General features: G+C 45.5%; 41 protein-coding genes and 3 pseudogenes. 21 read left to right on the top strand and 23 right to left on the bottom strand.

Annotated features, from left to right (window positions below; translation table 11 throughout):
• The coding region (locus MD535_RS20280; RefSeq protein WP_265676847.1) for a protein adenylyltransferase SelO family protein at window positions 1-1592 on the bottom strand (1592 nt) is incomplete at its 3' end.
• Between the two features lie 168 nt (window positions 1593-1760).
• On the opposite strand from MD535_RS20280, the gene MD535_RS20275 reads away from it, so the two are divergent.
• On the top strand, window positions 1761-2945 hold the full coding sequence (locus MD535_RS20275; protein WP_265676846.1) for a multidrug effflux MFS transporter: 1185 nt from the start codon (window positions 1761-1763) through the stop codon (window positions 2943-2945).
• A gap of 233 nt (window positions 2946-3178) precedes the next feature.
• Here MD535_RS20275 and gcvP read toward each other — a convergent pair whose 3' ends face one another.
• The 3 genes from gcvP to MD535_RS20260 all read right to left on the bottom strand — a co-directional run bounded on the left by gcvP (window position 3179) and on the right by MD535_RS20260 (window position 7852).
• On the bottom strand, window positions 3179-6043 hold the full coding sequence (gene gcvP, locus MD535_RS20270) for an aminomethyl-transferring glycine dehydrogenase (RefSeq protein WP_265676845.1): 2865 nt from the start codon (window positions 6041-6043) through the stop codon (window positions 3179-3181).
• Between the two features lie 85 nt (window positions 6044-6128).
• Window positions 6129-6509 (bottom strand): glycine cleavage system protein GcvH, encoded by a 381-nt coding sequence (gene gcvH, locus MD535_RS20265; protein WP_265676844.1) that lies wholly within the window; start codon window positions 6507-6509, stop codon window positions 6129-6131.
• Window positions 6510-6544: 35 nt separating this feature from the next.
• The gene (locus MD535_RS20260) at window positions 6545-7852 is read right to left on the bottom strand and encodes a serine hydroxymethyltransferase (protein ID WP_265676843.1); all 1308 of its coding nucleotides are present in this window, start codon (window positions 7850-7852) and stop codon (window positions 6545-6547) included.
• 430 nt (window positions 7853-8282) lie between these two features.
• Between MD535_RS20260 and MD535_RS20255 the strand changes: the two genes are divergently transcribed.
• The 4 genes from MD535_RS20255 (at window position 8283) to MD535_RS20240 (ending at window position 12405) form a co-directional block, all read left to right on the top strand.
• Complete coding sequence (locus MD535_RS20255) at window positions 8283-8906, top strand: helix-turn-helix domain-containing protein (RefSeq protein WP_265676842.1); 624 nt, start codon at window positions 8283-8285, stop codon at window positions 8904-8906.
• A 373-nt stretch (window positions 8907-9279) separates the two neighbouring features.
• Window positions 9280-10413, top strand: coding sequence for a glycine cleavage system aminomethyltransferase GcvT (gene gcvT, locus MD535_RS20250; protein WP_265676841.1), 1134 nt, complete (start codon window positions 9280-9282; stop codon window positions 10411-10413).
• Window positions 10414-10671: 258 nt separating this feature from the next.
• Window positions 10672-11718, top strand: coding sequence for a S1 family peptidase (locus MD535_RS20245; RefSeq protein ID WP_265676840.1), 1047 nt, complete (start codon window positions 10672-10674; stop codon window positions 11716-11718).
• Between the two features lie 78 nt (window positions 11719-11796).
• Entirely contained in the window at window positions 11797-12405 is a 609-nt protein-coding gene (locus MD535_RS20240) for a hypothetical protein (RefSeq protein WP_265676839.1), read from the top strand.
• Between the two features lie 89 nt (window positions 12406-12494).
• Here the strand turns inward: MD535_RS20240 and fruA are convergent.
• The 4 genes and pseudogenes from fruA to fruB all read right to left on the bottom strand — a co-directional run.
• Window positions 12495-13976 (bottom strand): annotated as a pseudogene (gene fruA / locus MD535_RS20235) (PTS fructose transporter subunit IIBC); the annotation flags it as partial.
• Window positions 13952-14246 (bottom strand): annotated as a pseudogene (locus MD535_RS26340) (PTS fructose transporter subunit IIB); the annotation flags it as partial. The pseudogenes MD535_RS26340 and fruA, both read right to left, overlap by 25 nt.
• Window positions 14247-14303: 57 nt before the next feature.
• Window positions 14304-15269, bottom strand: a complete 966-nt coding sequence (pfkB, locus tag MD535_RS20230; protein ID WP_265676837.1) for a 1-phosphofructokinase — start codon at window positions 15267-15269, stop codon at window positions 14304-14306.
• A 9-nt stretch (window positions 15270-15278) separates the two neighbouring features.
• Window positions 15279-16412, bottom strand: coding sequence for a fused PTS fructose transporter subunit IIA/HPr protein (gene fruB / locus MD535_RS20225; RefSeq protein ID WP_265676836.1), 1134 nt, complete (start codon window positions 16410-16412; stop codon window positions 15279-15281).
• Between the two features lie 246 nt (window positions 16413-16658).
• On the opposite strand from fruB, the gene cra reads away from it, so the two are divergent.
• Entirely contained in the window at window positions 16659-17696 is a 1038-nt protein-coding gene (gene cra / locus MD535_RS20220) for a catabolite repressor/activator (protein WP_265676848.1), read from the top strand.
• Window positions 17697-17823: 127 nt separating this feature from the next.
• Here cra and MD535_RS20215 read toward each other — a convergent pair whose 3' ends face one another.
• On the bottom strand, window positions 17824-18000 hold the full coding sequence (locus MD535_RS20215) for a hypothetical protein (RefSeq protein ID WP_265676835.1): 177 nt from the start codon (window positions 17998-18000) through the stop codon (window positions 17824-17826).
• Between the two features lie 294 nt (window positions 18001-18294).
• Between MD535_RS20215 and MD535_RS20210 the strand changes: the two genes are divergently transcribed.
• Window positions 18295-19317: a LacI family DNA-binding transcriptional regulator gene (locus MD535_RS20210; protein WP_265676834.1), complete on the top strand. Its 1023-nt coding sequence runs from the start codon at window positions 18295-18297 to the stop codon at window positions 19315-19317.
• Window positions 19318-19722: 405 nt separating this feature from the next.
• Window positions 19723-22308, top strand: a complete 2586-nt coding sequence (locus MD535_RS20205) for a glycoside hydrolase family 3 protein (RefSeq protein ID WP_265676833.1) — start codon at window positions 19723-19725, stop codon at window positions 22306-22308.
• 207 nt (window positions 22309-22515) lie between these two features.
• On the opposite strand, the gene speB is transcribed toward MD535_RS20205, so the two are convergent.
• The 9 genes from speB to MD535_RS20160 all read right to left on the bottom strand — a co-directional run bounded on the left by speB (window position 22516) and on the right by MD535_RS20160 (window position 34937).
• Window positions 22516-23445, bottom strand: a complete 930-nt coding sequence (gene speB / locus MD535_RS20200) for an agmatinase (protein ID WP_265676832.1) — start codon at window positions 23443-23445, stop codon at window positions 22516-22518.
• Window positions 23446-25356 carry a biosynthetic arginine decarboxylase gene (speA, locus tag MD535_RS20195; protein ID WP_265676831.1) on the bottom strand — a complete coding sequence of 637 codons (1911 nt, stop codon included), beginning with the start codon at window positions 25354-25356 and terminating at the stop codon, window positions 23446-23448.
• A 444-nt stretch (window positions 25357-25800) separates the two neighbouring features.
• A complete protein-coding gene (gene cspE / locus MD535_RS20190) occupies window positions 25801-26013 on the bottom strand; it encodes a transcription antiterminator/RNA stability regulator CspE (protein ID WP_265676830.1) in 213 nt (70 codons plus the stop codon).
• A gap of 309 nt (window positions 26014-26322) precedes the next feature.
• Window positions 26323-27600, bottom strand: a complete 1278-nt coding sequence (locus MD535_RS20185; protein ID WP_265676829.1) for a cytosine deaminase — start codon at window positions 27598-27600, stop codon at window positions 26323-26325.
• A gap of 16 nt (window positions 27601-27616) precedes the next feature.
• Window positions 27617-28864: a cytosine permease gene (codB, locus tag MD535_RS20180; protein WP_265676828.1), complete on the bottom strand. Its 1248-nt coding sequence runs from the start codon at window positions 28862-28864 to the stop codon at window positions 27617-27619.
• A gap of 451 nt (window positions 28865-29315) precedes the next feature.
• Entirely contained in the window at window positions 29316-30767 is a 1452-nt protein-coding gene (gene gbpA / locus MD535_RS20175; protein ID WP_265676827.1) for an N-acetylglucosamine-binding protein GbpA, read from the bottom strand.
• 338 nt (window positions 30768-31105) lie between these two features.
• Entirely contained in the window at window positions 31106-32305 is a 1200-nt protein-coding gene (gene trpB / locus MD535_RS20170; protein ID WP_455433338.1) for a tryptophan synthase subunit beta, read from the bottom strand.
• Window positions 32306-32534: 229 nt separating this feature from the next.
• Complete coding sequence (locus MD535_RS20165; protein ID WP_265676825.1) at window positions 32535-33416, bottom strand: LysR family transcriptional regulator; 882 nt, start codon at window positions 33414-33416, stop codon at window positions 32535-32537.
• 78 nt (window positions 33417-33494) lie between these two features.
• Window positions 33495-34937 carry a sugar porter family MFS transporter gene (locus MD535_RS20160; protein ID WP_265676824.1) on the bottom strand — a complete coding sequence of 481 codons (1443 nt, stop codon included), beginning with the start codon at window positions 34935-34937 and terminating at the stop codon, window positions 33495-33497.
• 563 nt (window positions 34938-35500) lie between these two features.
• Between MD535_RS20160 and iolE the strand changes: the two genes are divergently transcribed.
• The 7 genes from iolE (at window position 35501) to MD535_RS20125 (ending at window position 43447) form a co-directional block, all read left to right on the top strand.
• Window positions 35501-36394 (top strand): myo-inosose-2 dehydratase, encoded by an 894-nt coding sequence (gene iolE / locus MD535_RS20155; protein WP_265676823.1) that lies wholly within the window; start codon window positions 35501-35503, stop codon window positions 36392-36394.
• A 115-nt stretch (window positions 36395-36509) separates the two neighbouring features.
• Window positions 36510-38381: a 3D-(3,5/4)-trihydroxycyclohexane-1,2-dione acylhydrolase (decyclizing) gene (iolD, locus tag MD535_RS20150; RefSeq protein WP_265676822.1), complete on the top strand. Its 1872-nt coding sequence runs from the start codon at window positions 36510-36512 to the stop codon at window positions 38379-38381.
• A 78-nt stretch (window positions 38382-38459) separates the two neighbouring features.
• Entirely contained in the window at window positions 38460-39635 is a 1176-nt protein-coding gene (locus MD535_RS20145) for a Gfo/Idh/MocA family protein (RefSeq protein WP_265676821.1), read from the top strand.
• 12 nt (window positions 39636-39647) lie between these two features.
• The gene (gene iolC, locus MD535_RS20140; protein ID WP_265676820.1) at window positions 39648-40634 is read left to right on the top strand and encodes a 5-dehydro-2-deoxygluconokinase; all 987 of its coding nucleotides are present in this window, start codon (window positions 39648-39650) and stop codon (window positions 40632-40634) included.
• Window positions 40635-40814: 180 nt separating this feature from the next.
• Window positions 40815-41687: a 5-deoxy-glucuronate isomerase gene (locus MD535_RS20135; RefSeq protein ID WP_265676819.1), complete on the top strand. Its 873-nt coding sequence runs from the start codon at window positions 40815-40817 to the stop codon at window positions 41685-41687.
• Between the two features lie 10 nt (window positions 41688-41697).
• Entirely contained in the window at window positions 41698-42525 is an 828-nt protein-coding gene (locus tag MD535_RS20130; RefSeq protein ID WP_265676818.1) for a class II fructose-bisphosphate aldolase, read from the top strand.
• A gap of 76 nt (window positions 42526-42601) precedes the next feature.
• A complete protein-coding gene (locus tag MD535_RS20125) occupies window positions 42602-43447 on the top strand; it encodes a MurR/RpiR family transcriptional regulator (RefSeq protein WP_265676817.1) in 846 nt (281 codons plus the stop codon).
• A gap of 103 nt (window positions 43448-43550) precedes the next feature.
• Here the strand turns inward: MD535_RS20125 and MD535_RS20120 are convergent, their stop codons facing one another.
• Window positions 43551-44378 carry a sugar phosphate isomerase/epimerase family protein gene (locus MD535_RS20120; RefSeq protein WP_265676816.1) on the bottom strand — a complete coding sequence of 276 codons (828 nt, stop codon included), beginning with the start codon at window positions 44376-44378 and terminating at the stop codon, window positions 43551-43553.
• Window positions 44379-44771: 393 nt separating this feature from the next.
• Between MD535_RS20120 and iolG the strand changes: the two genes are divergently transcribed.
• Window positions 44772-45758 (top strand): inositol 2-dehydrogenase, encoded by a 987-nt coding sequence (gene iolG, locus MD535_RS20115; RefSeq protein WP_265676815.1) that lies wholly within the window; start codon window positions 44772-44774, stop codon window positions 45756-45758.
• Window positions 45759-45761: 3 nt separating this feature from the next.
• On the opposite strand, the gene MD535_RS20110 is transcribed toward iolG, so the two are convergent.
• The 4 genes from MD535_RS20110 to MD535_RS20095 all read right to left on the bottom strand — a co-directional run bounded on the left by MD535_RS20110 (window position 45762) and on the right by MD535_RS20095 (window position 50655).
• Entirely contained in the window at window positions 45762-46616 is an 855-nt protein-coding gene (locus tag MD535_RS20110) for a MurR/RpiR family transcriptional regulator (RefSeq protein ID WP_265676814.1), read from the bottom strand.
• Window positions 46617-46993: 377 nt separating this feature from the next.
• Window positions 46994-48010: an ABC transporter permease gene (locus tag MD535_RS20105; protein ID WP_265676813.1), complete on the bottom strand. Its 1017-nt coding sequence runs from the start codon at window positions 48008-48010 to the stop codon at window positions 46994-46996.
• A gap of 52 nt (window positions 48011-48062) precedes the next feature.
• The gene (locus MD535_RS20100) at window positions 48063-49556 is read right to left on the bottom strand and encodes a sugar ABC transporter ATP-binding protein (RefSeq protein WP_265676812.1); all 1494 of its coding nucleotides are present in this window, start codon (window positions 49554-49556) and stop codon (window positions 48063-48065) included.
• A gap of 85 nt (window positions 49557-49641) precedes the next feature.
• Window positions 49642-50655 (bottom strand): sugar ABC transporter substrate-binding protein, encoded by a 1014-nt coding sequence (locus MD535_RS20095; RefSeq protein ID WP_265676811.1) that lies wholly within the window; start codon window positions 50653-50655, stop codon window positions 49642-49644.
• Between the two features lie 683 nt (window positions 50656-51338).
• Here MD535_RS20095 and MD535_RS20090 point away from each other — a divergent pair.
• The 5 genes and pseudogenes from MD535_RS20090 to MD535_RS20070 form a co-directional block, all read left to right on the top strand.
• Window positions 51339-53315 (top strand): bifunctional 5-dehydro-2-deoxygluconokinase/5-dehydro-2-deoxyphosphogluconate aldolase, encoded by a 1977-nt coding sequence (locus MD535_RS20090; protein WP_265676810.1) that lies wholly within the window; start codon window positions 51339-51341, stop codon window positions 53313-53315.
• Between the two features lie 11 nt (window positions 53316-53326).
• Window positions 53327-54847, top strand: coding sequence for a CoA-acylating methylmalonate-semialdehyde dehydrogenase (locus MD535_RS20085; RefSeq protein WP_265676809.1), 1521 nt, complete (start codon window positions 53327-53329; stop codon window positions 54845-54847).
• A 283-nt stretch (window positions 54848-55130) separates the two neighbouring features.
• Window positions 55131-56558, top strand: coding sequence for a sodium-dependent transporter (locus tag MD535_RS20080; RefSeq protein ID WP_265676808.1), 1428 nt, complete (start codon window positions 55131-55133; stop codon window positions 56556-56558).
• A gap of 377 nt (window positions 56559-56935) precedes the next feature.
• Window positions 56936-57313 (top strand): GFA family protein, encoded by a 378-nt coding sequence (locus MD535_RS26430; protein ID WP_455433337.1) that lies wholly within the window; start codon window positions 56936-56938, stop codon window positions 57311-57313.
• 156 nt (window positions 57314-57469) lie between these two features.
• Window positions 57470-57621 (top strand): annotated as a pseudogene (locus tag MD535_RS20070) (SAM-dependent methyltransferase); the annotation flags it as partial.

The following is a 57621-nucleotide window of genomic DNA, read 5'->3' as shown; positions in this document are numbered from 1 at the left end:
AACATCGCTTGAAGCTCATGAATCAACCCAAACTCTTGCTGTTCCGCTTGTTTGTAAGCGGGCACTACTAGCCACTCACGCCACGTATATTTCGGGTTAACTTGCTTCATTCGCTTTGATAAATCGTCGAGACTTAGCGAGGAGTCAATCTGGCTTCGCCAATGACTCAACCAATCCTTCCATTGTGTCATCAGTTCTTCTTCTGGCGTTGTATAGAAGCTCTGTTCCAACGTCGAAACATCATTTGGGATTCGCGACAGTTGGCGAAAGAAGATGGTGAAATCCACGTGGGTCTGCACCATTAACTGAAACAGCGCTCGTAGAAGGTCACTGTCGGGTTTCTCAAGGCCGAGTTTCGTCGCCCACATACCGCTTAACTTCTCATGCATTATGGTTGAAAAATCATCTTGTATTCGCCCGAGTTTCTCAATGGTATCAGCGTCTGAGTCAATAAGCGGCATCAAAGCGGAACAAAAGCTTTCGAAATTTTTCTCGGCAGCGAGCGGTTGGTTGAAAAAAGAAAAATGACGCCCGCCTCCTGTCCAAGGTTGAAAATAAAGTTCAAAACGCTCACAAAATCCAAAGGGGCCAAAATCGAGCGTGAATCCACCCACTGCGCAGTTGTCACTGTTAAAGTTACCTTGGCAGAAGCCAACACGCATCCATTGTGTGATTAACGAGGTGAGCCTATCTCTAAATGCCATCGCGAGTGCGAGTATTTTGTGCGAAGTTGATGCGTTTTGGTCTATCTGTTCTGAATATTCGCGCTCTATTGCATGATTAACTATCATCTCGAGTTCACGAATGGCATCAGGGTGAGTTTGACTGCGAGCTCGACGGGCAAATAACTCAAGCTGGCCAACTCGTATAAATGATGACGCGACACGAGTGGTGATTGCTACAGGGTTTGAAACCATGATATCTGGATTGTCCGAGTGTGAGCCATCCGTGTACCAAGGTCGGTTGACTCTTTCTGATTGCGATACAAATAAACTTAGGGAACGCGTTGATGGTACACCTAACGCGTGCATAAATTCTTGCGCAAGAAATTCTCTAACACTCGAGCGTAGCACCGCTCGACCATCGGCCCCGCGGCAATATGGTGTTGTGCCACCGCCTTTTAATTGCATTTCCCAACGTTGGTTGTTAAGAATGCCTTCAAAGACAGAAATAGCCCGCCCATCGCCATAACCGTCACCCGTTTTAAATGGGCATTGTTCGATGTACTCGGTTCCATAAATGGAGAGAGCATACCCTGTTGCCCAGCCGAACGTCTTCATTGGACTCGGAACATGACTTAACTCGCCTGAGAACAAGTGACGGAATGCATCAGTTTGCGCAAATGCATCATCTAGCCCCAGTTCCTGAAAAAGCGAGCGGCTGTGGCTGACATAAATAGAGTGCGCGATTGGCGTCGGTTTAACTGGAACATAGTGGCCAGTAAACACGGGCCTGATCTGGTAGTCTTCGCCTGTGCTAGTGGCATCAGGGTCGCGGTTAAGCGTATCCATCAATGAATAGTCAGCGGCTTTCGCTAAAGCCTCAATAGTGGATATTCGCTCATTTACCTTATTGCGTTCCGCTTGACTCATCCTTTTTAACCTCTCTATGTTCAAGTTTTAAACCTGTAAACTGATATCTTAAGGGAAAGTACTCAGTAAGTAGGACTTCTATTATAAAAACGAGCTAACCGTCAGTGGATTAGCCTAATCGATCATACAATATGTTTTACCGTTTCTGCCATTTACTACGGAATATCAATGACTCAAGGAATTCGCTACAAAGTTATTCTTCTCGCTTGCCTTATCATCAGTGTTGGTCAACTTAGCATGGGCTTGGTGTTTCCATCTCTACCGTGGATCGCGAAAGATTTTAATATCACACTTGATGAAGCTCAGTTACTGGTGGGCATCTACCTTTTAGGTTTTGGGCCTTCTCAGTTTTTGTATGGGCCGATATCGGATGCAATAGGTAGAAAGAAAGTACTATTAAGTGGGCTTGTGATTGCTCTTATTGGCTTAGTGCTCATCATCTTTATGCAACACTCGTTTGAAGGTATGGTGTTTGGACGATTTTTGCAAGGGCTGGGAACGGGTTGTTGCGCCGTACTTGCTAGGGCATCGACACGCGATCAGTTTAGCGGTGCACAACTACCATTGGCAATGTCATATATTGCAATGGCGGCATCAATTACCCCTGTCATCGCGCCCGTTTTAGGCGGTTTTATTAACTATCACTTTGGCTGGAGCATGGTGTTTGTTTCGCTGTTTAGCTACGTTGCGCTGGCATGGGTTGTCATCGCCGTTAAGTTTAAAGAAACCGTCGCAGAAAAATCCTCGATTCCTTCCCCTAGAATGATGATCACGCAATACCGTGAATTGCTTAGGTCTAGTTATTTTATGAGCTTTGCGAGTGTCGGGTGGCTGAATTTTAGTCTGATGATTACAACGGTCTCGGTAATGCCATTTATCATGCAAGATCAAATTGGAATGCATTCTGATGAGTACGCATTATGGGCGCTTATTCCCGCGCTGGGTATGATTTTGGGCACGACACTTTGCAATCGAGTTCGCCCCATTATTGGTAGTAGAAAAATGCTACTGTGGACTCCGGTGCTTCATGTTTTTGCCGCGTTTTGGCTATTTCTATGTCCACTTGAACCAGTCTACTTGATGTTAGGTCAGCTACTCATGATTCTGGGTAACGGTATTGCTATGCCTTGTGCTCAGGCCATGGTGATGTTGCCCTACAAGAAGCAAGCGGGTGCAGCAGCAGCGTTGTCTGGTGGTGGCCAAATGATCGTATCGTCAATTGTCAGTATGTCTTTGGTGCAACTGGGGTTAAGTAAACCGTGGCATTTATCGATAGTGATAGCGGTATTTGCCGTAATTACGTTGTGCAATATTATCCGTGGGTTTAACGTCGCTCAGCCGACTGAATGCTGAGTATGGGTAAGCTATTGAATAATTAGGGATGTTGTGATTCTTTGTCTCGAGTGGATAACGTAAAGGGGGGCAGTGATATACGACATCATCGTAGCAAAGAATATAGCACTTACAGAAAAGGCGAACCAAACGGTTCGCCTTTAGTTACTCAAAGTCAGTTTCCGATTTAATTATCGGTTTCCAACTCAGTTATCACAGTTTCCAACTTGGTTATCTGTGATCAACCGTAAACCCTAATCAATATAGTTATCGATGCTTGGGCAGCTACATACTAGGTTTCTATCGCCGTAGACGTTGTCAACTCGGTTAACGGTTGGCCAGTACTTAGACGCTTTCGCCTGTCTTGATGGGAAACAAGCGAGTTCACGTGAGTACGGACGTTCCCAAGTGTCAGAAGACAGATCCACTTGAGTATGCGGTGCATTAACGAGCGGGTTATTGTCTAGCGGCCAGACACCGTCTTTCACTTGTGTCATCTCTTTGCGAATGGCAATCATCGCTTCGCAGAAACGGTCTAGTTCTTCTAAATCTTCCGATTCAGTTGGCTCTACCATTAACGTGCCTGCTACTGGGAATGACATAGTTGGTGCGTGGAAACCATAGTCCATTAGACGCTTGGCAATGTCTTCTTCGCTAATGCCTGTTTCTTCTTTTAATGGACGAATGTCAATGATGCACTCGTGCGCAACACGGCCATTTGCTCCACGGTAAAGAACAGGATAGTGAGGAAGCAAGTTTTCCATCACATAGTTCGCGTTTAGAATCGCGACTTTAGTGGCTTCGGTTAGGCCTGGTTCACCCATCATCGCGATGTAAGCCCACGAGATTGGCAAAATAGACGCGCTGCCCAAGTCTGCTGCCGACACGGCGTAGTCTTCGCCTTGTACACCGTTCTCGATGTGACCTGGTAGGAAGGGTGCTAGGTGCGATTTAACACCAATAGGACCCATACCTGGACCACCGCCGCCATGAGGGATACAGAAGGTTTTGTGCAGGTTAAGGTGCGAAACATCAGAGCCAATAAAGCCCGGAGTCGTTAGGCCAACCTGTGCATTCATGTTAGCGCCATCTAGGTAAACTTGACCGCCGGCTTCATGAACCATTTCACACACTTCTTTTACTTGCTCTTCATACACACCGTGTGTTGAAGGGTAAGTGATCATAATACTGGAAAGGTTTTCGCGATGTTTTTCGATTTTCGCAGCAAGATCGACCATGTCGATGTTGCCTGCATCATCACATTTCACCACAACTACTTTCATGGAAACCATAGAAGCCGTTGCTGGGTTGGTACCGTGCGCAGAGCTTGGGATCAGACAAACGTTACGGTGACCTTCGCCGCGGCTTTGGTGGTAGCGTTGAATTGCAATAAGACCCGCGTATTCACCAGATGCACCTGAGTTTGGTTGCAATGAGAAGTCATCGTAGCCAGTAATTTCACAGAGCTTTTCTTTAAGATCTTGTGCCAAAGCCGTGTAGCCAGCCGCTTGCTCTAAAGGTGCGAACGGGTGGATGGAACCAAATTCCGGCCAAGTGACAGGGATCATTTCCGCCGCCGCGTTTAGCTTCATAGTACAGCTGCCCAGCGGGATCATACCGTGCGTCAGTGAGAAATCTTTATTTTCCAACTGCTTAAGGTAACGCATCATCTGAGTTTCACTGTGATGCGTGTTAAATACTGGGTGCGTTAAGTAGCGAGTGCTACGGCGGCAGTTTTCTGGAATGGCGGCAAATTCGTTGCCCGCAATTTCACTAGAAAGATCGTTAACGGATTCGTTTACGCCAAATACGTTAAACAAAGCGTTAATATCGTCAACCGTGGTGGTTTCATCACAACTGATACCCAGCTTGCCATCTAACTTACGTAAGTTAAGGTCAGCATTTTGTGCCGCAGTAAATAGCGCATCGGTTTGCTCACCAGTGTTGATGGTGATGGTATCGAAAAAGCTATTATTTGCTAATTCAAAGCCTGACTTAGTTAGGCCAGCCGCCAAAATTGCCGTCATGTGGTGAGTACGACGAGCGATGGTTTTTAGACCTTCCTCACCGTGATAAACCGCATAGAAAGACGCCATGTTGGCGAGCAGAGCTTGCGCAGTACAGATGTTTGACGTGGCTTTTTCGCGACGGATATGCTGTTCACGCGTTTGCATTGCCATACGAAGTGCTTGGTTGCCGTTGCTGTCAATAGAGACACCAATGACACGACCTGGCATGGTACGCTTATGTTTTTCTTTGGTTGCCATGAATGCAGCATGAGGGCCGCCGTAACCCATAGGCACACCAAAACGCTGTGCAGAGCCAATGACAACATCCGCGCCCATTTCGCCAGCAGGCTTGAGTAGCGCTGACGCGAGTAGGTCCGTCGCCACCGTCACTAAAGTCTTATTGGCTTGCGCTGCAGCAATAATATCGGTTAGGTCGTGTACTTGGCCTGTTGTACCTGGGTATTGAACCAAAGCGCCAAATACGTCTTGCTCCGCTAGAGAATCTAGTGAACCAATGACGACATCAAAACCAATGAACTCTGCTCGCGTTTTGACGACTTCAATGGTTTGTGGGTGCACATCATCGGCGACAAAGAAGGTTTTGCTTTTGCTTTTTCCAGCACGCTTACAAAGCGTCATCGCTTCCGCTGCGGCTGTTGCTTCATCCAGTAGAGAAGCGTTCGCAATTTCCATACCCGTCAGGTCCATGACCATTTGTTGGTAGTTCAGCAGCGCTTCTAGGCGGCCTTGAGAAATCTCAGGCTGATAAGGCGTGTACGCCGTGTACCAACCGGGGTTTTCTAATACATTTCGCAGAATAACGTTAGGAGTAAAGGTGTTGTAGTAACCTTGACCGATAAATGAACGTTTGATTTGGTTCAGATTCGCGAACTTTTTCATTTCAACCAGCATGTCGGACTCGCTCATAGGTGCGGCCAGAGTCATGGATTGTTCTAGGCGGATCTGTGCTGGAACGGTTTCTGTGATGAGGGCATCAAGATTTTGGACGTTGATGGCATCCAGCATTTTTTGTTGGTCTGATTTATTCGGACCGTTATGGCGAGCAACAAACTCGTTTTGTGTGCTTAGCGTGTTAAGTAATTCAGTCATGGTTCCTTTACCTTCTCAAAGATCCTCTGCGAGACCCTTAAAAAACAAGCTGCCCAAAATTGGGCAGCTTTGATTCGTGCTTGGCTTACTCGTCTTCGATAGACGCAAGATAGTCTTCAGCGCTCTTAAGATTGTCCAGTTCAGATGCATCAGACATCTTCACTTTAACAATCCAACCGCCTTCATAAGATTCTTCGTTAATAAGCTCAGGGCTGTCTTCAAGCTCTTCGTTGATTTCTACAATTTCACCAGTGATTGGCGCGTAGATATCAGATGCTGCTTTCACAGACTCGACAAGAGAAAAGCTCTCACCGGCTTCAATTTCGTCTTCGACTTCTGGTAAGTCAACAAATACCACATCGCCCAGCATTTCTTGGGCGTGCTCTGAAATTCCGATAGTCACGGTGCCGTCACCGTTATCACGAACCCACTCATGGCTGTCAGAAAACTTCAAAGTGTTATCCATTGCTATATCTCCAAATATTTAAGGATGTTTATTCTTTATTGGTACAGTGGGAAGCGAGCGCACAAGGCTTTCACTTCTTTTTTAATGCGTTGCTCAACGTCTGGGTTGCCCTCGGGGGATTCAACCAAGCCATCCAGAACGTCACCAATCCACTCTCCGATGAGTTTAAATTCTTCAGTGCCGAAACCACGTGTGGTTCCAGCTGGTGTTCCTAAACGAATACCAGAAGTAATCATAGGCTTTTCGGTATCGAATGGGATGCCATTTTTATTACAGGTAATGCCAGCACGCTCAAGCGCTTCTTCTGCTTTGTTGCCTTTAAGGCCTTTTGGTCTTAGGTCAACCAGCATCAGGTGAGTGTCGGTGCCGCCCGTTACGATGTCGCAACCGCGAGTTTGCAATACTTCAGCAAGAACTTTTGCGTTCGCGATCACTGAATCAATATAAGTACTAAATTGTGGCCCTAATGCTTCACCAAACGCGACCGCTTTTGCCGCGATAACGTGCATGAGAGGGCCACCTTGTAAACCCGGAAATACCGCAGAGTTTATTTTTTTGATGATGTCTTCGTGGTTAGTAAGAATCATGCCACCGCGTGGGCCACGTAATGTTTTATGAGTCGTTGTTGTAACAACATGGGCGTGTGGCAGCGGGCTAGGGTGTGCACCTGTCGCGATGAGACCTGCGATATGTGCCATATCGACCATTAAGATGGCGTCGACTTCATCGGCAATCGCGCGGAATTTAGCAAAATCAATGGTGCGTGGGATAGCAGAACCGCCCGCGATGATCATTTTTGGTTTGTGCTCGATGGCCAGTTCGCGAACGGCGTCATAATCGATTTCAAGCGTGGTTTTGTCTACACCATATTGAACGGCATTGAACCACTTACCAGACAAAGCTGGGCGAGCTCCGTGGGTTAGGTGACCACCAGCATCTAGTGACATGCCCATAATGGTATCGCCAGGTTGCAGCAGCGCCAGTTTCACCGCGCCATTAGCTTGTGCGCCAGAGTGAGGTTGAACGTTTGCGTATTCACACTTAAAAAGAGATTTAGCGCGTTCGATAGCAATAGCTTCAACGGTGTCGACATGTTCACAGCCACCATAGTATCGGCGATTTGGATACCCTTCGGCGTATTTGTTTGTTAGACAAGTCCCTTGGGCTTGCATGACCGCTTTGGAAACAATGTTCTCAGAAGCAATAAGCTCAATTTGTTCATTTTGGCGAGTAAATTCGGCTTGAATGCCAGTGAAAACGGCGTCGTCAGTCGCTGAAAGATTGGTTGAGAAAAAGTTTTCTAAGCTGTGGCTTTGGTAGCTTTTTAGGAACTGAGCAGTCATGGCAGTTTACCTTCCGTTGTTTGTTCAATATGACGTTTATTCAATATGACGATCATTCAAACTATCTGTTATGTAGAGCCCGTAATGCGGTGCTCTTTTACGATTGAATAACGCTTGTCTTTGTACTGAGTGAACAAAATAACTTGTTCAAAAAGGCAGCGTGAATAGGTCCCAATGACTAGGACTAAATCATTCAGTTAAGGTGGAATTGAGCCACTTCACTGATTGCGTCAATGCATCTCTTCATCTAACAAGTCGGTAACATACCTCGCGTGGCGTGAACAATCAATCAAAAATTTCCTATAGGAAACACAGTTTCCAGTTTTGTTAACCAGAGCACGCTTTATTTTTGTACATGACCTTTAATGAATAAGTCGCTTCATGCAACAATGTGGACAGGACAAAGGAAGCGACTATTTAGAGGGATAATATGTCTGAAGACATCTATGATGAGTACCCATCTTTGACGCTAGCGAAAGACGCAGCGGATGAACATATTGAACCCCTTAAACTGGGTGAACGATTAAAAGATATTCGAGCAAAAATGGGGTTGACGTTGGAAGAGGCCAGTCAACGAACAGGCTTGGCACGCTCTACATTGAGCAAGATAGAAAATGAACAGATCTCTCCAACGTTTCAGGCTATGCAGAAGTTAGCGACAGGCCTTCAAATAGATATGCCGCAACTCTTTGAACCACCAAAGAAAAAAGTAGCCACTGGGCGCCGAGACCTGACTAAGCAAGGCGAGGGGAAACCTCACCCAACGCCAACTTATGAACATGAGTTGCTTGCGACGCAGCTTTCTAATAAAAAAATGATGCCGTTTAAAAGCACAGTCCGAGCGCGTGCTTTTGAAGAATATAGTGATTGGGTTCGTCATGATGGAGAAGAGTTTTTACTCATCCTTTCAGGCACCGTACGCTTCTTTTCTGAATTCTATGAGCCGGTAGAAATGAACGCGGGTGACAGTGTGTATTATGACGCTAATATGGGGCATATGCTGATTTCTGTCAGCGACGATGATGCGCATATTTTGTGGGTGACGGCGAAATAGTCAGCAAACAGGCAGGTTTCTTATAATAGAGGCAAACGTTTGCTTTTGTGGCTAAATGCACATAAATCCCATCAAATAGGGCAAAAAACACGTGAAACAGGCGGCTTTGTTCGCTTTTTGTTTTGTGATTGATTTGTTAAATGTCACATTTCTGTCTGTTCGAATGTTGTTAATGATGAAAAATTGGCGCATTCTTGTTTATTATAGGAAACAAGGTTTCTGGCAGGTGTATTTTTAATCATTGAGTTTATTAATGATACATGGCGAGAAACGCTCTAAAGCAAATTAATGGGCTCTAGCGACGAAAGCGTTAGAGCTAATAAAGATGACGTGAAAGTTAAACAACGGCTGATTACAGCTCACGGAGAATAAAATGGCACAAGAACAAGTGACTCAAGATCTACTGACGACACCTTTACACGCACTTCATGTTGAAGTTGGCGCTAAAATGGTTCCATTCGCTGGTTACGATATGCCAGTACAGTATCCTTTGGGTGTAAAAAAAGAGCATTTACATTGTCGTGATGCTGCTGGCCTTTTTGATGTGTCGCATATGGGTCAATTGCGTTTACACGGTGAGAATGCCGCGAAGATTCTTGAGTCATTAGTTCCTGTTGATATCATTGATTTGCCTGTCGGTAAGCAGCGTTATGCTTTCTTTACTAACGAGCAAGGCGGCATTATGGACGACCTGATGGTGGCGAATCTTGGCGATCATCTGTTTGTTGTTGTGAATGCAGCATGTAAAGAGCAAGACATTACTCATATCGAAGCACACCTTACGGATGGCGTTGAGATGGAAGTGATTCAAGACCGTGCATTATTGGCGATTCAAGGACCCAAAGCGGCGCAAGTTTTAGCGCGTTTGGCACCGGAAGTTGCCGATATGCTATTTATGGATGTAAGAACCGTTAATTTGCTGGGCGCAGACTGCATTGTGTCGCGCAGTGGTTATACCGGTGAAGATGGTTACGAAATTTCTGTTCCGGCGGAGCAAGCAGAGGCACTAGCTCGCAAGCTTACTGCTGAAGAAGAAGTGGAATGGATTGGCCTTGGTGCTCGTGATTCACTGAGACTTGAGTGCGGCTTGTGTTTATATGGCCATGATCTTGATACGACAACGACGCCAGTAGAAGCAAGCTTACTGTGGGGTATCCAAAAAGTACGTCGCGCCGATGGTGAGCGCGCTGGTGGCTTCCCAGGTGCGGATATCATTCTAGATCAAATAGAAACGAAAGCGGTTAGCCGTAAGCGTGTTGGTTTGGTTGGGCAAACTAAAGCGCCCGTTCGTGAAGGCGCAGTATTATTTGATGCAGATGACAATGAAATTGGTGTTGTCACCAGTGGTACTGCGGGGCCGACCGCAGGTAAGCCGGTTTCTATGGGTTATGTGAAAACCGAGTTTATGCCTGTGGGTACAGAAGTATTCGCAGAAGTACGTGGCAAAAAGCTAGCAATGACCGTTGAGAAAATGCCGTTTGTGCCTCAGCGCTATTATCGTGGTTAGTCAGTATCCTGAATAGAAAGTACCGTGGATAACAAGTGCCGCTGACAGTCAGTGGTTATTTTGAAGACGCCGCATTATGCGGTGTTTTTTTATACCTTGTGAGAGGGGCTATCACCACCTATATCTAAGTGATTTACACCGCTAGCTTTGCTAGGTATTAGTTTCTTTATCCTTACATCACTTTTCTTTCTATACTGTTAAAGAACGCCTTATGGATATTTAGTTTTTGATGAAAGCCACCTATATTAAGGACTTTGTATGGTAGCGATGTTGAAGAAGCAAGCTCGCAGAATCGTTCTGAAAATACTGTTACTTTCTGGTGTCTTGGGAGTGTTACCTATTCACGCCGACGGAATTGACATTTCGCCTATGATTGTTAATGGCGAAAACGCGAATGCCGAAGACTACCCATCATATGTCGGCCTTTTTATCGATTCTTATGAGTATAATGGTCAATACTCTAGCGGAGCATATTGCGGGGGTACATTACTTGACTCCGACTATGTCCTCACTGCCGCTCACTGCATTGAAGGCGACCTTGCTGCTGGTTTGTTTACCACTGTGATACCGATGTTGGAAAATGAGAGTAACTTCCTCAACACTGATAGGCGGCGAGTGGTTGAAGTGTATATTCACCCAAACTTCTCAAACAATATTACAAAATTGTTGCCTAATGATGTTGCGGTTCTTAAGTTGGAGACATCAACTTCTTCGGGCGAGGGTTCCAAACTTGCTTCGACAGAGTCTTATCGTTTATCAAATAACACGTATACCGCCGTGGGACATGGCAATATTAGTTCCGGCGTTGGAGGCACATCAATCTTACAACGCGTGAATTTAACTTTGGTGGATAACATTAGTTGTAAAAACAACTTTAATAATGGTAGCAACTTAACAGATAAGCAGGTGTGTTTTACTGGGCCGTTGATAGATAAATTAAAAGCTGGAACATGCCAAGGGGACTCAGGTGGACCAATATATTGGAACGATGCGGGTGTGCAAACTCAAGTAGGGATTACCAGTTTTGGTCCATCTATATGTGGAGATAAATACTCGGCGGTGACTGCAGTGTATACTGAAGTCAGTGACTACATATCTTGGATTAACAGGGTGAGAGATGGGTCTGAATTAGAGTCTCGTAGGTATGTGTCTGATGACTTATCGAGGAGAAACTATATAGAGAAGTATGGCAAGGTGGTTTATACCGGTGGAACATTTGCTTCTGGTGGAGGTTCTGGTGGCGGTACGACTAGTTTACTTTGCATTGTGTTATTAGTTGGCGGAATTTTGATAAGAAAACAGTAAGTTGATTTGTAATAAAGTTATTGTTATTTCTGGTCGATATATTACTCTGATGTATCAAATGCTAGGAAGAACAGAATAATGATAAAAAAAATAGCAACTATAGCTATTTCGGCTTTGGCTTTGGTTGGATGTGACGAGTCTACAGATGACAGTGCTAATCAAGAGGGACAATGTATTGCTGAAAGGCATACCCCTTCGCCAAATCTGCCAAATAACAATAAAGAATGGTATGACATATATGTGTCGTCGGCAGAACTTCCGGACAATAGTACAGTGATACCGTCACAATACTGTTTAACTCAGTCGGGTTACACGGGTGGTGCAGTAACTTTTGAAGTTTCCAAGTCAGATGTTCTATCGCTTCGATATGATAGTGGAACAAGTAGCAGCGGTGATTATCATAAGTTGTTATCGAGTGATCCAAATAATGAGCAAGATGATTTTGTCTATGATGTGAAATACAGTGGTACTGATGCACCTAATGTGGATTCATTCCAGTTAGAGACGGAGCTAGTCGGCGGGTATACTTACATTGTTTTTGAAACCAATGGAGGCGTTCAAGTAAAAGTATTAGAGACGCAAGTACTTGAAGAAGTAACGGCACAGTATCCATTCCTAACAGAGCAAATAGCAGTATTAAATGCTAAGCAGATTTATGACTTAAAAGCTGACTATCTAGACTTTTAGTCGTAGGGATACTTAGTGTAAAAAAGGCGCTGCAAATGCAGCGCCTTTTGTATTGAGAGGGTAACTTAGTCGGAGCGTATTTAATTTAACTAAGCACTTGCCACTTGCGCGGCTTCTGCACGACGCTTCAAGAACGCGTAGGTAAAGCCTGTTACCGCCGTACCAGCGGCGATAGCAACTAAATACATCAGTACAGGAGAAATTGCACCAGGAATAAGCAGTACGAACAGACCACCGTGTGGTGCCATCAGTTTTGCGCCTACTAGCATAGATAGTGCACCCGTTAGCGCACCACCAGCCATACAGGATGGGATAACACGCATTGGATCTTTCGCTGCAAATGGAATGGCGCCTTCAGAAATAAAGCACATGCCCAATACGAAAGAGGCTTTGCCTGCTTCACGTTCGCCTGCTTCAAATTTATCCTTAGCAAGGAAAGTGGCAAGGCCCATACCCAGCGCCGGAACCATACCAGCGGCCATGATAGCGGCCATAGGAGCATAAGTTTGAGAAGCCAGTAGACCAACACCAAAGGTATACGCTGCTTTGTTGACTGGGCCACCAAGGTCGAAACACATCATACAACCCAAAATAACACCTAGCAGAACCGCATTCGCAGACCCCATGTTATTTAGGAAATCCGTCATTGCCGACATAATGCCAGCCACTGGACCACCCACGATGTAAACCATCACAAGACCAGTAAATAAGCTGGCAATAAACGGAATGATCAAGATCGGCTTGAGCGCTTCCATTGATTGTGGCAACTGGACTTTATCGGCAATAAGCTTGGCTGAATAACCCGCTAGGAAACCGGCCACAATACCACCTAAGAAGCCAGCACCAGTCGAGCTTGCTAGCATGCCGCCAATCAGACCGGGTGCAAGACCTGGACGGTCAGCAATGGAAAAGGCAATGAAACCAGCAAGAACAGGAATCATTAGTGCAAACGCGCTGCCACCACCTATGGTCATAAGCGCGGCAGGTAGAGACCCTTCTTCTTTAAAGGCTTCAATACCAAATACGAACGAAAGGGCGATAATCAAACCACCAGCAACCACAACAGGAAGCATGTGAGATACACCGGTCATTAGGTGCTTATAAACGCCTTTTTTCTCTTCGGTTGCGGGTGCTTGATTATTTCCACCTGTGTGAGCATAAGGAGAGGCTTCAGAAAATGCCTTGTTGATCTCTTGTTCGGTTTTTTTCAATGCAAGACCTGTGCTGGTCTTGTACATGTTTTTACCGTTAAAACGATCCAGAGGCACTTCAATGTCGGCTGCGATGATAACAAGATCAGCATCGGCGATATCTTGATCCGTCAGCTGATTTTTTGCGCCTACTGATCCGCGTGTTTCCACTTTAATTTGATGACCAAGGCGTTTTGCTTCGTTTTCCAGTGCTTCTGCTGCCATGAACGTATGCGCGACACCAGTCGGGCAAGCTGTGATAGCGACAATTTTTTTCGTGGTAGCCAGACTGTCGGTATTCACAGACTCGGTAGACGAAATGGTGAGTACGGCTTCTTGGCTTAATGGTTGAGCATCACTGATCGCTTTACTTAAAAACGCTTTAGGGTCACTCGTGCACTCAGAAATACTGGCTTGATAAACCCGTTTACCAATTAGACGCTGCGTATCAACGGGCGCGTTTGCTGCAATGATAATAGCGTCAGACTCTGCGATTTGTGCCTCAGTTAATACTTGTGTCTCAACAACACTAGAGTGGCATTCAACGCGGGCATCGTGGCCGAGTGCTTTGGCGGCCTGATCAAGTAATCCGGCGGCAATAATGCTGTTTGCTACCCCGCTAGGGCAGGCGGTAATAATTGAAATTTTCATAGGTTCGACCTTTATGTCCATTTTGTCGTGTTAAATCAGAGTCATCAATACAGATGCTTAACGATTTAGCGCTTGTGACTGTATTTGTTTTTGTAGGGATACAACGTCTTCTTTACTTGGCACACCAACGCCAACCTGACCAACGGCCAGAGCGGAAAGGGCAGTAGCAAAGGAGAGTAATTCTAGTTTTGGCATGGATTGCATGTGACCCCAGCAGAGCCCCGCAACCAAAGTATCGCCAGCACCTACGGTGCTAACTACGTGCATTTTGGGCGGCTTAGCTTGAAGCCATTGATTATCGTGTAACCATAGAACGCCCTCTGCACCCATCGAGACAACGATATTGTCGATGCCTTTATCTGAAAGCGTTTCTGCCGCTTCCAAGCATTGTTCTTGAGTGGTGAGTTCACGCCCGACAAATTGCGAGAGTTCTTCGTCATTGGGTTTTATTAACCAAGGCTTAGAATCTAGACCTTGGGTTAAGGCATCGCGGCTGCTATCAAACAGAACACGTTTGCCGTTGTTTTGTAGTTGTTCGATCCACTTCGCACACTGTTCTGCGCTAATTCCACGAGGTAAGCTACCGGCAAAGACAAAGTAATCATGAGTGAGCATCAATTGTTCTAGCGTCGCTTCAAACTGAGTGATGGCTTGTGCGTCCACCAGTACACCAGGAAAATTGATATCATTGACGTCACCGTTACTTTCAACAAGTTTGACGTTAATTCGTGTGGAACCCGAAACACGGATGAATTCATCTTTGGCGTTGAGTTCATCAAACAGCTGGCAAAACAGCTCTTGATTATCTGTCCCTAGAAAGCCCGTAACAGTGACGTCTGCGCCTAAGTCGGATAATACTTTGGCAACGTTTACCCCTTTACCAGCGGCGTGCAGGGAACCTTCGTTCACTAAGCTGACCGAACCTTGATTGAGCTTGTCTAAGCTGCCGGTGAGATCCAATGCTGGGTTGAGGGTAATCGTGACGACTTTATTTGTTAGTGAGGTATCTAATTGAGTGTTCATAATCAATCCTTACCCTTCACCAAGACCTGAGTTGATGGCTTTGCCAATCGCCTCTAGTGCTTGCTGTGCATCTGCGCCGTCCGCGCTAAATTGCAACTCATGACCGTGCTTAACTCCCAGAGCAATCACTTTCATTAGGCTTTTCGCGTTGACCACTTTACCGTCGCCATTTAGATTGGATACTTGAATGGTGGAGTCAAACTTCTTCGCTTCAGCAACCAACATTGCGCCTGGGCGAGCATGTAAACCATGAGCATTTTTGATTTTGAACACCGCTACGTTATCGCTTTGTGTTTCAGCTGTGGAGGTTTGTTCACCCGTAAAGAAAGCCAAAAGTTGTTCTGTGGAAAGTGACAACAGTTTGCTTTGCTCTTGCTTAAATACGAGTTCAGTAATTTTATTAAGCATGGCTTCGTGAGCGTTGTTGCACGCAGCGAAAGCAATCAGCGCTTGGACTGGCGTGCCATCAAGTTCACATTGGTTGATGGTTGAGACAAAAGCCATCCCTGTGCGGGTAACGGCTTTGTCGCTGCTGACAAGCCACAAACCGTTACCAAGGTGAGTAGGAGACTTGGTCACAAGGTCTGCAACAAACTCCGCGCCAGTACCTCCGGTGTTTTTAAGTAAACCACCCGCAACGGCAGCCATTTGAAGCATGTCACTTGCAGGGAAATTAAGTTGGATCAATGAAGCATCAAAATCGGCTTCAAGTTGCACTTCGCCATTCAATAGCGCCATGATCTCTTGTTCGGTTTTTGCTTGTTTCAGTTTTTTCTCAACGCCGTCGGCTGACAGCACTTTAGTGAGTTGTTTCAAAATGCCCAAGTGTTCATCTGATTTAGCCGCAATACCAATGGCGATATAAGCGATATTGCCATTGCCCCAATCCACACCGTTAGGGAAGTGATGCACGGCAACGCCCGTCGTTTTCACAAGATCACGGGTATCTGTCGTGCCGTGAGGGATCGCAATGCCATTACCCAGAAAAGTAGAGTTCTGACCTTCACGATTCAGCATACCGTCGACGTAACCTTCTTGAACGAGCCCTTTTGCCGTTAGGTCGGCTGCGATTACTTTAATGGCGTTCAGTTTGTCGTTTGACGATTGATTAAGTTTAATGTTGTCGCTGTTTAATTGAAGCATGTTCGCTTACCCACGTTATTCTTGTTTTTGAACCGATTAAGTTAATGACTGACATAAAACTGAATCGATTCAGCAAAATTTCAAAAAAATTCAGCAAACCAAATTTTGTGTGTTGGCTTTGCTGTAGCGATGTCCTATCGACGATGTATCACTATAAATATAGGCCAGTTTTCAAAAGTGTGAACTTTGCTGAATCCTTTCAGCTTTTATACTGAACCGATTCAGCATATAATTCAACTTGTCAGTATGGTTGGAATTCATTTATATGATCCATCGCACAGAAAGGATCGAGATATGACTTTGGATGAAATAGCAAAGCTTGCCGGGGTATCAAAGACCACAGCAAGTTATGTGATTAACGGGAAAGCACAGAAATATCGGATTTCTGAAAAAACCCAAAAAAAGGTGATGGCAGTCGTCGAGGCCCACAATTATCGCCCCGATCACGCAGCCTCGTCGCTGCGGGCAGGACATAGCCGTTCATTTGGTCTTATTATCCCGGATCTTGAAAACTCCAGTTACGCGAGAATTGCTAAGCTCCTAGAGCAAAACTCTCGGAAGGCGGGATTCCAAATTTTAATTGGTTGCTCAGATGATGATCCAGAAACGGAAAAACGGGTCGCAGAGGCATTAGTGTCGCGCCGAATTGATGCGTTATTCGTTGCCAGTGCCATCACTGAAGCCAGTGACCACTATCTTCCAATTCAGCAACGGGGGACGCCGGTTATTGCGATAGATCGCTCGTTAGATGATGAGCATTTTAGTTGCGTGATCAGTGAAGACTTTGGTGCTGCGTTTAATTTGACGTCTTCAGTATTGGATGAAACGACCACCAGTATAGGGTTAATTGGTGCACTACCTTCACTCAATATCTCTCGTGAACGTCAGTTAGGTTTTGAAGCCGCGGCTAAATTGGTGACAACACATTCTGTGGTGGCTTATGGTGAGCACTTTAATCGTGAAGAAGGTAAACGTTTGTTGGAAAAGTGGCTCGACGCTGACCAACTACCAGACTCGATTGTGACAATGTCGTACACTTTGCTTGAGGGCGTTTTGGATGTTTTCTTAGAAAGGCCCGAGCTGATGAGCAAAGTGAAGTTGGCGACCTTTGGTGATAATCGACTATTGGATTTCCTTCCTTTCAAAGTCAATTCCTCTCCGCAACAGTTTGACCTTATTTGTGATAGCGCGATGGAACTAGCCTTGAATGCTGCGGCTAAGCGCTACAACCCTGGTATTGAGTTGATTCCGAGAACGATGACGATACGTCACACTTCGGATTAATTGGCCTATTGAATCAGTCTCGAAGGGCGGCATGTCCTGACATAAAAAACAGCGTAGCGGTTTGCTTAACCTTTACGCTGTCTATTTATTTGCTGCATCGAAAAGAGTATTTGGTCCGCCGAAAAGATTACTGCTGAGCGCAGTTGATGTCACCTAGCGCTGTGCAGATCTGTTTTTCTTGTTTCGCCTCTGCTTCCATTTTGTTGCCAATTTCTTGATTGTTACGGTTCTCATTGGGTGCCGCGCATCCCGCTAAAATAGCCGCTAACCCTAATGCACATACCACTGCGAATTTAGAACGCATAACGAACTCCTTGTTAATTATTGTTACATAAACTTATCATCTTTATTTCGGTGGTTATAGTGATTAATTATATAGCCGCACTGATTGCTCATTAATTGACTGAGTTATAGGGTGAATATCACGGTAACGAGGCATTTTCGCACAGAACACGATATACCATAATGCTTATGTTCCTTACCCGATACTCTGTCGGCTTACCCATGAATACAAAATATGAGGTTTCCCTTTTCTTATTGGTTCGAAATTCGTAATGTTATGACTCAACAGGGAATAATAAGAGAATCCACACCACCAATGTCAGTTCAAAAAATGTCAGCTCAAAAAGCCACCATCTATGACGTCGCCAAATGGGCAGGCGTGTCAGCAAGCACCGTTTCACGCTATCTAAACCGTACGTCTTTTATCGCGAAAGACAAAGTAGATGCCATCGAGTTGGCGATATTTGAAACGGGGTTTAAGCATAAATCTCGTAAAGGCGAGCCAGATACGAAAAGGAATATGACGATAGGTGTGATTGTCCCATCATTTGATGCGCCATACGTCAGCCGGATTTTACTTGGTATGGATGAGCAGATGCACAAGCACAGTTATGATCTTATTATCGAGACCACGAATTGGGACATCGCTCGAGAGCGCAGTGAGCTGAATGATCTGGTCAGCCGCCAGGTAGATGGTGTGATTATTATTGGTGGTGAATTGGTTGAGAGTGAAATCGCTCAGGTGACCGCAGACATACCGGCACTTCTGATGTGTCGCAGTGGCTCTGGATTGCTGCCTATGATTAACGTTGATAATGAAATTGGCGCGTATCTTGCCACGAATCATCTGTTGCAACTAGGGCATAGTAAAATTTTTCATGCTATGGGCGCGAGAGGTAACATCGAAACAGAGCAGCGATTAGCAGGCTTTAAAAGGGCAATGACAGCGGCTGGGTTGCCAAGTGGCGAGCCCACATGGATTTCAGCGAACTTCGAACCAGACGAAGCGTGTCAGAGAACGATTGAAAAAATTGAATCTGGTGCAGAGTTCACCGCCGTGTTTGCCGCAAATGATCTCTCTGCATTTGGTGTTATTCAAGCCTTACACCGAAAGGGGTTACGTGTGCCTGAGGATGTGTCAGTTATCGGTTTTGATGACTTGCCTATCGGCGACTTTTATATCCCAAGGTTGTCGACGATGCGTCAGCCGTTTGCACAGATGGGCGAGATCGCGATTCGTTATCTGTTGGATCTTATCAGTGGTAATAGGCCGGACTATGACATTCCCCCCGTGTCGATTGTGGTTCGAGACAGCACGAGTAGCATTGCGCTAAGCTAAGCTAAGCTAAGTTAAGTTAAGTTAAACTAAGCTAATTACTAATGGTCATTAATTAGCTAAATCAAGATGTACAGAATGTTGTGCGCAAATATTGGCCATGTGAATGTTCATACTTAAAGGTTTATTAGTAAGTTTCATAGTAAGTGACTGATAAGTAATGACATAAATGAAGCTGGATAGATAAGTTTCATAGCGTCTGAAGGTATTGTGGAATGTTTCTGAGTTTTGCTACCTACCCTGAGAGGGGCGTATACCCTGTGATTTAGGTCACGAATGAGTCTCTCGTTCGCTTATATCATCACGGAACATTTTGAGTTCAGTGCACCTTCACCTCTAACGCCTCTGCGAGAGCGTGCATTGGCATCTTATTTATACCTCCGGTATCACATCCTTAGGACATTTCAAATGACAACAATCACGCCGTATTTCTCAGACTGGCCTACCATCAATTCTTCTATTAAAAAAGATCCTACGATTGAGAAGGAAATTGTCCGTATTGTTGCTTTGATGACGGCAGAAGAAAAACTGGGTCAGATGATACAACCTGATCTTCGAGGCGTCACACCTGAAGAAGCGAAACAATATAAACTTGGCTCTATCCTAAATGGAGGCGGCGCGTGGCCAAATGAGAATAAACGCTCTTTAGCGCAAGATTGGGCGGATAAAGCCGATGAATTTTGGCACGCAACGGAAGAGGCATTCGCAGACCGACCATTTCGCATACCATTTATGTGGGCAACAGATGCCGTGCACGGTCATAATAATGCGTATAGCGCGACGGTATTTCCCCATAATATTGGACTTGGCGCGGCGCGAGATCCTGAATTAATTCGTCGAATCGGAAAAATTACCGCATTGGAAGTCGCGGCAACGGGTTTAGATTGGACATTCGCTCCGACCGTAGCGACACCTAGAGATCTTCGCTGGGGCAGAGTATATGAAGGCTATTCTGAAGATCCTGAGATCACTTACGCTTACGCGTCACAAATGGTGATTGGCTTACAAGGTGACCAGAATGAACTGAAAAGTGAGTATAAAGTCATCTCTAATGTAAAACATTGGGTAGGGGATGGCGGAACTCAGGCCGGAGTCGATCGTGGGGTGAACGCCTACTCCGAAGATCTGCTGCGTAACATTCATGCAATGGGCTATTTCAGTGGCTTAGAGGCTGGGGCACAAGTGGTTATGTCGTCATTTAACACTTGGGAAAATCCGGCTAACTATGATCATTCTCCACACAGTGATATCACTGGAGAGGGTGATGCATACAACTATAAAATTCATGGCAGCAAGTATCTTTTAAACGATGTACTTAAAGACAAAATGGGCTTTGACGGATTGATTGTGACCGATTGGCATGGTCATGCGGAAATTAATAAATGCACAGACGGTAACGCTACGTATGCGATTAATGCTGGTAACGACATTTTAATGGTACCGGTTCATGAACACTGGATTGAAGTGTATCGCTCGGCATTAGCGGATATTCACTCTGGTGTTATCTCAATGGCACGTATTGATGACGCCGTAACGCGGATTTTGAGAGTGAAAATGAGAGCAGGATTATGGACGAAACCCGCGCCTAGTCAGCGCGTGCTTGCTGGTAACCAAAGTTTGCTGGGTGCACGGGCACACCGAGAGGTGGCTCGTGAAGCCGTACGTAAATCTTTAGTGTTATTGAAAAATAAGAATCAAATACTGCCACTGAGTAACAATCAGAAAGTGCTGATAACAGGCAGCGCCGCCGATGATCTTCAAAAACAATCGGGTGGTTGGAATCTGACGTGGCAGGGTGATGAAAACACGTTAGAAGACTTTCCTGGAGCGACGACACTGAAAATGGCGTTAGTGGCTGAACTCGGAGAGCATAATGTCACGTTTGACCCAGCGCTCAAAGAAGAAGTAAAGCCAGGTGATATCGCGATTGTGGTGATTGGTGAAGATCCCTACGCGGAAATGATGGGCGATATTAAAGCGTGGCAAACCCTAGAATTCGCCCAGTTGAAGCGCAGTTATCGCAAAGATGTTGAGAAAATACATCGCTTACATGCAGCGGGCGCCAAAGTTATTACGGTGTTCTACAGTGGTCGTCCTTTGTATCTTAACGAAGAAATAGCGATGTCTGACGCATTCGTTGCTGCTTGGCTTCCTGGTAGTGAAGGCGAGGGCATTACCGATGTATTGGTCGGGGATGAAGAGAGACGCCCACGTTATGACTTCCAAGGTAAGCTGTCTTATAGCTGGCCAAATAAAAAACTGAGTGCGACCGTGAATCGAATTCCTCCGCACATCCCCAATTACCAAGTCTCAGAGCATGAGCAAGATCCTCATGGGGAGCATGCGCCATTGTTTAAGTATGGTTACGGGTTGAATTATTCCTCGTTATTACAGCAGCGCGATCTGGATCAGCTTGATCTCGATACGAGTGATGGTTCCTCTGAAGGCAGTGTACCTCCGGCAATAGAGTTGTATGGTGTTCGCTCAACGATTGGTGATTTTCAGTTACTTGTTGCCCAAACACCCGGTGAAAATGGAGTTGAAGTGTCTCGGAATAATCCAATGAGCTTTGCATCGATCGAGACTAAACCCTATAACTACCAGCAACAGCAAGATGCAGTAAGCCTTGAATTCAAAGCGGCTGGCGCGTCAGTGTTCATTGCAACAACGGATGGGGAAACCGAAGACTTCAGTCGTTTTGCACATTCAAAAGGTGGTTTGAGTTTTGACGTTAAGGTTAGCGAGTGCCCAGCCGGTAGCGTGTATGTGGCAGTGCAATATCGACAAGAACATGGCTTAGTGGCGAGTGTTGTGAAAATTGATATTACGGAGCAACTGCAAACTCTTGATGAGTTTGTGACCGTCACGGTTTCAAGCGAAGAATTTATTAACAACGGGGTGGAATTAAGCCAACTTGATACGCCATTTATGTTGTTAGCCGACACACGATTTGCGATGGTATTAGCGAACATCCGCTGGTGGAATGCGCCTTAGTTTGTTGAAAAGCGCACTCAGTCTATTAAAAGCGTTAGCCTATTAGGTTAACTGGGCTAATGAAAAAAGGGGGGATTCATTGAGAATCCCCCCTTTTTGTGATCTGAGTTGTTGATGAATGCTAGCTATCGACTTTAATGACCAGAGTTAGCTTCTTATCATCGGACTTAGATTCTTATCATCGCGCTTAGCTTCGAGTGCGTCGCTTTAATCGGCAACCGTTGGTTTTGACGCCAATACGTACAGTAACTCAAGAGCAATAGTCGCCCCGGCTAATGCAGTAAGATCGCTCTGGTCGTACGGAGGCGATACTTCAACCACATCCATGCCAACTACGTTCATACCGGCTAAACCACGGATAATTTTCAACACTTTATCAGAGTTAAGGCCACCACAAACTGGGGTGCCGGTACCCGGAGCAAAGGCGGGATCTAAGCAATCAATATCAAACGTGATATAAACCGGTTTATCACCTGTGATGGCTTTAATCTGCGCCACGATTTCTTCGACACTCATATCATTAGCTTGCATGGCATTAATGACGTTGAAACCATGATCGTCGTAGTCATATTCCGTGCGAATCCCAACCTGAACCGAGTGCTTCGGTGAGATCAGGCCTTCTTTTGGCGCATGATAAAACATCGTCCCGTGATCGTAGCTGCTGCCATTCGCATAAGTATCGGTATGAGCGTCAAAATGAATCAACGCCATTTCACCGTGGTGTTTTGCATAAGCACGTAAAATTGGCAGCGTAATGAAGTGATCACCACCAAGTGCGAGCATGGTTTTGCCATTTTTTAAGATGTCGCTTGTCGCGGCTTCTAAACGATACGTAAAATCTTCAGCATCACCACAGTCAAAAACCAGATCACCTGAGTCGATGACTTTGAGTTTATCAAATACGTTAAATGTCCAAGGGAACTTTTTCCCTTCCCACGCAAGATTGACAGACGCACGTCGGATAGCATCTGGGCCTAAACGCGCGCCGGGACGGCCAGAGGTCGCCATGTCGAGTGGTACACCTAGAACCACCACATCAGCGTCGGTTCCAATCGGGTTTCTCACGTAAGGACGGCGGACAAATGTCATCGCATTCGAATACAGAGAATAATCAGTTTTTGTAAACAAATCATTCATTTATAAATCCTCTAGATAGGTATAACCGGTTAGGCCATACTCTAACTCTTCTAAAATAAGTGCTTGCTCGTCAGTATGAATATGACGCTCAACCAGTTCTCTATAGTTACTACGAATAGCATCAACGTCAATGTGCACATAACGCATCATGTCTTCCACCGTATCACCAAGATCGATGGTCGCGAAATCAATATCACCACTATCTGTGACATTCACCACTGCACTGTGTGTATCACCAAATAAATTGTGCATGTCGCCCAAAATTTCTTGGTAAGCGCCAACAAGGAAGAAGCCCATTAAGTAGGGTTGATCCTTGTTCCATGCAGGAACCGGTAATGTGGATTCAATACCTTGCCCATCAACATACTGCTCAATGGTACCGTCTGAATCACAAGTAATATCAAGCATAATGGCTCGAGTTTGGTCTTCTCTGTCTAAACCAGATAATGGAAGAACAGGGAATACCTGCTCAATACCCCATGCATCGGGTAATGATTGGAACAGCGAGAAATTCACAAAGAACTTATCGGCCAATCGCTCGTTCAATTCGTCAAGAATTGGACGGTGGAAACGGTTTTTGTTGTCCATCTGACGATGCAATTCGCCATAAATGGTTAAGCTCAATTGCTCTACCCATGCTCTTTGGTGCAAATCCACCACACCTGTTGCGAACAGGGTTTGAGCTTCTGATAGATCGCTTTGCGTATCGTTATAAATTTCGATCAACGCACGAGCATCGGTTCCCGATTTTAGGTTTTGCCAGTTCTGCCACATGTTTTGCAGTAAAATCGGCGCTTCCTCAGACGGCGCATCCACTTGCTCGCTGGCATAGCTTTCAGTACCAATAACATTGGTGATAAGCACAGCGTGATGCGCGGTTAATGAACGGCCAGATTCTGAAATGATCACTGGCGCTTTTTCGTCATACAGCGCACAGACGTCACCTACCGTGCTAACAATGTTACGAGCATATTCAGCCAGCCCGTAGTTCATAGAGCTGCTTGATTGGCTGCGACTACCATCGTAATCAACCGCTAGGCCACCACCTACATCAAAGTAGGCAATCGGCACAGACATTTTACGCAACTCGCAGTAAAAGCGAGCCGATTCGTTCACACCATTACGTACGTCACGAATATTCGCCATTTGCGAGCCCAAGTGGAAATGCACAAGTTGCAGCATATCCAATTGATCTTCTTGCTTTAGGCGCTCAACGACTTGTAGCACTTGCGAAGCGGACAAACCAAATTTAGATTTATCACCACCGCTTGATTGCCATTTTCCTGCACCTTGAGACGCTAAGCGAATACGTAAGCCAATGCGTGGCTTAACATTGAGGCTACGAGCCTCTCTTAATACCGTATCAAGCTCTGACAGCTTTTCTAACACGATAAAGACTTTGTGCCCTAGCTTCTCACCAATGAGTGCCAAACGAATGTACTCACGGTCTTTATAGCCGTTACAGACGATGACAGAGCTTGCACGTTGCGCCATTGCAAGCACGGCAAGTAGTTCGGGTTTGCTGCCGGCTTCTAGGCCGAGCTGCTTAGTTTCTGCTTCAGCTTGGCTTGCTAGGATTTGCTCAACCACATCTTTTTGTTGGTTTACTTTAATTGGGTAAACCAGCAAGTAATCATTTTGATAACCGTAATCATTAATTGCTTGGTTAAAAGCGTCACAGATACCGTGGACACGTTGGTGAATAATTTGCGGAAAGCGCACCAACGCCGGAAGTGTGAGACCTTTATCTTCCAAAGCCTGAGCGATACGAGTTAAGGGAATATGATGTTGAGCATCTTGACGTGGTGAGACGTAAACGTCGCCATCATCATTGATACCGAAGAAGTTTTGGCTCCAATGTTGCACATTGTAGTTAGCACGAACATGGTCAAGTTTGGAAGTGTTAGTCACGGCTTATATTACCAAAGCAATAGGTTTTACTAATCTTTCTCGATTGGATAATGAATATTAGCGTTAACCTGAAAAATTACACCCCGTGATTGTCGTCCTTGATGGTCACGAAACACCTCTTAGCAGGGCAAAGTTGTGGAGAAAACGCCCTCTAGAGTCGGACGCATTAACGGATAAAAAGGCGCCTGAGTCTAATGAAAGATTTTTATCGATTCGATAGAGAATTATTGTCGTGAGAGGGGGCTGGTATGTCCTTGATTATGCGTTGGTTGATGAGGTCTTTGAACGTCTGATATGGGGGGCTTCCAAACGATGGAAGTTGGAGAGAGTAAGCGAGTGTAATTGGCTAACCACTTGTTTTTAATGGGTTAGTGGTTGCTTTGCTAACGAGCGGGTATAAAAAAGGCCTCGATTACTCGAAGCCTAGAAATTTTTAGCGCGCTGTTATTGAGGAACAACGTTAGTCGCTTGTGGGCCTTTTTGACCTTGTTCAACTTCGAAAGTGACCGCTTGGCCTTCTTTTAGAGTTTTGAATCCGTCACCAGAAATAGCACGGAAGTGAACGAATACGTCTGCTCCGCCATTTTCTTGCTCGATGAATCCGTAACCCTTTTCTTCATTGAACCATTTTACTTTGCCAGTACTTGTGTTAGACATTTTTTGTCCCTTACCTTTCAGATTAAAACGCTCGCCTTGCGGCTGTCTTGCTTAGTGGTTCTGTTTATTTAATCGAGGCGTAAATGGATAAAACGAATGACAAATACTCGCATATGGAACTATCTGACAATACAACTCGCACTCTTTTTACTCTTACGTTAAATAACTCTGAACACCAGAGCAAAATTAGTTTAGCACAGCAATTGGGCGATTAAATGAAATTCTCATGACGACGAGCACAAAACAGGGCAACAATCATACAATTGTTGCCCTGGGTAGAAGCCGATATGAAGGGAGATGTCCTTCGGGCTAGCGCTTAAATGTGACGTCTTCAACCGCATCTAAGTGAATCTGCGTTTGTGCAGGTTTCGTTGTGGCAATAATCTCACCCTTGCGGATTGAGTAACTGACCGGTACTTGGCGTCGAACGGCATCAAATCCATTGTCGGCAGGCAGAAGCAATAAGCTTCCGTCTTTACCCAAATCTAATCCATGCGTGGCCTGGATGTTGAGTGTCTTAGCTGAGTTGGTACTGATCAAATCCAACGATTGATTGATTTGATCATAACCCATGACTTGGCAGACATGCAGGCCCATGTGCAGTACTTGTAGCATGTTTGCTGTACCTAATGGATACCAAGGGTCAAAGACATCATCATGACCAAAGCAGACGTTAATATCAGCAGCAAGCATTTCTTTTACGCGTGTGACACCACGACGTTTCGGGTAGTCATCAAAACGACCTTGTAGGTGAATGTTCACCAACGGGTTAGCAACAAAGCTGATACCCGACATTTTTAAAAGACGGAATAGGCGTGAAGCATACGCACCATTGTATGAATGCATGGCTGTGGTGTGGCTAGCTGTGACCTTGTCACCCATTTCATATTTGTGTGCCAGTGCCGCGAGTGTTTCAACAAAGCGTGACTGCTCGTCGTCAATCTCATCACAGTGGACGTCAATCAAGCAATTGTACTTGTTGGCAAGCTCAAAGACGTAGTGCAGTGATTCGATACCGTATTCGCGAGTAAATTCGAAGTGTGGAATCGCACCAATCACATCTGCGCCAAGCTGAACCGCTTGTTCGAGTAGTGCTTTACCGTTGGGATAAGACAAAATGCCTTCTTGAGGGAACGCAACGATTTGAATGTCGACCCAAGGTTTCATTTCTTCGCGTACTTCCACCATAGCTTTAAGCGCAATGAGTGTTGGATCAGAGACATCAACGTGGGTACGAACATGTTGGACACCATTGGCGATTTGCCATTTTAGCGTCTGCTTAGCGCGTTTTTTAACGTCTTCAATAGACAGTAATGCTTTACGCTCTGACCAGCGCTCAATGCCTTCAAATAGTGTTCCAGAAATGTTCCAACTCGGCTCTCCAGCCGTTTGCGTGGTATCTAAATGGATATGAGGTTCACAAAATGGTGCGACGGCCATGTGTCCGTCAGCATTGATGACGCGATCAGCCTGCATTGGTTGTGAGCCTGCGGCCTCGATTGCCGTGAACACGCCGTTTTCAACAAGAATGTCAAAGCGACCTTCTCGTTGATCAATCGCGGTATTTTGAATGAGTAGAGATGACATAACTGGCACTTCCTAATTATTGAGTATCAGCGCTAGCAAGTGCTGCACTGTTTTTATTGAGCATTGGGTTTAATACAAGATAGCTCAAAGCACCACCGAGTACGGCATTCACTGGAACCACACCTGGTAAGAAGTGTCCTGCCGCTACACCCAACGCGACCGCAATAATACCTGCCCAGTTCACCGTTTGGAATTGAGTAGTTTCAAAATGCTGATACTTTTTACGATTCGCAATGAAATCCGCAATGATAACGCCGCCGATAGGAGGAATCGCAATGGATAGGAACGTCAACCAACCAACAAAATTGTTGTATAACCACAGTGCGCAGAGTGTGCCTACGACACCGTTAGCCATAGAGATGTATTTGCTTGGCAATCCCGTTACATTGGAGAAACCTAAACCAGACGCGTAAAGCGCGTTATCGTTGGTGGTCCAAATGTTCAAACCAAGCACAATGATAGCAGGCAGTAGTAAGCCCTGTGCAATCATCACTTCAGAAATATCAGATTGACCCGTTACTGCCGCACCAGCTGCGCCGAAGATAAACATCAGTGAGTTACCAATAAAAAAGGCCGTCATGGTAATAAACACCGCGCCTTTTGGTTTCTTACCAAAACGAACGAAATCGGCAGTGAGCGTACCTGCGCTGACAAAGGAACCAACGACCATCGCAAGTGCGACTGAAAAGTCTATGGGTTCGGATGGTTGTATTTTTTGTAGCTCGGCGACACCGCCAACGCTATCAACCGCTGTGAATACAGAGTAACCACCGAGTATAGCAATAGCAGGCACCGCGATAGTAGAAAGTACCATCAAGGCAGAAATGCCAAAGTAAACAGTCGCCGTCATTAGTAGGCCACTGACGATAATTAGCGTATTGGTATCAATGCCTGTGGCTTTTTGTACTGGAATAGCAAACATCGCCACGCCAACACCAAACCAGCCTACTTGAGTGCCGCCAAGTAAAATTGATGGAAGCCATGAGCCTTTAGAACCAAAAGAGAAACGAGCAAGAAGATGTGTAGAGAGGCCAGTAGAAGAGCCGATGTAACCAAGAAAAGAAGTATAGATGCCGAGGATTAAGTTGCCGATGAGAACCGCGAGGAAGAAGTCATTAAAAGAGAGTCCGGTACCGAGGGAACCACCTGTCCACATACTTGCGGAAAAAAATGTCAGTCCCAGCATCACCATAGTGAGTGACGCTACCCCTTTCCTAGCCGATGTGGGAACCGGTCCAAGACTGTAGTTATTATCCGCAGCCATTTTTTACCTCTCGTTAAATCAAAATACTTAAGTCAAATTCCTTACGGAATGCCTGCTTATTTCGCGCAAACGGCGTGCATTATGGAGATGTAACTTTTAGAGTCAAGTAGAGTTTTTGAGTGAAGAATACAATAAATATGGCTTTATGATATTTTTGTTATTTAAAACAATTCATTAGTATTCTCATGAGTCATTAAAAAACTATTCAATTTGTTTACTTTATGATGTTTTTATCTAAAGCAAAGGATTGCTAGTGAGATTGAGTGGTGGAATGGTCATTTCTATTGTTATGCTTGTAGAGGCATAGGTGTGATAGGATTGATCTAGCGAGCGATTTCTATGTTGATATGTTTGAACAAGCGCGCTGATCTAACTTAACGTCATTTGTCCTAGTAACAAAAAAGGCACCTTGTTGGAACAATAAGGTGCCTGATAATACGAATGACGATTATTAGTTCAGCTTAGTCCATGCTGATGTCCAATGGCTGCCCACACCCGGTTCATACTGCGTTGCAGTGGGTGACCACTGAATACAGTAGCCTGAATATGGGAAAGGTTTACATTGATAAATCTGACCATCCGTCGCTAATACCTTCGTCCCTTCTGTGTATTGAGACAAGCTATTTGGGAAAACGAAATCGTAATCGCCAGGCTCAGTTGCATCGACTAACATGAAATCACGCGTTGTTTGATCAATCAGGTTATCATTTTCATCTTTTACGCGAGTCACAAGCATGTGATGCCCCGGCTCGGATTTAGACAATAGCAGGCTGACATTTTTTGATTCACCATCTGCTAGTGTAACCTTCTGGTTAGCAAGCGATTCTTGGCCGTGGTTGTAGACGTCCATTTCAACTTTAACGTTACCCGTTGCCGAGATGACCAGTGCGAGCTCTACGGGGGAATCCGATAGAATATATTCTGGTTGTAGTCCAGAAATGTCGACACCAATCACAGGTGGAGGCGTTACGATGTCATAGCCAATTTCCACGCGCTCTAAAGCACTATTTTCAGCGACATACAGAGGGTTTGCTCCGTAAATAGGCGTGGCATTTCCCTGACTGTCCATGGAGCCCGCTTTAATATCGGTGCGATCGCTATTGATTTTAGTCGCAAGAGCATGAGCCCATTGATTAGCTTGGCCTTGGTCAGCGCTTTCAATCGTAATGCTGGTGGAAAGGTGTGGTAACTCGCCATTGTTATCAAACACACGAGTATAGACCGAATCACCAGTATTAAGATCCATTGTCGGGTTGATGCTACCAGCTGGTGTCCAACCCGGAATACCAGGGTTTTCGCCACTAAACTCGACATCAATAACATTGTAGAAAGCGGCAGCGGTATCGCCCACATCCCAGACAGCAAGAATGACTTGATAACCACTACGTTCCGGCACTTGGCATTGGTGTGACATCAGTTTAGGTGGTTTTTCCATATTACCGTTAACGACGCAGAAAGGAGTCAAATCCAACGAATCGCGAGTGAGTGCTTGATTAGGGTTCCAATCTGGCTTCGTAATATAGTATTTCCAGTCCCTAGTGACGTGGTTTGCGGTAAACGTCCATTCAAAATTTTGCATCCCAGAGGTAATAGGGCGTTTGACCCAGCGGTCAGCCGTTTGTTCGTTGAGTGGGGAAAATTGAGTGAGCCCAGCGCTAGCAATTTGCCCATCTACAGGCCCGCCTTGAGGAAAACCTTCAGGTCCTTCAATACTTTGTGGTTCCCACTGTACTGAACCACAACCCGTATTTTTTTCACCCGTGCTGGCGGGGAATTTACATAATGTCCCCCTGGCTTCCGCAATACCATTTTCAATGGCTGATACATAGCCATGGCTAAAAACCTGTGGGCTCATTGCAAGCCCGATAGCAACCACTGGTAAAAGAACTTTTGAATTCTTCATACTATTCCCTTCTCTTATAATTTTAACGGTACATCTCTTGTAAATGGTTTGGACGTACTGCTGCGCGGATCTTTACTTTCGTTACGTTCGCACGTGCAAACGTTAGCCAGTAATTTAGCGTCATAAAATAAGTGAGGCGAATGGGTTGCGTGTTTTATGGAATTAATTTCTACATTTTCGCTTTTATATCCAAAAAATCACATTGAGAAGATGATTATTCTAAATGTTTGTACTATGAATGGAGTTAATGTTGATATTATCACTTACTGAGAAAGGTACTGCTGGCGAAGCTAGAACTTAGCATCGCCAGTGAAAGGGGTTTTAGTCTGCGTGTCGCGTTAAACTAATGTCTCTATTCCGTAGTCGCTGCCATAGTTTTCAACGACAAAATCGATGTCTTTGTCACCACGGCCAGACAAGTTAAGCAATATCGATCCTTTTTCACCTAGTTGAGCTAGCTTAATAGCATAGGCCACCGCATGAGCGGACTCGATGGCTGGGATGATGCCTTCTAGTCGAGATAGTTCAAAGAATGCATCGATGGCTTCTTGATCGTTGATGTGACCATAATTCACTCGCCCAGAATCTTTTAGGTAGGCATGTTGTGGACCAACCGACGGATAATCTAACCCACTTGCAACGGAGTAAACTTCTTGCGGTTCGCCGTTTTTGTCCGTCAGCATATAAGACTTGAAACCGTGCATGACTCCAGGCTCACCGAGTGTCAGCGTGGCCGCATGCTCACCAACGGAATGCAAATCGCGACCGGATGGTTCAACACCATAGATGGCGACTTGGTCGTCTTCTAAGAAGGCGCTAAAGAGTCCCATGGCGTTAGACCCACCTCCAACGCAGGCAACAAGATTGTTAGGTAAGGTATTGGTCATCTCTTGAAACTGGATACGAGCCTCGTTACCAATAATGGATTGGAAATCGCGAACCATCGCAGGGAAGGGGTGGGGGCCAACCACGGAACCAATTGCGTAGAGTTGAGTGTGTGGATCTGATAAATAAGCTTCAAATGCGGCATCTACCGCCTCTTTTAATGTTTTACGACCATGAGTAGCGGGGATGACGTTTGCTCCTAAAATACGCATCCGTACCACATTTGGGTGCTCTTTAGCGATATCGACTTCGCCCATATAAATATCACACTCAAGTCCGACTAATGCAGCTGCCGTCGCCAAGGCAACACCATGTTGTCCAGCCCCTGTTTCTGCAATCAGTTTCTTCTTACCCAGCTTTTTGGCGATTAAGGCTTCGCCCAAACAATGGTTGATCTTGTGAGCGCCAGTGTGGTTCAAATCTTCACGCTTTAAGTAAATATCAGCGCCGTATTTCTGTGAGAGATTTTGAGCATGGAAAATAGGACTTGGGCGACCAACAAAATGCTTATAAAGGCGGGCCAACTCGGCCTTGAAAGCCGGATCTTGGCGACATTCATCGTAGGCTGCACTAATCTCATCCATAATTTCTTGAAGCTGAGGTGGAATAAAACTTCCCCCATATTCGCCGAAATACCCGTCTCTATTTGGCATTTTGTGCTCAAAAGTATTTTCCATGATCGTTATCTCATTGGTTGTGAACGTTAGCTTGTTATAACGCAAATGAATGCATGTACACATGGATTCATTGCAAACTTGTGATTACTCACAATAGAAAATCGCGAGCGAGGAAGGGCGATGTGCTTAGAAATGTGGTGTCGCTAATATGCTCGGTGACACTCGAGGTATTGATTGACCTTGTTAAACGAGTTGCTTTTAACCGCTACGCTAACAGAAACTCTTTAAAGTGGATGGCGACGGCTGACGCCGTAGCAGGTGGCTGATAATAAACATTTAAGCTCCAAACACTGGTATCAAAATCCTCCAAAATGGGGATGATTTCGCCACGCTTAATGTAATCGTCGACCAAAAATAATGGCAAGTAGGCAATACCTGCCCCGTTTAATGTTGCCTGCAACAATAGGTCGCTATCGTTGACCTCGAGTGACTTAGGCACCTTTACTATCTGGCATTCATTATTTTGATGAAACACCCAGTCATTGCTGCCGGTCAGGGTGGTGGCAAATAGACATTGGTGGTTGGTTAACTCACAAGGAGCAGCAGGGGTCATATGTTTTGTCAGGTAGTCCGGTGAAGCGACAACGACAAATGGACTTTGCATGATTTCGCGGCGTACCAAATGCAGATCGCGCTCTCGGTAACCCTGATAGGAGGCATTGGCGCTGATGGTGATATCACTGTCAGCAGCATGATCGAGCGCCCAAGGGGTGATGTTGAGATTGAACGTCACGTTCGGGTTAGACGTTAAGTATTGGCTTATTTTTTCCATTAAGAAATGGTTAGCAAAGACGGGTGTGCAGATAATATCGATATGACCTTTATCGTACTGTTGATAATCTTGCATGCTACGCACCACGGCTTCCGAACGATCGACAATAATGGAAAAATCGTCGAAGAGTTTTTGACCCGCGGGTGTGGGTTTCAACAGGCGGTTATTACGTCGATATAGGGGCAAGCCAAACTTTTGCTCCAGCTCTTGTAACCATCGGCTTCCTGCGGAAACGGAGATATTCAGTTTTCGGGCCGCCGCTGAGATCGAACCTGTGCGTACGACATAAATAAAGAACGCCATTTTATCTAACATAGATTCTACCGCGGCTTATAGTGAAAAAGAAAACAGGCTATTCACTCAAATAGCCTGTTATTACGATGGTTGTGTGATTTATACAGTTGCTTCAGTTGTCTTAACTGGCGCTTTTTTTCCTAACTTTTTAGCCATGACCTTTTCCATATCTTCAAGGCTAACCCCTTTAGTTTCAGGGACATATTTAACAACAATCACCATACAAATCAGTGACAATGCTGCGAATACCCAGAAAGCAAAGGCGCCATTGAAGTTCTCTTTTAGATACGGGTTTTCATTGAGCATAGGGAAGCTTTGAGTGACGATGAATCCCGTAAACCACTGAGCACCAACCGCGATAGCCATCGCTCGTGAACGAATGCTGTTCGGGAATATTTCAGAAATCATGGTCCAGCATGCGCAGCCCCACGACGTCGCATAAGCCACCACATACAAACACAAGGCAAATAAAGCAGCGTAGCCTTCTGTTCCGGTGTAGAGGACATAGCCCACAATCGTCATGCCCAATGCACAGCCAAGCGTGCCGTATTTCATTAGTGGTAAGCGACCAACTTTATCGATTAAGTACATACCTAGTGCGTTACCAAGAATGAAAACAATGCCGACAAACGTTGTTTGGAATAACGCGTTTTCAGTACCACCCGCGATAGGTTTTAGAATTTCAGGTGTATAGTACATGATGACGTTAATACCAGTCAGTTGTTGCGCGGCGGCAACAAAGGTACCAATGACTAAAATTGAAAATAGAAGCGGTGAGCGTAGGCTGATTTTGCTGTTTTTTGATGCGTTTGCTGGCACTAATGATTTTTGAATATCAAGAATAACACGGTCAGCATGTTCAGGGTTTGATATACGGGAAAGGGTTTCTTTTGCTTTACCAAGTTGGCCCTTCAATACAAGCCAGCGTGGCGATTCTGGAATCATGATCAGTAAGCAACCAAATAATGCTGCAGGCAATACCTCTGATGCCAACATCCAGCGCCAACCGACATCAACCAGCCAAGCTTCAGACATGCCTTTGGCGATTAGGTAGTTAACGTAGAAGACGCCGGTTTGACCAATCACAGCGGATTGTTGGAACATACTGACCGCACGTCCTCGAAAATCTTTAGGCGCGACTTCCGACATATACATTGGAGAAACCACACAAGCGATGCCAACTGCCACGCCGCCCACGATTCTTAATAATACATAGATGGTAAAAGTGGGAGCAATGGCAGAACCAATGGCGGATATAATGAATAGTACCGCTGATAAGAATAATGCGCTTCGACGTCCATATTTAAGAGCAACGGTCCCCGCTGATACCGCGCCAATGATACTGCCCAGAACAACACTTGATACGGCCCAGCCAGTCTGCGCTGGTGTTAAGCCGAAATAATCTCTAATGGGTCCAATAGCACCTGATATTACGGCGGTATCGTAGCCGAGCAAGATCCCTCCTAATGCGGCGATACAACAAATTCTAACGATATAGGCGATATTGTGTTTATGAGACTGTGTCTCAGAGTTAGGTGACATTACATGCTCCTTTGTATGAGACCCGGCACTAACTTAACCATCAAATAAGGCAGTGTGGGCAGCTATCCGATCAACCAATGAATGTAGGGTAAGCGTATCGGATTCAATAAGTCGCCAGCGAATATAATAATAATTGTAAATACGTTTGATAAATATTTTTCATATTGGCGACGAGGTAAATCATAAAGCCTCAGGCTAAATAGGGCTATAAATTAAATGACCCATTGTTTTATAATGTTAAGTCGATCAACATATGGAAAATATTTATCGAATGTCATCATGGTGTTAAGTTATTGATTTAATTCAATATATCCCAAGTGTGATCTGTGCCACTTTTCCCCTTTAGCCCGCGAAAACCCTAGCTTTTTTCAACTTTCATTTAAATTTTCCATTAATTCATTTTGAGTGAAAAATATTTTTCATGATGTGTTTTTTAGATTATATTGGTCCCCAGTGAAGCAAACTGGTGCGGTCAACCTTTCTACCACATACGCATTTGCAGTGATTAGAAAATAACGGACCTCATTACATTTAACTTATAAAAACATTTTTGGAGTACGAACATGAGCAAAGTTCAATATGGAATTAGTCCTTTAACTTGGACAAACGATGATATGCCAGAGCTTGGTGGCGAAATCCCGTTGGAGACATGTTTGAGTGAAATGTCGGAATCTGGTTTTACTGGCACAGAGCTAGGGACAAAATACCCAAGAGAGCCAGAAGTTCTTATTCCACTGCTTAAAAACCACAATTTAGTGCTGGCGTCTGGTTGGTTCAGTGGCAATTTAATGACATTAACCGCCGAAGAAGAAATTGCAGAAATGCAAGGTCACATCCTCCTACTTAAAGCGGCTGGCTGTAAAGCGATGGTTTACGGTGAAGTGAGCAATACGGTTCATGGTGATATTACTAAGCCATTGTCATCTCGCGTTATTTTAACGGATGACGAGTGGAAAACGTACGCGGACAAATTGACAACGGTCGCTGACTACCTATTAAACAAGCACGATATCAAACTGTCTTTCCACCACCACGTGGGCACGATTGTTGAGACAGAAGAAGACATCAACCGCTTGATGGAACTGACGGGTGATTCTGTGTACCTCACTTTGGATACTGGTCACATCACGTACGGTGGTGGTAATCCAGTCAATATTATTGAGCGCTGGGGTCACCGTATTGGTCATATGCACTTTAAAGATCTGCGTATTGAAGTGATGAATGCGGCGCGTGATGCAGACAAATCATTCCTAAATGCAGTGCTTGATGGCGTGTTTACCGTTCCAGGTACCGGCGATGTGAATTATGACGACGTGTTTGCGGCGCTTAAAGCCCGTAACTACGAAGGCTGGTTATTAGTCGAAGCCGAGCAAGATCCGGCTAAAGCACATCCACTAACGTTTGCAAAAACCGCGTACGAGAACATCACAGGCTACGCGAATAAATACGGCTTGTAATAAAAAATGGCTTATTGAAGGGGAACCCAACAATAAGCCAAAAAGTCGACATATATGGAATACGCAATTGGCACGGCAATGTACCAATTGCGTGTAAGAAATATCGAGGAAGAAGATGAAAACTGTACGCCTAACTGTTGCTGAAGCCCTAGCGAAATACCTTGCAGCGCAGAAAATTGTAGTCGATGGAAAAGAAGAGCAACTGTTTGGTGCTGCCTTTGCCATTTTTGGTCACGGCAATGTGACATGTTTTGGTCAGCAGCTTAAGAATATCGAAGAACAAATCCCGACGTGGCGTGGTCAAAACGAGCAATCCATGGCGACCGCGGCCATTGCTTATGCAAAAGCGAATAAACGCCAACGTATTGGCATCGCGACGAGCTCAATTGGACCTGGCGCAACGAACATGGTCACTGCAGCGGGTATTGCTCATACTAACCGCCTGCCTCTCTTACTTATTTCGGGTGATGCTTACGTTAGTCGTCTACCAGACCCTGTGCTTCAGCAACCAGAAAACTTTGAAGATCCATCGGTCACCTCTAACGACGCGTTCAAACCTCTTACTCGTTATTGGGATCGTGTGTTGTCGCCTTCACAGCTGATGCATACGCTACCTCAAGCGCTAGATACCATGCTTGACCCAGCAACTTGTGGTCCAGTTTTCCTTGGCTTGCCTCAAGATGTCCAAGGCTTGGCTTATGATTTCCCGGAAGTCTTTTTTGCTGAAAAATGTCACCGAATCCGTCGCCCTGAGCCGGAAATGATTGTGCTCGAAGAAGCGAAAGCGATTCTAACTCAAGCGAAAAAACCACTGATTATTTCTGGTGGTGGGGTGCATTACTCATTGGCGACCGATGAACTTGCGGCATTTGCTGCTAAGCACAATATTCCAGTGGTGGAAACCATTGCTGGTCGCGCCACTATGCTGCAAGACAACCCGTTGAATGCTGGGCCTATTGGTGTGACAGGTTCTAATTCTGCCAACCACATGGCGAATGAAGCCGACGTGGTGGTTGCCATTGGTACGCGTTTACAAGACTTCACCACTGGTTCTTGGAGCGTATTTAAAAACCCAGATATGCAACTTATTAGCATCAACGTGGCTAAATTTGATGCGATTAAACACCGTTCACACCCAGTGTTGGGTGATGCACAAACCTGTATGAACAAGCTTTCAGGCCTGTTGGCGGACTGGCGCTCAAGTGACGAGTGGGCTGCGAAAGCCAAAGCAGAAGCGGATGAGTGGAAAGCGTTGGTTCACCGACGCACCCACCCACAAGACGGTGAATTACTTGCGGGTACCTCTTCTTATGCTGAGGTAATTGGCAAACTTAATCACAGTATGGAAGAGGGTGACACCGTTCTGACTGCCGCTGGTGGCTTACCCGCTGAGCTCTCGATGAACTGGCAAAACTACCAAATTGGTAAATTTGATATCGACTTTGGTTATTCCTGCATGGGTTACGAAATTGCGGGTGGCTGGGGCGCTAAAATTGCCAACCCTGATAATGATGTCGTGGTTCTTGTCGGTGATGGTTCATACCTAATCCAAAACTCGGACATTTACTCGTCAGTGCTAACTGGGCACAAAATGATTGTCGTAGTGTGTGACAACGGTGGTTTCGCCGTTATCAACAAACTACAAAACAACACGGGCAACGAGTCATTTAATAACTTGCTAGAAGATTGTCGTCGACCAGATGGTGAGTTGGCTCGCGTCGATTTTGCCAAGCACGCTGAAGCACAAGGCGCGATAAGTGAAAAATTAACCTCAATAACTGAATTTGATGCCGCGTTTGCAAGAGCAAAAGAAGCGGACCGCACTTACGTCATTGTTGTTGATATTGACCCGGTTTCTCCAGCTGCTTGGTCTAAGTGTGACTGTTGGTGGGAAGTTGGGCTTCCTGAAGTGACTCGCAATGAAGAGACCGCCAAGAAAGTGGCCGACTGGGAAGAAGGTCGCGTCAGTCAGCGCCGCGGTGTTTAAAAAGAATATTACAAAATCTCAATAACTTAACCACGATACATCCGTGTGATCGGATGTATCAGGTAACGGAGCAAAATTATGTTTAATGAAGAACGTCGCTTTGAACAACCTCTACGCTGGGCAATGATTGGTGGAGGACGTGGTAGTCAGATTGGTTATTCCCACCGCAATGCTGCGCAGCGTGATGGTTTGTTCAAATTAGTCGCTGGAGCGTTTGATCTTGACGCCGATCGCTGCCGTGACTTTGGTACCAACTTGGGCTTAGCTGGCGATCGTTGCTACGCCAACTATAAAGAAATGTTTGCTGCGGAAGCGCAGCGTGAAGATGGCATTCAGGCGGTGTCTATCGCAACACCAAACTCAACGCACTATGAAATCTGCAAAGCGGCTCTAGAAGCCAATCTTCATGTGGTCTGTGAAAAACCGATCACTTTTACTTCAGAAGAAGCAGAAGAGCTAAAAGTCATCGCCGCTCAAAACAACCGTGTCATTGGTGTGATGTACGGCTACAGCGGTTTCCCTATGGTTCAGCAAGCGCGTGAAATGGTACAGCGTGGTGATTTAGGTGACATTCGCGTCATCAACATGCAATTTGCTCACGGGTTTCACAATGAAGAATATGAACTTAACGATCCAGGTTTGAAATGGCGTGTTAGCCCAGAAGTTTCAGGCCCAACTTATGTGTTAGGTGATATTGGCACCCACGCCTTTTACTTGTGTGAAGTGATGACAGGCTTAGAGGTCGACCGTTTGTCTTGCATGCGTCAAAGCTTCATTAAGTCACGCACGCCGTTAGAAGATAACGCGCACGTCATGATGGAATTTAAAGGCGGCGCGGTCGGGACACTTTGGGCATCAGCGGTGAATGCAGGTTCTATGCACCAACAGAAAATCCGAATCGTCGGCTCAAAAGCGTCGATTGAATGGTGGGATGAGCAGCCCAACCAACTTCGCTTAGAAGTCCAAGGTGAGCCATCGCGCATCTTAGAGCGTGGCATGGGTTACTTGCACCAAGATGCACCGGGTGTGGCAGCGAATCGCGTTGGCGGTGGTCATGCAGAAGGCTATTTTGAGTCTTGGGCGAACCTTTATCACCGTTTTGCACTGGCTTTTGATGCCGCTGATCGTGATGACCAAAATGCCTTGTCTGAGATTTGGTTCCCAGGCATTGACGCTGGTATCGAGGGGGTTCGTTTATGCGAGAAGTGTGTGGAGTCTGCAGACCAAAATGCGGCTTGGGTAGAATACAACTAATAGGGAAACACTATGACTAAGATTGCACTCCCTCAGGATCGCAAGCTCGACGCCATCGTGTTAGGTCGCGCTGGGGTTGACCTTTATGCGCGTGAATTTAATACCGACATGGCCGACATTACCGGTTTCAACAAATTTGTGGGCGGATCAGCAGCAAACATTGCGGTGGCGATTAGCCGCTTGGGCGGTAAAACCGGGTTTATTGGCTGTGTTGCCAATGATGCGTTTGGTGGCTACGTCAAAGGCTACATGCAAGAGCAGGGTATTAACCTTGACGGCATGATGACGGATGACTCGGGTTCTCGTACTTCGGTGGCGTTTACTGAAATGAAGCCCAGTGACTGTACGGTTCTTATCTATCGCAACAACGCCTCTGACCTCACTATCAAGCCAGAGCAAGTGAGTGCGGACTATATTGCCAGCTCAAAAACACTGGTGGTAACGGGTACTGCGCTATCTGAAAGCCCAAGCCGAGAAGCCACGCTTATCGCGATGGAACATGCTCGCAGAAGCGGCACGGTGGTGATTCTTGATGTGGATTATCGTCCTTATTCATGGCGCACCGATGTGGATGCGTCGATTTATTACGGCATTGCCGCAGGTCTGTCTGACATCGTGATTGGTAATCGCGAAGAGTTCGACATGATGGAAACCGTCCTTGCTCCAGGTAACAAAGATGATGACCAAACCGCGCAGCGTTTTTTACGTGAAAACACGCAGGTTGTTGTGATCAAAGCGGGCGAGCTGGGCTCTAAAGTGTATTGCAAAGATGGCTATAAATTTGAGCAAGGCATTTTTAGAGTGAAAGCAAACAAACCGTTTGGCTCTGGTGATTCATTTGCAGGTGGACTGATTTGGACCTTGGTGAACGGCGGTGAACTAGAGGACGGTGTTCGTCATGGAACCGCGGCGGCGGCCATTAACGTGAGTGGCACCAGTTGTACAGAAGCCATGCCAACAAAAGAACAGTTGCTCGACTTTGTAGAGAGTAGAGCATAACGCTTTGGGCTTGAACCTTCATTTATCACGAGGGTGTAAGTCAGCCGGGTCGGTATTTTTATAGTAATAAGACACTATGGATTGCAACCATCTCGACCCGGCATTTTTGTCCGTAATGAGTGAAACAATAAAAATTATGTTGAGTGGCGAAGACGACTCAACGATAGAGGAGAAAGAAATATGGGTAAGCATATACCCCCGTTCAACAACCAAAACCAGCCGATTGTCGATGTGAATGATGACGTCACCCCGCTTTGTTATTTTAACCAAGTACGTTTGAGCCAGAGCGAGCAACATATCCATACCGTTGAAGGCTATGAATCTGTGATTGTTCTCGCGGGTGGCACATGTTGTATTACGGTGAGTAATGGCAGCGATGAACCACAGGTGTTTGATAATATTGGTAAACGACGAACCGTTTGGGATGGTGAACCAGAGTCTGTCTATGTTCCTCTGGGCTATACCGCAACTATCGATTGTGTCAGTGAGGACGCGGACGTGATGATTGCAGGCGGTAAATTCGATGCCTCTTTAGAACCGTTTTGTGTACGAGCAGACGAAGTGGAAATGGTTCAGTACGGTTCTGATGACACAAAAACACACCGTAAAATCAAACACGTTTTGGGTCAAAGTAATGCCGATAAACGCGGACGTTTACTCGTAAGCGAGTTGTTTACTGTCGGCGCTGGTGGTTGGTCGGGTTTCCCACCGCATAAACATGACGAAGACCGCATCAAAGAAGATGGCAGCAAAGAAACGCTGTATGAGGAAGTGTACCAATTCCGCTTCAACCCTGACTTTGGTTTTGGCGCTCAGTTCCTTTATGAACATGAAGACGACTTTGGCCCGGTGTACCACGTTCGAACGGGCTCTGTGATTGCGATAGACAAGGGTTATCACCCTAGCGTCGCGGCGCCTGGCTATGAAATGTATTACTTCACTATCATCGTGGGTAAAACCTCGAAGTCTTTAGTTCAACACTTTGACCCTCACCATGAGTATCAGGTTGAGACCATTCCGGGCATCAAGGACATGATAGCCAAGTTTAAATAAGGGGAACGTTATGCTGGTTAATTTAAACGATTTATTGCCTGACGCTGCAGCGTCTAATTACTCGGTACCGTGTTTTAACGTTTTTGGCTTTGAGGATGCGCGCGCCGTTGTGGAAGCGGCGGAAGAAGTGAACAAAGCGGTGATCTTGGCATGTAATAAAGACGTGGTGGATTTTTATGGTGTCGAAACCGCGGCTGCGATGTTTCTGGGTCTCGCGACCAAAAGCACAGTGCCAGTGTGTTTGCATCTAGATCATACTTACGAAGAAGACATCGTGTTTCGAGCGCTAAAAGCGGGTTTTAGTTCTGTTATGTTTGACGGCTCTCAGCTTAGCTTAGAAGAGAATATTGCACGCACTCGTAAGGTCGCGGATGTGGCGCATGCGCTTGGCGCATCGGTAGAGGGTGAAATAGGGTCGGTACCTTATGATGAAGGTAGAGATCATATTAAAACGATTGATACGAGTCCGGAAGACGCCGCGAGATTCGCCCGCGAAAGTGGTGCCGATTGTGTGGCTATCTCTGTAGGAAATATCCACCGTTTGACCGAGCCAACATGCACCATTGATTTTGGTTTGCTTGACCGGATCGCCGCTGAAGTGCCTATTCCATTAGTGATTCATGGAACCAGTGGAATTCGTGATGAAGATATGGAAAAACTCAAGCACAGCAGGGTTTCAAAGTTCAATATCGGTACCTGCTTGAGGCAGGCTCTTGGCAACAATTTACGTGGTTATATGAATGATGAGCCTGAAAAATTTGACCGTATTTACTTCATGCAAAAAGCGATGCCATACGTGAAAGAAGAAGCAATACGAAACTTTGAGCTTTTATCTTAGAATTAATACCCCAGAGTGCTGAGCCTTGGGGTATTATTGATTTTATAACACCAGAAAAACAGGAAAGATGTAGGGTATGGAAGTTGAAACTACGGAAATTCTTCAAGTGCCTGCTGATTTAGATTCGCTAAAAGAGCTGATCGTAAAGCGTTACGACACGCTTAGCCAACGGTTACAACAAGTGGCAGATTATGTGTTGGCTCAACCAATGATGGTCGCCGTTGAAACGATGGCAACGATTGCGGAACAAGCCAATGTCCCGTTATCGACACTCAGTCGATTTTCCAATGCAATGGGCTTTAGCGGTTTTAGCCACATGCAGGCGTTGTTTCGTGATCAGTATCTAAACAGACCTCGTGATTATAAAGACCGAGTGCGCAAGGCAAGAGACCAAGACACATATCGACCTGAATCACCTACCGCGATCTTCAATGACTATTGTGCGGCGAATGTGGATGCGATAGAAAAACTGCAAGTATCAGTCTCGCCTCATAAATTAGAACGTGCTGTCAGCTTAATGGACCAAGCTGAGACCATTTATATCCAAGGGATGCGCCGAGCGTACCCGGTGGCGTTCTATCTTTGGTATGCGTTGATGAAATCGGATAATAACGTGGTTCTGTTAGATGATCACGGTGGCATGCTAACGCCGATGATACGTAACATGAATGAGAAAGATGTGCTCTTTACAGTGACGTTCGCACCGTATGCGATGGAAACGAGTAACGTGATTGAATGCGCGCACGACAGAGGCGTTCCTATTATTGCTATTGCGGATAATCAGATGATGGCGCACGGCAGTAAAATGGACGTATGTTTTGAGGTAGAGGAGGGCGAAGTGATGGGCTTTCGTTCTTTGAGCTCTTCAATGTATCTTGCTCAGACATTAGCCGTTAGCTTAATGTGCCGAGAAATTAAGTAGCGTGAGGGGGACAATATTTCGCTCACCTCAATATGAAAAGCCGATGATTCATCGGCTTTTTTTATGCTTTCAATTTATTGAGGACTGGTCGCACTTTTTCAGATCAGTTAAATAGACGTTTCATGCCGAAAAGCATACTCGTCGCCGTGTCGTAATGGTCGCCTTCCCACAGCTGGTCATTTAAAAATTCCCCAGAGTAGAACCCATCATACCCCGTGCTTTGTATCGCCGCTGTCCATTCTTGTAGAGGGATCTCCCCTTGTCCTATTAGGCAGTTACGCAGTTCTTTTTCATCAACCCAAGGTGCGCCTATATCAGGGCGGTGACCATCCGATATATGGACGTTGTAGATTAGAGATGCGTCAATCTTCGCGATGTCTTCCGGTGTCGCGCCACGACACGCCCAAAAATGCCACGTGTCTAAAACAAAACCAAAATTATCGCGATTTACCGCATCGTGCAGCTGGAAGTAGTGTTTCAATGTTGCAATTGGCGTCCATGCCGCGCCTTCATATTGAAAGCGAATGCCATGTTCTTTACCGATGTCGGCGATGCTCCGAATATTTTGAGCGGTAATTCGGATGTTATCCTCAGTGGATAGTCCAGTAAGCGCTTCGAATGCGTTTAATTGGATGGTTGGTGCGCCAATATCTTTAGCAAACTGACATAGAATTTCGGTGTCTTTGAAAAGCTGCTTTTGCGCAGCGCTGCCTGTGCTCTCGACACTCCCGATAATATCAATAGCGGAAGGAGCGATATTAGCATCTTGTAGGCGAGTTTTTAGCTCTTGGCTAGTGAGGCCAGCGTTGATGTAACGCCATAGTTTCTCTGTGTGAATCTCTAGACCGTCATAGCCGGTCTCTTTGGCTAGACGAATATCGCTGACAATATTGTTGTGCAATGAGCACATTCCATGCAATGCGTAACGCATAAATTATCCTTCTATAGTTATGAGCCGTCATCTTGCTATCCACGTTCGATTTCGTCGGTGGCGTTTAACAGAGTAAACTCTATTTTCAATCGCGTGATAAATATTTTCCAACTCCTTTTTCTCTTTATGTGACTACACATCAGTATTTACATTGATCTAGGCATTGCGTGGGTTTTTTGGTAGGTTTTTAGGGGGTTTTAAGGTAACTTTGTGTGATAATTATTTTTCATCTTGTCGTTGTTGATGCGTACTTTTTGGACTGCGGTTTATTAGTAAGCGTAGGGTTGAAGAGCGAAGACGAGAAATAATAGGCTTCATGGATGCGGTATTCGCATTTATCTTTTTAACGCTTACGTTCAGTAATGACGTACGTGACATGGCAAGGAAATTAGTATGTTTAACATTGCTTTATTTGGTGCGGGCCGTATTGGTAAAGTACACGCCGTCAATATCCATAATCATCCTGACACCAAGCTGTATTCGATAGTAGACCCTTATGTTGAGGGAGCCAATCAACTGGCTCTGCAATATAATGCGAAGATCCAAACAATAGAGGAGGCAATGCTAGACCCAGATGTACATGGGGTGTGCATAGGCTCTGCAACGGATACTCATGCCAATTTTATTGAGCTTGCAGCACAAAATGGTAAAACTATCTTGTGTGAAAAACCGATAGATTTGGAGCTAAGCCGTGTGCGAGATTGTTTGGCAGTGCTGGCGAAAACCCCGGTTTCTATGCTAGTTGGATTCAATCGTCGATTTGATCCGCAATTCAAAAAGCTTAAGTCGCAGTTTGGCGCTGGTGTGATTGGAAAAGCAGAATCATTACTGATTACTTCGCGAGATCCCTCTCCCCCTCCTGCCAACTATGCTAAAGCCTCGGGTGGTATGTTTCGTGATATGAGTATTCATGACCTTGATATGGCTCGTTATATTCTAGGCGAGGATCCTATCGCTATTACCGCTCACGGAAGCTGTATGGTAGACAAAGCAATCGGAGAGGCTGGGGATATTGACACTGCGGTTATTGTCATGAATTTTCCATCAGGTGCTATCGCCACTATTTCAAACAGTCGTCGCTCTGGGTATGGTTATGATCAACGTATGGAACTGCATGGTGAGAAAGGGCTACTACAAGCGGGCAATATGAAAGAAGATCTCGTTCAGCACTGGGGTGAAAGTGGTTGTGTTAGTGCAAAACCACAATACTTCTTTTTAGAGCGATATGAGCAAGCTTACATTGCCGAGTGGGCCCATTTTGTCGATGTTCTAGCAGGAAAAGCAACGCCTATCTGTGATGGCAACGATGGCGAACGAGCCTTGGTACTAGCCGAGGCGGCTTTAGAGTCGATGCAAACAGGTAAAACGGTGCTTCTTTAATTCTTATCGATTTGGCAGCACGTATTCTTCAGGAGTGCTGCCTTGTTTAAATGCGAGCGCGACCGCGATGGACTGCACTAAACACAACGAAGCGGACTGTGAGCGAAAAGCGTCAACCTTCGCCTCTTTCACGACAAAACATACGTCACTGTACTCCGCCAACGGACTGACTAGACTGTCGGTAATCATGATTTGCTTCGCCCCAGCTTTACTTGCTAATTTATTTAGATTGACGGTTTCCTGAGCGTAGGGCGAAAAGCTGATTGAAACCACGGCGTCGTTTGCTCCAACCATACTAAGTTGCTCTTCATACATACCTCCTAATCCATCAATCAGAAATGCTCGGCACTCTAAGTGGCGCAGCGCATAAGTAAAGTAGGAAGCAACACTGAAAGAACGGCGTTGCCCAATGAGATAGATGTTGTCAGCGCTGGCCAAAATGTCGAGTGCTTGCTGAAGCTTTTCGGGCGATGTTTGCTGAGCAAGCTGCAGCATGGCTTGAGAATTTTCGTTAGCAAACTCATGTAAAATGTCCAAGGGTGTTTCTCTAGGGTGATCGTCACTGAGCGCTTTGACTAACTTTGCCCGCTGTGTGTAGCTGGTTGTCTCATCGACCAGGTGTTGACGAAATATTTGTTTCAGTTCATTAAAGCCACTGTAATTAAACGCATTCGCAAAACGGATTAATGTTGATGGGGGAACATCGGCGGCTTTGGCAATAACGGCGACGGTATCGAAGGCAATGCTGTTGGGGTTTTCCAGAACGTAGTGGGCGACTTGCTGCAAGCGTTTGCTTAACTTACTGTGTTGTTGACGAATTTGGCTTTCAAGTTCGCTAAGGTTGCTTGCAGAACCCATAATAAATACCTTTAGAATGTCTACGCCAGACGCAGCTGGCTTGGTGAATGACTATAGTACAGAGCTATTCACCGATGTGAAATAGCGAAAACAGAAATGAAACACTTATTTCACTACTTCATTATTTTTAACTCTAGATTTTGTATTAATTCGGCTTTTTAGCATCAGTCACCTTTCGTCATCGTCATTTTTGGCAACGCCTCCCTTTAGTCACAGTCACCGCTTTAGGTGTCGCGTATTCGTCAACGTGAGCTTGCCATACCGTAATAAAAAAAAGCCACGATAGCAGGACACTTCGTGGCACGGAAAACCTCAGGGGAGGTCCCTACATTCAATCTTCTGTGGTAACGGTGTATCTAGAGTGAGCTGTATGACGGCTATTTGCTTTTCTTCTGGCGCTTCATATCAAAGATAACCGCGACAACAATCACCAAGCCTTTGACGACTTGTTGCCAGTAAGCGGAAACATTGAGTAGGTCGAGACCATTTTGCAGTACACCCATGATCATCGTGCCGACAATCGTGCCTTGAATGGTACCAATTCCGCCAGCGTGCGATACGCCGCCTACCGTTGCTGCCGCAATCGCATCAAGTTCGTACATGTTACCCAATCCAGGTTGCCCGGAGTTAATACGAGCCGTCAGAATTAAGGCTGCAATACCGGCGAGGAAACCTGCATAGACATAGACCAGGATTTTGTATTTGGTCACGTTAATCCCTGACACATAGGCGGCGGTTTCGTTACCACCGATGGCGTAAGCGTATTTGCCAAATCGAGTGTAATTGAGTAACAAATAAGTAAATAGCGCCATGACGAGGAATATCACCACAGGCACTGGAATACCCGCAATGCTACCTTGACCTATCCATTGGTAGGAATCGATTAGGCTACTGATAGGGCGACCGTCTGAATATAAAAGCGCAGCGCCACGAGCGATGATCATCATGCCTAAGGTAGCAATAAATGGTGGGATGCCCGTGTAAGCGATCAGTGCTCCGTTAATTAAGCCACAAAAAGCCCCCACACCGAGCGCGACCAAAATAGGCACAATAACCGGCAGTTCAGGCAAGTTTGGGTACATTCTCATGCCCCAGTCGAGGGTTTGCGCGGTACTGGCTGATACCACGGCTGCTACCGCTAACACCGAACCTGAAGATAAGTCTATCCCGCGGGTGATGATGATGATGGTGACGCCTAACGCAAGTAGACCGATACTGGCCATCTGTGTCATTACATTGAGTAAGTTAGCGACGGTGAGAAAAACCGGAGATAAAATGCTCATGACCACGCACATGGCGACAAAGACGACATAGATGGCGTATTTGGAAATAAAACGAGTTTTGTTGCCAGTTTTCGGTTGATCCGACGTGGCTTGAAGAAGTTTAGCTATCATAACTACTTTCCTTGATAGGTTGGGCTAGCTTGCGGTGCCAATTAAACACGTATTAATTGAACGCTAATGACATGACTTGTTGCTGAGAGGCCTCGTGACCGTCCAGTTCGCCTTTGAATTGACCATCATGCATAACAAGAATTCGGTCACTCATACCAATGACCTCGGGTAATTCTGATGAGATCATGACCAGGCTTTTCCCCATGCCTGTGAGCAGACGCATCAGTTTGTAGATCTCGGATTTTGCACCAACGTCGATACCTCGTGTTGGCTCGTCGAGAAACAGAATGTCTGGCTTGGTTAGCATCCAACGAGCCAGCAATACTTTTTGTTGGTTGCCACCGCTTAAATTATCAATGGCTTCAGACATGCCAGGGGTTTTCACTTTGAGTGACGAGCATTGCGTTGAGCAGTCTTTCTGCATTTTTCTGACATCAAGTAAATTACTGACCTTATGGCGGTAAGCGTCAAGGTGGGCAATGGAGGTATTAGCAAAAATATCCAACATCAAATACAGACCAGAATGGCGGCGATCCTCGGTAAGAAAGGCCATCTTGTGGTTGATGGCGTCGGTAGGGGTTTTGATTTCAACGTTGTCACCGTTGATCCAAATTTCGCCTACGTCTTTTTTTCTCACTCCAAACAGCGTTTCAATCAGTTCGGTGCGACCAGAGCCCACCAGTCCGGCTATTCCAAGGATCTCGCCTTCATGAAGCTTGAAGCTGATATCACTGAACTGACCCTCAACAGAGAGGTTTCGTACGTCTAATCTCACTTTGCCTGGTTTAGCCGTGATTGGCGGATAAACGTCACCAAGATCGCGTCCTACCATCATGTGAACGAGTTCGTCGTTGTTAGTGGAAGCCGCTTCACGTTCACCAATGAAATTGCCATCTCGAAAGACGGTGATGTCATCACAAATACGGAAAATCTCATCCATTTTGTGGCTGATATACACCACTGCGACGCCTTGGGATTTGAGTAATTCAATGATCTCGAACAGATGGTCAACTTCTTTGCCCGTTAAAGCAGAAGTGGGTTCATCCATAATGATGATCTTAGAGTGATAGGAAATCGCTTTTGAAATCTCGATCATTTGCATGGTGGCAACGGTAAGTTCACTCATGGGCGTGCGAGGGTCTAAGTGTAAATCCAGCTTTTCCAATAACGTGGTGGTATCACGGTACATCTTGCTATGGTCGATGAGATTGAAAGGCCCCTTAGTGGGCTCTCTACCCAACCAAATGTTTTCAGCAATGCTGCGGTGAAGAATAGGGGACAGTTCCTGGTGAATCATCGAAATTCCAGACTCAAGCGCATCTTTAGCGCCGGTGAAGTTGACGGGAGTTCCTTGATAGCGAATGGTGCCATCGTCTCGTTGATATATCCCAAAAAGCACTTTCATTAGGGTGGATTTTCCGGCACCATTTTCGCCCATTAAGGCCATGACGCGCCCCTTTCTTAATGTCAGTTGCACATTATCGAGGGCTTTAACTCCAGGGAAGGATTTAGAAATACCACGCATTTCCAAGAGGGCTTGACTCATAATTACAGCTCCGTTTGAAATGTTCTATGCGCCGGTTCTACTTGAACGGTAAGACAGCACATAGAACATATGAGTAAAGGTGACGTTAACCTTGTTTAGCTTTGAACTCAGCAAGGTTGTCTTTGGTGACAAGCTCGGCAGGTATCCATGTGATTTTTTCACGCGGTTGTTTTTTGATGCCATTGAGTGCTGCGTCGATCGCGCCGCGAGCCTGACCACCGCCGTCTTGGAACACGGTGGCATCCAGTGCGCCGCTTTCAATCGCCATTAATCCATCTGGCGTTGCATCCACGCCAACCACAATGGTGTCATCAAGTTTGCCTGCGGCACGCAGTGCCTGAATAGCACCCAGCGCCATGTCGTCGTTATTGGCAATGATGACATCAAGTTTGTCGCCCGAATTGATCCAGTTTTCCATCACGACCATGGCTTGCGAGCGCTGCCATAACGCGGTTTGCTTACGAATGATGTTGAAGTCAGGTTTGTCTTGGAAATAATCTTCGACACCTTCAGTTCGAAGGATCGCGGCTTCAATGGTCATCATGCCCATCAAAATACCGATGTTGCCACCATCACTTTTATTGGCGACGTACTTCGCTTGTTCTTTACCAAATTGCAGCTCTTCAGAGCCGACGTAAGCCACTCCTTCTGGAAGGTAAGAAGGGCGTCGGTTGAGATAAACCAATTCGATCCCTGCATCCAATATTTTGTCTGTCATCGGTTGCGTTGCATCGGTATTTACCGGCACCAAAATAATGCCGTCGACTTGTTGGATGATGAAGTTTTGTACCTGACCGAGCTGCTTAACCGTATCTTCTTTAGCATCGACAAAGATGAGTTCAATATTGTCTTGCTTCTCTGCATAGGCGGTCATTGAGTCTTTCATATTGACTAAGAAAGTATCGTCAAAGTTAGGAATGGCGACGCCAATTGTCACAACATCGCTTTTGCTCTCTTCTCCGCCACACGCGACAAGGCTCATTAAACCAATAGCAACGAGACCCGTTTTTACCACTCGTTTAGTGGTCTCTTGATAGCAAGCAATCTTATGCGAGAAGCGGGTTACACATTGAAAAAGAGTGTTCATTTTTGATGACATTGACTGTCTCCTTGTTGTTATCACTTTTACTGCCTATCACGGGACGTTTCACAATGTAATGTCGACGATTAATGAATAGGCATTATAAATTGGGTCTTTTTATTCCATTAAAGGGTGATATTTATTGTGTATTTTAAATGATAAATATTTTTCATTTGTTTCGCTGATAACTATATAGATAGAAAATTATTTTTGCCATTAGATAGTGAGCACAATTGTTATAATTGTTACATAGATCTTGTAGGTGTTAATTTTTGTGATATGTCGCAGTTTTATAACTTGATGATAAATAAAGGTAAAACATCAAGGTTGTTTCTGTTTTTATCTCTAAGTTATTGATTTAGATTGGCTAAAGAATTTGGGTTACAAAAATAATTCGATGAAAAAAGAGTTGGAAAATTTTTTCTATTTTTTCATTTTTTAGCGTAAGACTAAAGTCTAATAACAAGCCGATAATGTAACCGTGATCACTCATTTGGATTAAATATTTCGTTTTACTTTGATTTTAGAATGTACATTTCATATAAAGAGTAAAACAGAATGATCGTTCTCTTCATTAACCTAATTTCATTTTGTTTGATTGATCATCTTTTCAGTTGGTAAAACAGCACACACTGTTGTTGCTATTGGAACCGCTAAAGCGCAGTGAGTGAAATGAACGCTTAGTCGTAGGGAATAGAAATATGAAGTTGGAAGATAAAACGCTGGATTTAATTTGTTTGGGTAGAGTCGCGGTTGATCTGTATGGGGAGCAAATAGGCTCGCCGTTAGAATCAATGAGTACATTTGCAAAATACTTAGGTGGTTCGTCTGGCAACGTTGCGTTTGGCACGGCTAGGCAAGGGCTAAAGTCTTCCATGCTCGCTCGAGTGGGTGATGAACATATGGGACGATTTGTACGCCAAGAATTGCAATCTGTCGGCGTTGATACAAGCCACCTAATTACTGATAAAGAGCGGTTAACGGCATTAGTGTTGCTGGGGATTAAGGACGAAGAGACGTTTCCGTTGGTGTTTTATCGAGATAACTGTGCAGATATGGCGATCAGTGTGGACGATATTTCTGAATCCTATATTGCCTCGGCACGATGTTTAGCCATTACCGGGACACATTTATCCCACCCACGAACGCGTGATGCGGTACTGCTGGCCTTAAGCTATGCGAAAAAACATGATGTTAAGACAGTGCTCGATATTGATTATCGTCCGGTATTATGGGGTTTAACCGCATTAGGCGACGGAGAAACGCGCTTTATTGGATCCGATGAAGTAACACAACAGTTGCAGCACGTGCTGGGTCTTTTCGATGTGATTGTTGGTACGGAAGAAGAGTTTCATATCGCGGGCGGATCAACGGACACGGTGGAGGCGCTGCGTACAGTGCGGCGTGTGAGTCAGGCTGATCTTGTATGTAAACGAGGTGCATTAGGATGCTCTGTGTTTACAAACGAAATACCTGAGTGCCTTGATGACGGTATCACGATTGAAGGGGTGCGTGTTGATGTCCTTAACGTTTTAGGCGCAGGCGACGCGTTTATGTCCGGGCTGCTGCGTGGTTATCTCAATAATGAAGGCTGGGAGCACGCTTGTCGTTATGCCAACGCCTGTGGCGCTTTGGTGGTATCTCGACATGGTTGCGCGCCAGCGATGCCAACGAAAGAGGAGCTCGACAACTACTTACTCAGGGCATCAAGCGTACCGCGTCCTGATCAAGACCAGCATTTAAACCACTTACATCGTGTCACGACTCGAAAAAAACACTGGGACGATTTATGTGTTCTGGCTTTTGATCATCGCAGTCAATTTGAACAAATGGTTCTAGATACGGGGGCAGATCGGTCTCAAATCGCCCCGCTAAAAGCGTTGATCTACCGTGCGTCACAAGAGGTCTCTGCTGAGGAAGGGCTAGCCGAGCAGTCGGGTGTGCTTTGCGACAGCCGATTCGGTCAATCGGTTCTGAATGCGGCGACAGGAACAGGGGTGTGGATAGGTCGGCCCATTGAACTTCCGGGCTCTCGACCGCTGCAACTTGAGCATGGGAATATTGGTTCACAACTCCTTTCATGGCCCTTGGAACATGTGGTGAAATGCCTGGTCTTTTGTCATCCAGATGACGAGCCGACGCTTCGTCATGCACAGGAAAAGACGGTTAAAGAGGTGTACCAAGCTTGCTGTCAGTCTGGGCATGAACTGCTTCTTGAAGTTATCTTACCGAAAGGCTGTGAAGCAAATGATGGGTTTTATGTTGCGTTATTGCAGCAATTCTATGCAATCGATGTCAAACCCGATTGGTGGAAATTGCCACCATTGTCACCTTCTTCGTGGCGTTACGTAGAACGAATCGTCCATGAAAATGATCCTTATTGTCGAGGAGTGTTGATTCTCGGTTTAGATGCGCCGATCGATGAGGTAAAAGCGGGTTTTAACGCAGCGGCAGATTGCTCGCTTGTTAAAGGTTTTGCAGTGGGGCGCACTCTCTTTGGTCCACCGTCTAGCTTATGGTTGTCGAATGAGATAGGGGATGATGAGTTCGTCGCTCAAGTAAAAACCAACTACCAACGATTAATTACTGCATGGCGTGAGCGCCAATTGAACGAGCCGAATTCAAATTCAGTGCAGAGCCTTTTACAAACAGAATCCACTACATTGGTATCAAATTAAGGAACGCAGTTATGGAAACCGTATTTAACTTTATTAATGGTGCAGTTCATGATGCTGTTGGTGAACCGCAGTCTAACCGTATCTCTCCCATTTTTGACCCCGCGACAGGGCAGCAGACTAAGCAGGTTAGACTGAGCGATGAGGCGCAAACCCAACACGCGATTGCAGCCGCTCAACATGCTTATGCCGACTGGGCGAAAACCTCGCCACTAAAACGGGCCCGAGTATTATTTGCCTTTAAAGCGTTAGTGGAAGAGAACCTAGAGCGCTTGGCTCGTTTGATTTCTAGTGAACATGGAAAGGTGTATTCGGATGCCATTGGAGAGCTAGCGCGTGGGCTTGAAGTGGTGGAGTTTGCATGTGGCATTCCGCATTTACAAAAAGGCGAACACTCTTCTAATGTGGGGACAGGGGTGGATAGCCACTCACTCATGCAACCTTTAGGGGTTTGCGTTGGTATTACCCCGTTTAATTTCCCGGCAATGGTTCCAATGTGGATGTTTCCGATTGCGTTGGCGACGGGTAACACGTTTGTATTAAAACCGTCAGAGAAGGATCCTTCTCTGGCAGTCGAGCTAGCGCTCTTGCTTAAGCAAGCGGGTTTACCTGACGGTGTATTCAACGTGGTTCAAGGGGACAAGGAAGCAGTGGATGTTCTGCTGACGGATGAACGTGTTCAAGCGGTGAGTTTTGTTGGCTCAACGCCCATAGCAGAATACATTTATGCAACGGCTTCTGCGCACGGCAAACGATGCCAAGCATTAGGCGGTGCTAAGAATCATTGCTTAGTGATGCCCGATGCGGATTTAGATATGGCCTCTAATGCCATTATGGGCGCGGCTTACGGCGCGGCGGGAGAACGGTGTATGGCGTTATCGGTGGTGGTCGCGGTGGGAGATGAAACCGCGGATCGCTTAATTGATAAATTACGAACCCAAATAGCAACGATGCAAGTGGGTCCGGGTATTGTTGAAGGTAAAGAAAATGACATGGGGCCGGTGATTTCTGCGCCGCATAAACAAAAGATTTGTGACCTTGTCACAAATGGGGTTGAGCAAGGCGCGTCTTTGTTGGTTGATGGGAGAGATTTGACAATCTCAGGCTACGAGCAAGGTTATTTTGTGGGACCGACATTGTTTGATCATGTCACGCCAGAGATGACCATTTACCAAGAAGAAATCTTTGGTCCGGTACTCGCCATCGTCCGTGTGCCCAATTACGCCACCGGACTGGAATTGATTAATCAGCATGAGTACGGTAACGGCACGGCGATTTTTACTCGCGACGGTGAAACCGCTCGTCAGTTTGAAGAAGAAGTGCTTGCCGGGATGGTTGGCGTGAATGTGCCACTGCCAGTACCCATGGCGTTTCACAGTTTTGGCGGATGGAAGCGCTCTATCTTTGGACCATTAAATATGCACGGTGGCGACGGTGTTCGTTTTTATACACGCATGAAAACTGTGACAAGCCGATGGCCTGCCAGCGTGCGTTTGGAAGAGCATGCTAGTCGCTTCAATTTTCCTACGATGTAACGTTAAATTGGTCGTTATCAAGCAGTCGCTCCGGCGACTGCTTTTTTTTGAGCCGCAGTTGCCGTTTTCCGAGCGATGAAAATATCTTGGCATTGGATGAGTGCGCCCCTTTCGCACTTTTTGATGTTAATACCGTAATTCTACGGTTTCGTTTGCCACTCTCTCCTCCTACTATACGCAGCGCTTTTTCTAGTGACGCGTGATCACACAACGCGTCGCTTTCATTACTGCTCAGAAACACAATCAAATTCATCTATTTTTTAACATTACTTTCGGAGATGTTGTGGCAAGTCACCTTTCACAATCAAGAGATACATGGGGATCAAAGCTTGGCTTTGTTATGGCCGCCGCCGGTTCCGCGGTCGGACTTGGGAATATTTGGAAATTCCCGTATACCGCTGGTGAAAGTGGGGGTGGGGCGTTTGTTCTTATCTACTTAGCTTTTGTTATTTTCATCGGATTTAGCGTGATGTTGACGGAATTTGCTATTGGTCGACATACCCAAAAGTCAGCCGTTGGTGCATTCAAAACAACGGATCGACGTTGGACATTTACTGGTGTCATTAGCGTGGTGAGTGGTTTGTTGATCATGGGCTTCTACCCTGTGGTAGGGGGGTGGTCTATCGCTTACGTCTACAAAGTCGCAACGGGGCTGCTTAACACTCCAGAGTTAATCAGTGACAGCTTTAGCGGTTTTATTTCAACACCACTAGAACCATTAATGTGGATGGGTGCTTATCTCATATTGAACGTTCTCATTGTCATGAAGGGTATTTCTGGTGGCATTGAAAAAGCCGGTAAAATCTTAATGCCCATGCTGTTTATCATCTTGATTGTAGTCTCAGTAAAGGGATTATCTTTACCTGGATCAAGTGCGGGACTGGAGTTTTTATTTAGCCCAGACTTTTCAAAAGTAGACAGCAACGTTGTATTAGCGGCACTTGGTCAAGCGTTCTTCTCTTTGAGCTTAGCCACAGGCTGTATGGTGACGTACGGTAGCTATCTAAAGAAAAAAGAAAACCTAGTACAAACAACCGCGATGGTGGTAGCAATGGACAGTGGGGTTGCATTGTTGGCTGGTATTGCTATGTTCCCAGCGATGTTCGCATTTGGTATGGAGCCTGCGGCTGGTCCGGGGTTAGTCTTTGTTGTGGTACCGCAGCTGTTCGCAGAAATGGGCGGTGTAATAGGTTTGCTATTTGCGTTACTTTTCTTTGTAGGCCTTAGTGTGGCAGCGCTGACTTCTTCAGTATCATTATTAGAAGTGGCGGTATCATACTTGATTGACGAAAAAAACATGACACGCGCAAAGGCAGTGCTTGTCTCTAGTATAACAATGATTAGTATGTGTACGTTGTCATCATTATCGCTAGGTGGCATTGGTCCCACGCTGTTCGATACTGGTGTTTTTGATATTTTTGACTTACTTACCGACAAGATTTTCTTAGCGGTATGCGGTATGTTTATTTGTATCTTTGCCGGTTGGAGATTGGATAAAAAAGATTTAGAAAATGAAATCACCAATAATGGTGAAGTGTCATTTCCTCTGTTTCATGTTTGGTACGGTTTGGTGAAATACGTTATTCCTTTCGCCATCGCGATAGTCGCCTTTATGGGTGTGAAAGCAGGCTTTGAAAGCGGGAAAGGCGAAATAATGCTACTTGGTATCGCATTCATCGCATTCACAGTTGTGGTTTCTAAACGATTTTAATCGGCATATTCAACATGAAAACTAGGCTCTGGAATAGAGCCTAGTTTTTGATATCTTGTTATCACTCACTGACTTCAGTCCTATCCCTCCACTATCAATCCTTTTTTGCCGACTAGACGGCAGGTTCGTCAACCCTCATCACTGTACGCAATACTGTTTTTATACACAGTTCTTTTGATTTGGATACAAAAGCCGAACTTATACGGAAAAACTCAAGCTTTTGTGATGAGCAACAAGTTTAGTAATCACTAGCTGGCTGATTTTAAAGCAGTAATGCTCTAACATAGAATAATTCTATGATAATAGAAGGCGGTAGCGTGCGAGAAAGTACGGAATAAGTCCGTCTATAAAGCGTTAGGTACTCAGAGGGAATTAAATTGAAAACTCATTTTGGCTCTTGCCATTGCGGGCGTGTACGGTTTGAGTTTCAAACTGATATAGACCATGTTCGTCAATGCAACTGCTCTATTTGTTCAATTAGAGGGACGCTCAATTTTAGGGTGCCTGATGATTCTTTTAAGATGTCCTCATCGCCAGAGCTACTAGCTGAATATAAATGGGGTAGTGGCACGGCTACAGATTATTTCTGCCTAAAGTGTGGAGTTATGACTTTTCGTAAGCCTAGCCAATTAACATCGCATGAAATCGCAGCGGGTAAGGCTTCATTCCAAGGTTGGGCGATTAATTTGAGGTGTGTAGAGGAAGTTGACCTTTCCACTTTGCCAATCGTTCATATTGATGGTGCTTCATTGTGAGGACGCACCTAACAAACGCTTCAAGTGGATTCGTAACGCTTGGCACTTTTGGCGTCAATTCTAGCTTTAGTGCTTACGGTGGTAATTTCAGCTTCGGTGGTGCGTCACTCACAACTTAAGCGGGCGTTATGTACTTTTACGGTAAATCAAAAGCTTATGGATAAAAATACTGAAATTTGGCGCCAGTACTACGATAAGGCACTGTCTCGCCCACACTCAAAACGTACTGAATTTGCAGTGCGACTCAATGAATCAAACCTCAAAGTAGCTACTGACTGTGGTTGTGGAACAGGTAGTGATATCGAATA

Source organism: Vibrio qingdaonensis (genome assembly GCF_026191675.1).
GTDB lineage: Bacteria > Pseudomonadota > Gammaproteobacteria > Enterobacterales > Vibrionaceae > Vibrio > Vibrio qingdaonensis.
The sequence above is the reverse complement of the archived record's forward strand: the minus strand, read 5'-3'. Positions and strand labels throughout refer to the sequence as shown.

What these genes read in the sequence shown, in the direction of transcription:
- MD535_RS20275 (WP_265676846.1), top strand. Translation starts at nt 1,761, where the DNA reads ATGACTCAAGGAATTCGCTACAAAGTTATTCTTCTCGCTTGCCTTATC.
- gcvP (WP_265676845.1), bottom strand. Translation starts at nt 6,043, where the DNA reads ATGACTGAATTACTTAACACGCTAAGCACACAAAACGAGTTTGTTGCT.
- gcvH (WP_265676844.1), bottom strand. Translation starts at nt 6,509, where the DNA reads ATGGATAACACTTTGAAGTTTTCTGACAGCCATGAGTGGGTTCGTGAT.
- MD535_RS20260 (WP_265676843.1), bottom strand. Translation starts at nt 7,852, where the DNA reads ATGACTGCTCAGTTCCTAAAAAGCTACCAAAGCCACAGCTTAGAAAAC.
- MD535_RS20255 (WP_265676842.1), top strand. Translation starts at nt 8,283, where the DNA reads ATGTCTGAAGACATCTATGATGAGTACCCATCTTTGACGCTAGCGAAA.
- gcvT (WP_265676841.1), top strand. Translation starts at nt 9,280, where the DNA reads ATGGCACAAGAACAAGTGACTCAAGATCTACTGACGACACCTTTACAC.
- MD535_RS20245 (WP_265676840.1), top strand. Translation starts at nt 10,672, where the DNA reads ATGGTAGCGATGTTGAAGAAGCAAGCTCGCAGAATCGTTCTGAAAATA.
- MD535_RS20240 (WP_265676839.1), top strand. Translation starts at nt 11,797, where the DNA reads ATGATAAAAAAAATAGCAACTATAGCTATTTCGGCTTTGGCTTTGGTT.
- pfkB (WP_265676837.1), bottom strand. Translation starts at nt 15,269, where the DNA reads ATGAACACTCAATTAGATACCTCACTAACAAATAAAGTCGTCACGATT.
- fruB (WP_265676836.1), bottom strand. Translation starts at nt 16,412, where the DNA reads ATGCTTCAATTAAACAGCGACAACATTAAACTTAATCAATCGTCAAAC.
- cra (WP_265676848.1), top strand. Translation starts at nt 16,659, where the DNA reads ATGGTTGGAATTCATTTATATGATCCATCGCACAGAAAGGATCGAGAT.
- MD535_RS20215 (WP_265676835.1), bottom strand. Translation starts at nt 18,000, where the DNA reads ATGCGTTCTAAATTCGCAGTGGTATGTGCATTAGGGTTAGCGGCTATT.
- MD535_RS20210 (WP_265676834.1), top strand. Translation starts at nt 18,295, where the DNA reads ATGTCAGTTCAAAAAATGTCAGCTCAAAAAGCCACCATCTATGACGTC.
- MD535_RS20205 (WP_265676833.1), top strand. Translation starts at nt 19,723, where the DNA reads ATGACAACAATCACGCCGTATTTCTCAGACTGGCCTACCATCAATTCT.
- speB (WP_265676832.1), bottom strand. Translation starts at nt 23,445, where the DNA reads ATGAATGATTTGTTTACAAAAACTGATTATTCTCTGTATTCGAATGCG.
- cspE (WP_265676830.1), bottom strand. Translation starts at nt 26,013, where the DNA reads ATGTCTAACACAAGTACTGGCAAAGTAAAATGGTTCAATGAAGAAAAG.
- MD535_RS20185 (WP_265676829.1), bottom strand. Translation starts at nt 27,600, where the DNA reads ATGTCATCTCTACTCATTCAAAATACCGCGATTGATCAACGAGAAGGT.
- codB (WP_265676828.1), bottom strand. Translation starts at nt 28,864, where the DNA reads ATGGCTGCGGATAATAACTACAGTCTTGGACCGGTTCCCACATCGGCT.
- gbpA (WP_265676827.1), bottom strand. Translation starts at nt 30,767, where the DNA reads ATGAAGAATTCAAAAGTTCTTTTACCAGTGGTTGCTATCGGGCTTGCA.
- trpB (WP_455433338.1), bottom strand. Translation starts at nt 32,305, where the DNA reads ATGCCAAATAGAGACGGGTATTTCGGCGAATATGGGGGAAGTTTTATT.
- MD535_RS20165 (WP_265676825.1), bottom strand. Translation starts at nt 33,416, where the DNA reads ATGTTAGATAAAATGGCGTTCTTTATTTATGTCGTACGCACAGGTTCG.
- MD535_RS20160 (WP_265676824.1), bottom strand. Translation starts at nt 34,937, where the DNA reads ATGTCACCTAACTCTGAGACACAGTCTCATAAACACAATATCGCCTAT.
- iolE (WP_265676823.1), top strand. Translation starts at nt 35,501, where the DNA reads ATGAGCAAAGTTCAATATGGAATTAGTCCTTTAACTTGGACAAACGAT.
- iolD (WP_265676822.1), top strand. Translation starts at nt 36,510, where the DNA reads ATGAAAACTGTACGCCTAACTGTTGCTGAAGCCCTAGCGAAATACCTT.
- MD535_RS20145 (WP_265676821.1), top strand. Translation starts at nt 38,460, where the DNA reads ATGTTTAATGAAGAACGTCGCTTTGAACAACCTCTACGCTGGGCAATG.
- iolC (WP_265676820.1), top strand. Translation starts at nt 39,648, where the DNA reads ATGACTAAGATTGCACTCCCTCAGGATCGCAAGCTCGACGCCATCGTG.
- MD535_RS20135 (WP_265676819.1), top strand. Translation starts at nt 40,815, where the DNA reads ATGGGTAAGCATATACCCCCGTTCAACAACCAAAACCAGCCGATTGTC.
- MD535_RS20130 (WP_265676818.1), top strand. Translation starts at nt 41,698, where the DNA reads ATGCTGGTTAATTTAAACGATTTATTGCCTGACGCTGCAGCGTCTAAT.
- MD535_RS20125 (WP_265676817.1), top strand. Translation starts at nt 42,602, where the DNA reads ATGGAAGTTGAAACTACGGAAATTCTTCAAGTGCCTGCTGATTTAGAT.
- MD535_RS20120 (WP_265676816.1), bottom strand. Translation starts at nt 44,378, where the DNA reads ATGCGTTACGCATTGCATGGAATGTGCTCATTGCACAACAATATTGTC.
- iolG (WP_265676815.1), top strand. Translation starts at nt 44,772, where the DNA reads ATGTTTAACATTGCTTTATTTGGTGCGGGCCGTATTGGTAAAGTACAC.
- MD535_RS20110 (WP_265676814.1), bottom strand. Translation starts at nt 46,616, where the DNA reads ATGGGTTCTGCAAGCAACCTTAGCGAACTTGAAAGCCAAATTCGTCAA.
- MD535_RS20105 (WP_265676813.1), bottom strand. Translation starts at nt 48,010, where the DNA reads ATGATAGCTAAACTTCTTCAAGCCACGTCGGATCAACCGAAAACTGGC.
- MD535_RS20100 (WP_265676812.1), bottom strand. Translation starts at nt 49,556, where the DNA reads ATGAGTCAAGCCCTCTTGGAAATGCGTGGTATTTCTAAATCCTTCCCT.
- MD535_RS20095 (WP_265676811.1), bottom strand. Translation starts at nt 50,655, where the DNA reads ATGTCATCAAAAATGAACACTCTTTTTCAATGTGTAACCCGCTTCTCG.
- MD535_RS20090 (WP_265676810.1), top strand. Translation starts at nt 51,339, where the DNA reads ATGAAGTTGGAAGATAAAACGCTGGATTTAATTTGTTTGGGTAGAGTC.
- MD535_RS20085 (WP_265676809.1), top strand. Translation starts at nt 53,327, where the DNA reads ATGGAAACCGTATTTAACTTTATTAATGGTGCAGTTCATGATGCTGTT.